Origin of the sequence: Corynebacterium amycolatum SK46 (assembly GCF_000173655.1) — a bacterium.
GTDB classification, from domain to species: Bacteria; Actinomycetota; Actinomycetes; order Mycobacteriales; family Mycobacteriaceae; genus Corynebacterium; species Corynebacterium amycolatum_A.
In genome coordinates this window covers 1-56,405 of sequence record NZ_ABZU01000006.1, presented here as the reverse complement: position 1 = coordinate 56,405, position 56,405 = coordinate 1, and the positions used below count along the sequence as shown (strand labels likewise).

The following is a 56,405-nucleotide window of genomic DNA, read 5'->3' as shown; positions in this document are numbered from 1 at the left end:
AGGTGTGAGGTTCGCTTGAAGTCTGGCGTCACACCGAAGTCCGAGCCCGGAGGGCCATCGAGACGGTGTTGGCCGCGCCAAGGCAGGATGGCCATAATCAGAGCGCCGATGAGAATCACGCCGATGACACCCCAACCAAAGATGTCGATTTGGGTGTCGGAGTAGCCTTCGTAGTTTTCCTGGAAAAGTCCAATGAGCTCTTGGAACAGGATGACGGCGAGAATGACCGGCGTGATGTTTCCGACGAAAATCTGCCACATGGTGCCGACCTTGAACGAGGACACGGCGTTGAGGTGCATGGCGAACTCGTTGGTGCGGCGCAGGATCCAGTCGATTGCGATGATGGTCAGCAGTGCAACCAGGACGATACCGACGTTGTTGGTGAACTTATCGACGATGTCGAGGGTTACCAGACCAGAGGTGGTCGGGAAGGCCAACAGCGAGATGACGGCCATGGCACCACCGACGGTGAGGGTGGCCTGGACGCGGCCGAGGTTCAGCTTGTCCTTGACTGCGGAGACGACGACCTCGAGCAGCGACATCAGGGAGGTCACACCGGCGATTGCCAGGGAGAGGAAGAACAGCAGCCCGAAGACCGAACCGATGATCTTTGGCATCTCAGAGATGACCGTCGGGAAGGCGATGAAGGCAAGACCAATACCGGAGGTTGCGACCTCGTCGACAGCCTGACCTGACTGCGTTGCCATAAAGCCCAGGGTGGCGAAGACACCGATACCGGCGAGAACCTCGAAGGAGGAGTTTGCGAACGCGGTGACCAGGCCGGACCCGGTCAGGTTAGTGCGCGGCTTCAGGTACGAGGCGTAGGTCAGCATAATGCCGAAGGCCACGGACAGGGAGAAGAAGATCTGGCCGTAGGCGGCAATCCAGACGCTGGAGTCAGTAAGTGCGGACCAGTCTGGAGTGAAGAATGCGTCCAGGCCCTTTGCAGCACCGTCGAGCGTCAGGGAGTAGATGACCACTGCGACGAAGAGGACGGTCAGCAGTGGAATGAAGATAATCGATACCTTACCGATGCCCTTGTCCACACCAGCGGCCAGAATGCCGATGACGAGTATCCAGACAATGAGCAGGACGATGGAAATCGAAGGAACGAAGTCCAGTGAGAAGACGCTCTCGGTGTCTACTTGGAGGAAGTCCTTCATGAAGTGGGTCTCGGCATCCGAACCCCAGCTCTTGCGGATGGACTTCCAGGCGTAGATAAATGACCACGCGATAATAACGGCGTAGTAGACGGTAATGAAGAAGGCGATACCGACCTGAATCCAGCCAATTGGTTCAGCCCAGGGCTTGATGCGACGCATCGACTTCGGTGCGGACCCGCGGAAACGGTGGCCGATGGCGAAGTCGAGGAAGAGCAGTGGGATACCCGCAGTCAGAAGTGCGACCAGGTAGGGGATAAGGAAAGCGCCACCGCCGGAGTCATACGCGACATAGGGGAAACGCCAGATGTTTCCAAGCCCGACTGCCGAGCCGATGGCGGCGAAAATGAAGGCTGCTCGGGTGGAAAACACCTCCCTTCGCTGAGGGGTAGCGGTCGAGTTGGTTGTGCTCATACCTCTGGAACTCCGATCCTTCATCTCCGGCTCACGCGCCCGCGCGGCCTAGGGGGGGGGAAGTGGTGAAGTGCATCACCATTACCTAACAGAATCTTAGTATATGAGATAGCTATCTCATTGTATAGTTTCGGTTTTGTAGGGGGTAATGTTTTTGGTGAGGGGTGTGACACAGGGGGAGGGGAGCTCCAATCAAGCCTTGTAAATAAACACCAGCCACTCACTTTGAGATATGCACAAACCCCGTCAGGAAAACCTGACGGGGTTTGTGTCGAATCAGCTAGGCCGACGTGCGCTGTTTACTCTGCGCCGCCCTTGGCGATGCGACGGAAGATGATCTCCTTCATGATCTCGTTGGTACCACCGTAAATGGTCTGGACCTTGGAGTCGAGGTAGTGAGTGGAGATCGGGTACTCGAGCATGAAGCCGTAGCCACCGAACATCTGCAGGCAGCGGGTAACGATGTCCTGCTGCTCCTCGGTGGTCCAGTACTTGGCCATGGAAGCGCCGGTCTCGTCCAGCTGGCCTGCGTTGTGAGCCATAACGGCCTGGTCAACGAAAGCCTGCAGGGCGGTGACGCGGGTGGCGATGTCGGCCAGGTAGTGGCCGTGGACCTGGTGCTGGATGATTGGGCGACCGAATGCCTCGCGCTCCTGAGCGTACTTGTAAGCCAGGGTCCAGGCGCGACGGGAAGTTGCGACAGAGCCGCAAGCCAGGGTCAGGCGCTCGTGAGCGAGGTTGGTGCGCAGGTAGCCGAAGGCAGCGCCCTCTTCGCCTAGCAGGTTCTCAGCCGGAACACGGACGTTGTCGAAGTTGAGCTCAGCGGTGTCCTGAGCCTTCAGGCCGACCTTCTGCAGCGGGCCAGCCTTGGTGAAGCCCTCGAGGTCGGCGTCGACGATGAACATGGAGACGCCAGCGCGGCCCTTGGATGGGTCGGTGATAGCTGCGACGAGAGCGAAGTCGGCCATCATGCCGTTGGAGATGAAGATCTTGGTGCCGTTGAGGACGTAGTGGTCGCCGTCCTTCTTGGCGAAGGTGCGCATACCTGCCAGGTCAGAACCTGCGCCCGGCTCGGTCATGGCGAGGCAGCCGATGGTGTCGCCGGCGTTCATGGAAGCCAGGTACTTCTGCTTCTGCTCTTCGTTGCCGAACTTGGCCAGGTACGGAGCGACCAGGTCGTTGAGAACGCCGAAGGAAACGACGATGGAGCCACAGTCAGCGTTGGAGAGCTCCTCGTTCAGGACCTGGTTGTAGCGGAAGTCCATCTCTCCGCCGCCGCCGTATGCCTCCGGGGTGGACATACCAATCAGGCCCAGCTCACCGGCCTTCTTGAAGATCTCGCGGTCCGGCTGACCTTCCTTGTGCCAGCGCTCTACGTTCGGGGTGATTTCCTTCTCGACGAAGCCGCGAACCATGTCGCGGAACATGTTGTGCTCTTCTTCGAAGTGAGTACGGGGCAGAAAGTCCTTCATGACATGCTCCTAGAAATATTGTCGTGGAATTTTTGTCTTAAGGCCTTGTCGTACGTCGCAGATAAACGCTGCAGGTAAACGCGATGGCCTCGGTTCATCGTCATAGTGACTATGACTGTTGTACCCCATTATGCATGAGTGTGATGAGAGACACTTGTTTTTTTAAAAGTTTTTTCCCGGTTGGTGACGTGAAATCGCTTGACGACGGATATTGCGCCCAGCCCTCCCGGAGAACTACCCCCGTTGCGGTTGGGGGTTGCTATTGAATCCAGCCTATCGCCGACAGTAGGCAATGTTAGGTAATGCTAACCTACAGGGCCAGGTTAATAGCTATTTTTGTCATATCTGACAGGCGGGCCTCTGAGGCTTTGGGGTGGAAGGGGTAAGTGTTTGAGATGGTTGCCATGGGGGTGATTAACGAAACATTCTCGTTTTCTTATTCCCATTAGTGCTGGTGGTCGTTAGTATGAGCATCAGGTGGAGACCGGTTCCCTTGATTATCCGAGCTTCTTCCACTGCAGTCATAGCAACCTCCAATTGCACTCGAAAAAATGGCGCGACCTGTGTGCCGTCCCTGTGAAATGGACAGCGAGCAGGTCGCGTCATTTTTTATTTTCTACTGCTGCGATCAGGCGCTAGTCGGCAATCCCATCAATGTGCGCCAGCAGGGCTGAGTTGAAGTACTCCGGAGTCTCCTGGTTGAGCAGGTGCTTGGCCGGCGAAATGACGACCATGGTCGAGCCCTCGATGCCGTCGTGAAGCGAAGTGACGACGTCGAGAGACGTAGAAGTGTCCTGCTTGCCGGCGATGACCAGCGTCGGAGCGGTGATCTCGGCGAGGCGCTCGCGGGTGTCGAAGCGGGAGAGTGCTCCGCAGGCGCCGATGTAGCCGTCATCGGGGCAATCTGCAATCATGTCGCGGAAGTGGGCGGGGAGCTCAGGGGTGGTGTCGAAGCACTCGTCGGTAAACCAGTTGCGGACGACAGTGTCTGCGAGCGCGACCGTGCCCTTGTCGCGCACGAGCTCGGCCTTTTCCTGCCAGGCCTCGGGTGTGCCGAATTTCGGCGCTGTTGACGACAGTGTCAGGCTGACCACGCGATCGGCGTGTTCTAGTGCGATGGTCTGGGCGATAGCGCCGCCGAGCGAGAGTCCCACAAAATGTGCACGGTCAACATCCTCCTCATTGAGAACCTCGATGAGGTCGGCGGCCAAGTGGCTCATGTCCCACTCACCCTCAGGGATAGGGGATTCGCCATGGCCGCGGACATCTGGCGTGATGACCTGGTACTTCTCGCTCAAAGCGGCTACCTGTGGCTCCCACATCTCCTGTGTGGTGCCCAGCGAGCCAATCAGGACAACAGTGCCGTTGCCCTTGTGGTTGATTGCATGTGCGGTGTAGTCGATGGCCACGAGGATCCTCCTTGAAGGTGTCTGCTGTGTCGGCTATTTCTCGGCGTTGCGAGCAGCTTCAGCGGCAGCCCGACCAGGGCCGTCGTCCTTCTTGGCCTCTGCCTCAGCGGCTTCCACGCGCTGCTTCGCCATGGACTCACGAGCGGCCTCCAGCCACTCCGGCATCTGCTCGAGCAAATCCTTAATCTCCGCCGTTGTCAGCGGCTTGTCCATGTCGTTCTTCTTCAACGCCGTGATAGTGATGCCCAGCTTGCGGGCAACTTCCGGGCGCGGGTGCGGTCCGTTGCGGCGTAGCTCAGCGAGCCACTCCGGCGGATTGGACTGCAGTTCGGCAAACTGCGCGTGCGAAATCTCACCAGTGCGAAATTCCTCGGGTGTGGCCGGGAGGAAAATGCCAAGTTTCTTGGCTGCGGTTAGGGGTTTCATGGGTTCAACGCTAGCACCCATTCGAGTAACCTTGCGGAGTATGTCGACTCCTGAACCCGCCGTCCTGCGCATCGTGTTCGCCACCGGCACCAGTCCCGAGAAGTGGTTTCGCCGCTTTAGGGATCGGATTCCGGCAACACTGCACACCCACGCCGCCGACGATCCGATGTCCGGCCTGGTCAGCGGCGCCGCTGACATGGCGCTGGTTCGGTTAGAGTCCGAAAGCTCGCTGCCCGAGTCGCTCCATCGCATCCGGCTTTACGACGAAGCCTGGGGCGTGGCCTTCGAGAAAGAGCACGTCTTCTCCCTCGCAGAGTCCGTGCCCGAGGAGTTGTTGGCGGACGAAACTGTGCTGCTGACCTCGGTAGATGCGGATGAGCTGCGACAGATGCTGCCTGTCGCGGCTACTGGTGCAGGTGTCGTAGTGGGACCTCGCACGATTTTGAAGGCGCTGTCGAAGAAGGCGGTGGCCTCATCGAACTTGGTAGCCGAGGAAGGTGCCACAGATCCGCTGTCTCGGACAGCTATTTGGTTGGTGTGGCCGAAAGCAGAGGACGACGAGCTCCGGCAGGAGTTCGTCGGCATTGTCCAGGGGCGCAGGGAGGGGTCGACACGCACGCAGTTGGGGCGCAAGAAGGCTGACGAGGCTCCAAAGAAGTTGTCGGCCCGCGAAAAGACGCTTGCTAAGCAAGCCCGTCGGCAACGCGCTGGGGCCGTCGTAAAGCATGCGCGTAGTGGTCGTGGCGGACGTCGAAGCAGCGGCGGAAGCGGGCGACCGCGCAGGCGAAAGTAATCTTTTTACAATATTTTTGCCGTTTCGTTCGACGTGCGCGGAAAAATTAGCCACACTTGTAGTTATGGCTGAAAAGAAGCGCGATTTCACGATTCGAATGATGCGTGAAGAGGACTATCCACAGATCCAAGAGATCTACGAGATTGGCCTGGATACGGGGCACGCGTCATGGGAGCACTCCGCTCCTGAGTGGGACGAATTCATCGCACTCAAACGAGTGGATTTGTGTTACGTCGCCGTCGACGCAGAAAACCCGGACAAGATTCTGGCTTGGGCATCGGCAGCGCCGGTATCCAAACGCCCGATTTTCAACGGCGTCATCGAAGACTCCATCTACGTCCACCCTGACGGGCAGGGCATGGGGCTGGCGGCGACGCTGCTGCAGAAGCTTATCGACGATGCCACGGAGCTCAACTGCTGGTCGATTCACTCGTGGGTCTTCCCGGAGAATGTGGGATCGTTAAAGCTGCATCGAAAGCTCGGCTTCCGTGAAGTGGGGATTTACCACCACATGGCAAAGATGACCTACGGCCCAATGGCAGGGCAGTGGCGCGATGTCATTATTTTGGAAAAGCTGCTGGAAAAGCCAGAGGAGCGTGCACTGAAGCGCGTCCAGGAAGAAGCAGAAGCCGCCGGTGAGCCGAACCGTCCGATTCTGGACAAGCTCGACCGCGCCGACGGCCAGGTGGGGGCATAGTTGCCGGGAGTCGCGGCTCCCGCGAATTAATTACTCGACGGTTTCCTTCAACGGATCCTCGCGAACAAAGAACACAATGATTGCTGCCAGAATAATCACTGGCATTAGTACCAAGAAGATCGGCGTCAAACCATCGTTGTAGCTGGAGATCAGCGCTTCATGGATTGGCGCCGGCATGCTATCTAGTACTTGCGGCGTCAGTGAACCGATCGACTTAGAGGAAAAGCCCTCCGGGCCCATCTGCTTTGCGAACTCCGCTGCAGCCTCCGGTGATGCGGCCTTGATCTGTTCGACAGTCGCCGGAACGCGTTCACCTGCCAGGTCCTTCATGCGGTGAATGAAAATCGAACCCACAATGGAGGAACCGACCGCACCGCCAATCTGGCGGAAGAAGTTATTCGCAGCGGTAGCGGTGCCGACCATGGCGACCGGGAAGGAGTTCTGGACGATGAGCACCAGAACCTGCATGCCGGTACCCAGGCCGAATCCCATGATGAACAGGTAGACGCCAACCTGCCACAGTGGGGTAGTGGTCTCCAGTGTGGACAGCAAGTACAGGGAGACGGCCATGATCATCAGGCCGACGAATGGGTAGAAGCGGTATTTACCAGTCCGGGAAACGATTTGGCCCACGCCGATTGAGGTCAGCAGCATGCCGACCATCATTGGCGTCATCATTAAGCCCGCCGCGGTCGGTGACATTGAGTGCACCATCTGCAGGTAGGTCGGAATGTAGGCCATCGTGCCGAACATTGCGATACCCAGAATCAGGCCCGACACGGTTGTGAGCACAAAGTTGCGGTTGCTAAACAGGTGTGTCGGAATCAGTGGGTTGGAAACGCGAGTCTCGGTGAGGAAGAACAGCACCCAGGAAACGACAGAGGCAACGATAAGAGAGATGATGACTCCGGAGTTCCAGTCGTACTGTGTACCGCCCCACGTGGTGGTGAGAATTAGCGTCGAGGCAGCGGCAGTCAAGAACATCGTGCCGATGTAGTCGAAGTTTCCTTCACTCTGGCGTCGGGGCAGCTTCAGGAAGGCCGCAGCTGCCAATAGTGCAACCGCGCCCATCGGGACGTTGATCCACAGACCCCAGCGCCAGCCCGGGCCGTCGGTGAACCAGCCTCCCAGTACTGGTCCCAGCACGGAGCTCAGCCCGAACACGGCACCCATGATGCCCATGTACTTACCGCGCTGGCGTGCGGGAATAACCTCGGCCAGGATGGCCTGTGAGGAAACCATCAATGTACCGCCAGCAAAGCCCTGAAAAGCGCGGGCGGCAATCAGCAGGCTCATGGAGTTGGTGATTGCACCCATGACGGAACCGACCATGAACAGCGCGATGCCCATCATGAACAGGCCCTTGCGCCCAATCATGTCACCGAGCTTGCCGACAATCGGCATTGCCACAGTCTGTGCTAACAGGAATGCAGAAATAACCCACGACATGTGGTCAACTCCGCCGAGCTCGCCGACGATGGTCGGCAGGGCGGTGGCGAAAATCATCTGCCCCAGCGAGCTCATCAGCATAGTGAGAATGAGCGCGAAGAAGATGATTCCCAAGTGGGACTTGTTGTCAGAAACCGTGGTGTCGGTTTGGCCTTGAGCAGTGGTGTTGCTAGCTGTCACTATTCCTCCTCCAGAAATTTTTAACGACGTCGGCGGCGTCGTGAAGCGGTGTGTCTGTTGTGAATTCGTCCCGATGGGCCGATGAGTAGAGCACGCATTCGCGGACGAAACCGACCGACAGTGCTACCTCGTGCCCGACGGGCAGCTCGGGGTGCGTGCGCGACTGTGGATTCATCTCGAAATAGCGCTCAAATGCGGACCGGACGCGGCGCATTGAGTTGCCAAAATTGGAAATGACAACCGTCGAGAGCTTTGGCTCATTGCGCAGAATCTCGCGGATACGCTCCTTGAGCATGCGGTGAAATTCCTCGGTTGCCCCCAGCTCTTTATATCGGAGTAGCTGGGATCGCTGCTTTTTCTCGATGAAATCGAGCATGTCCGCGATGGGATCTTGGTGGTTTTGGGCGAGGAATACCTCTTCATCGTCAGCATCGAATGACATGATGCCGTTGCCGAAGATGGATTGATCCTTGGAGTCGAAGTAATTGAAGAATGTGCGTCGACTGATATTGACCTGCTGGCAGATGTCTTCGATGTTGACTTGGTCGTATCCGCGATCCAACACAAGAGCGGTCGCGGCATCGGCCAAAGCGCAGTGTGTTTGAAATCTTTTGAGTTCCCGGAGACCGCACTCGGGGTGTTGGCCCGGGTCCAATCTGGGATAGGCATTCTCATCAATATGCACGAGGTGCAAAGTTACACCGAGTGCAATGTGATGGCAAGTTGACTAATCAACATAGAGTTTGTCGTGCTCATCCCCGGCAGTATGGTAGGGGGCGAATGGGGAGTAACAAAACAAAGAACCCCGAAGTCCCTCAACAAAGTGAGACTCCGGGGTCTTATACGAAAGGTGCTCTCACACCTTCGAGTTCAGAAAGAACTAGTCACGATCAGTGTTGGCCATTGCCAGCACGTCGAGGCGCTTGTCCAGCTCTTCCTCGGTCAGCTTCTCGCCGTCGACAAAGCCCATGTCGATAACAGTCTGACGGATGGTCTTACCCTCCTTGAGAGCAGTCTTAGCGACCTTAGCTGCGTTCTCGTAGCCGATAGCGGAGTTCAGCGGAGTGACGATCGACGGGGAGGACTCAGCCAGAGTCTTCATACGCTCGACGTTCGGCTCGATGCCGTCAACCAGCTTCTCGGCGAAGACGTGAGCGGTGTTGGCCAGCAGCTTAGCGGACTCCAGGACGTTACGTGCCATGACCGGGATGAAGACGTTCAGCTCGAACGCACCGTTTGCGCCAGCGAAGGCGACAGCGGCGTCGTTACCCATGACCTGTGCTGCGACCTGGGTGGCAGTCTCACACAGAACCGGGTTGACCTTGCCCGGCATGATGGAGGAACCCGGCTGTAGGTCCGGCAGGTGGATCTCAGCGAGACCGGTCAGCGGGCCGGAGCCCATCCAGCGAATGTCGTTTGCAATCTTGTTCAGGGAGACAGCAACCGAGCGCATAGCGCCGGAGAACTCAACCAGACCGTCGCGGTTAGCCTGAGCCTCGAAGTGGTTCTGAGCTTCCTTGAGCTCCTTGACACCGGTGAGCTCAATGAGCTGCTCGGTGACCTTGGCGCCGAAGTCAGCCGGGGTGTTTAGGCCGGTACCGACAGCGGTACCACCGATCGGCAGCTCGCCCAGGCGCGGAAGGGTGGCCTCGATGCGCTCGATGCCAGCCTCAATCTGGCGGGCGTAACCGGAGAACTCCTGGCCCAGGGTGACCGGAACGGCATCCATCAGGTGGGTACGGCCGGACTTAACGACGGTCTCCCATTCCTTGGCCTTCTTGGCCAGGGACTCCTGCAGAACCTTCAGCCCCGGGATGAGGTCCTTGACAGCGGCCTCAGTGGCGGCGACGTGAGTTGCAGTCGGGAATGTGTCGTTCGAGGACTGGCCCATGTTGACGTGGTCGTTCGGGTGAACCTCAACGCCGTTGGCCTTTGCGATGGACGCAATGACTTCGTTGGTGTTCATGTTGGAGGACGTACCCGAACCAGTCTGGAAAACATCGATCGGGAACTGGTCATCGTGCTTGCCGTCAGCGATCTCCTTGGCAGCAGCGACGATTGCGTCTGCCTGCTCTGCAGACAGCAGACCGCGGTCCTTGTTAACAATGGCGCAAGCAGCCTTCAGCAGACCCATAGCGCGAATCTGCTCGGACTCCAGCGGGCGGCCGGAGATAGGGAAGTTCTCAACTGCACGCTGAGTCTGTGCGCGCCACAGGGCGTTAACCGGAACCTTGACCTCGCCCATGGTGTCATGCTCGATGCGGAACTGCTGCTCTGTCATTCGTTGCCTCTTTCATCTAGGGAACTTGAGTGCGCGCGACAAGCGACTGTTGTCACATACGGTTAGGCATGCAACTCACACCAGTAGCGCTTTCGCTTTCAAGTATGAATCAGTTTGTTAAAAAAGTGGTGCCCTGAGGGCACCACTAAAGGGGTAGTTACTTACAGATCGATGTCAGGCATCTCGCCCTTGCCGTAGTCGATGCTGGCGTACTTGCGCAGCTTCTCCAGGGAGTGGAAAGCCTCGATGCGACGAATGGTGCCGGACTTGGAGCGCATAACCAGCGAGCGGGTCCACGCGCCGTTACCGCGGTAAGCGACACCGCGCAGCATGTCACCGTTGGTGACACCAGTGGCAACGAAGTAGCAGTTGTCGGATGCGACCAGGTCATCGGTGGTCAGAACACGAGAAAGATCGTGCCCAGCGTCGAGAGCCTTCTTAATTTCGGCCTCATCGCGCGGGTGCAGTTTGCCCTGGATTTCGCCGCCCATACACTTCATGGCGCATGCGGTGATGACACCTTCTGGGGTGCCGCCGACGCCCATCATGATATCGACCGAGTTCGTGTTCTGAGCTGCGGCAACAGCGCCAGCAACGTCACCATCGCCAATCAGTCGAACCTTGGCGCCAGCTTCGCGGATGTCACGAATCATGTCAGCGTGGCGCGGGCGATCCAGCACGACAACAGTGACATCTTCCGGACGCAGCCCCTTGGCCTTAGCAACGACCTTGATGTTGTGCTCAACTGGAGCCTCGATGTCAATCTTGCCGGCAGCCTCCGGGCCAACAGCAATCTTATCCATGTAGAACACAGCCGACGGGTCGTACATGGAGCCGCGGTCTGCAGCAGCAAGAACAGCGATAGAGTTCGGGCGGCCCTCTGCCATCAGAGTCGTGCCGTCAATCGGGTCAACCGCGATGTCAACGGCCGGGCCTTGGCCGTTGCCGACCTTTTCGCCGTTGAACAGCATCGGGGCTTCGTCCTTTTCGCCCTCGCCAATAACAACGACACCGTTCATAGCCACGGTGTTGATGAGCTGACGCATGGCATCGACGGCAGCGCCGTCGCCCTTTTCCTTCTGACCACGACCGACCCACTGACCAGCTGCCAGTGCAGCGGACTCAGTAACTCGGACGAGCTCCATCGCAAGGTTGCGATCTGGTGCTTCAGGATTCGAGGCGTTCATTGACTTCTGGCCCTTCCGTGGTTTTTGAGAACTCTTTTGAGGTTTGAGAATGTGCTGGGAGACGCCACGCCAGGAAACTGGGGTTTAGCGTTGCAACAATTTCTATTGATTGATGTTTGGCGCATCAGTTTTAGCGCCTTTGCATCTGTTACTAGTGTTCCACCTTTTTGGTGTTCGGGGGTGGACGCAGCGCCAAAGTGGGGGGAGTTTCAGGGCTAAACCCCCACATCACGCGGTTATCAAAAGTTTGTTCCGGCGTCAGTTCGCTTGACGACGTCGACAGCGTCCGTCATCAAGTATTGCTAGCTGCAGCTGTGCGGGTGCGAATGATGACTAGGTTCGTTGCGGGGCCTTTGGCATACTTGAGCGCGTGGCGAATGAGAAACCTAGGATTTTGCAGGACAGTCGAGACATGATTCTCACCCTCGTGGTGATGTTTCTTGCGGTGGCTGTCACCATTGGCTTTACCGGCCTGTGCAGTTTTAACCCCGGGAAGCCGGAAAACGGTCCGGTGCACGAAGTCGATGCTGCCCCATTCGTGAACGTGGAGGCTCGGCGCGTGGACTATCCAGTTCGCCTGCCGAAGGTGCCTGAGGGCTGGACTTCAAACTCGACCCGCGCGGGTATGGCGGCGGGGAAGCAGACGACCATTATTGGCTATGTCACCGCTAGCGGAGCATTCATTCAGGTCACGCAAACAGATGCGGAAGCAGGTCAGCTGCCGGATGATGGTAAGAACCGTCTCCGGGACGGTACTACTGACGTGGAAGGTACAACCTGGACTAAGTATGAGCCGGCTGAGGACAACGTGCGTCGCGTATGGGTTGGGGACCTCGGTGACTCCCGCGCAATTATCGAGGGCACTGCCAACGACGAGGAGTTCACACAGTTGGCGGCGGCTATGCAGAAGGCCGAGCCAATCGATCCGGACGCGACAATGCCGGATTCGTCACAGCCGCAGCCGACTGCGTCCGAGATGCCGTCGGCACCAGCAAAGTAGGCCGAGTCGAGCACTCACCTGGAGTGGTAATCCCGACTAGAGCCATAAAATAGCTGAACTCAGCTATCAGCGAAGAGACGAGAAACGATATGAACCGACGATCGTTTCTCGTCTCTTTTTAGTCCTCATCGCCCACATTCTCGGCAGAAGCCGAGACATCCTGATTCTTGCTGGCCAAGGCGGCTTCAACCTTTGCCCGGGCGCCAGCCAAATGCTCCTCGCAGCGGCGGGCCAGCGCCTCGCCTCGCTCCCACAGCGCCAGGGATTCATCCAGGCTCATCTGTCCGAGTTCTAGGAGCTTGACGGTCTCGACCAGCGCATCTCGAGCCTGCTCGTAGCTCAGGTTCTCCACCGGTACCTGTTCCTCCGAAGAGGGAGCCTGACCCGCGCCGAAAACATTGTCATTCATTAGCGAATACGTCCTTCATTTAGTAGTTAAAGCTTCAAGGTTGGAAAAGTCATTGCTTACTAATTCGCCGGCTTCGTAGCTAGCGTCGCTGCAGAGATGGAGCCGTCACTGACGCGAATTCGCAGTTGGGAACCCATCGGAGCATCTGCAATAGAGGTCACAATCTGTGGTTCCGGCTGAGTAGCCGATTGTGCCTGCACGATGGCATAGCCGCGAGCGAGTGTGGCAGAGGGGCCAAGTGCTGAAACCTTGCCGCGCAATCCCGATACCACTGCCTCCTCGCGTTCCAGACTGCGGTGGATGAGAAAACGCAGCCGATCCACTTGCGCCGTGACAAACTCTTCACGCACGCGGATGGGAGTGAGCGGATCGCGCAGTACCGGCCGCGACGTTAAATCCCTCAGAGTAGCTACTTCACGGTCAACCCATCGCCGCAGGGATGCCGAGGAGCGCTCACGAAGCTGTGCAATTAGGCGTCGTTCCTCAGCAGCATCGGGCACTGTTTTCTTTGCTGCATCCGTCGGTGTGGCAGCACGTAAATCAGCGACGTAATCCAACAGCGGAGTATCCGGCTCGTGCCCGATTGCAGAAACCATCGGTGTTGTCGCCTTACTCACCGCACGAATCAGAGCCTCATCTGAAAAAGGCAGCAAATCTTCGACACTGCCACCGCCACGGGCGACGATGATGACATCAACCTCCGGATCGGCGTCGAGCTGTGCAAGCGCCTCAATAATCTCCGGAACAGCCTTGGCGCCCTGCACAATTGTGTTGATTACCCGGAAATCCACTTCGGGCCAGCGGGCACCCGCGACCGAAAGCACATCGCGTTCAGCCGCCGAACCGCGACCAGTAATCAACCCGATCTTGTTGGGGAGGTAGGGCAGAGGGCGTTTCAGCCGTGGATCAAAAAGTCCTTCCGCCGCTAGCGCCTGGCGCAGCTGTTCCAACCGCGCCAATAGTTGCCCCAACCCCACGGGTCTCCACTCCGTAGCCCACAGGGAAAACTGCCCCCGCCCGGCATAAAACGCAGGCTTGCCCAAAACCACTACGCGGTCGCCGTTGCGCAACGGATTATTGCGCAGAGCCGCCGTAGAACAAGTCACCGACACCGAAAACTCCGCGGAGGTGTCACGCAGAGTGATGTAGGAGAGCTTCCAGCTCGGCTTGGAGTTGACCTGGGCGATTTCCCCCTCGACCCAAATCTGTCCAAGGCGCTCAATATAGTCCTTGACTAACTGGTTCAGGCGCCGAACCTGAACCGGTTTCTCGGCCGACGTTTCCAATTTCGACATACATCAACACTTACACGATGGGGCGGATCGTCCTGCTTATAAACGCACGTTGCCCACAGGCTAAATCTGCCTGTGGGCAACTGTGACGGTAAGGTGCAAGCCCGAGCTACTTGCGGTAACGAGACCTGCTATCGCGCCCGGTTATGCGCTCCTGGCGAGGGCGCTGCTGTCGCGGTGGCCACTCCTCGGTGCGGCGGTGGTTGCCTACTTGGCGTGCGGGGCTCTGTCGAGGCTTTTCGGACCGGGACTCCGGCGAAGACTGTTCTCCCCACATCCGTGCCGTTCCTGCCGCTTGACGACGGGGAAACTCCTGCTTCGGCCGCTGCGGTGCGTTTGGCCGTTCAATCGGACGACGAGGCTGCTGTCTGGTCGAGTTTGGCGAAGTGGAATCCTGAGTGAACTGCGCCTGGCCCGGATGCGGGCGAGACTGCCAACGGGATGTTGGCTGCTGGACCCGCTGTGCGAAATTCGAGCGCTGCTGGGCGCGCTCCCCAGAGCGGTCAACTGGTCGCTCACGCAGTTGCTCGGCGTTGCGCGATGCCGAGCTGGCGCTCGCTGCCGGTCGGGCACCAGAACGAGAAGTCTCCTGCCGAGAGCGTGCAGCCTGCTGGCGCGCCTGGCGGCGAGCTTCGGCATCTCGGATAATGTCCGCAGCGGGACGTCGTGAAGCAGGGCGTTCCTGAGAGCGAGAAGCTACGCGGCGATCAGATTCGGCGAGACGACGGCGAACCTGAGAGCTGGATTCGACAGCGGCTTCGTCACGGTGCTGGCGTTGTTTAGCGGCCTTGCGCTGGGTGTTGAGGGATTTCTCCTGGGTGCGGGTGATTTCGAGGTAACGCCACACTGCGATGATGACACAGATAATCATCAAGATCAGCAGCCACGGGAACTGCTGGATGATGGGATATGCGGAGGTCACCAGGCGAGCGCGTTTAGAGGTCGTCGCGGTCGCGCCACCATTTTCGGGATCGGCGAGAGAACCGGTAAACCACGCTGTGAAAAAGGTGACAAGCGCGAACAAAATAGGGATTTGAGCGACGGTAACTACCAGACCGCGAGGAACCACCAACAGTGTTCCGGCCACAGCAGCCACGGCAAAAGCAATGAAGTAGGGCTTGCCAAGCGAACCGTTGGGAACAGAAAAGAGCAAACCAAAAACGCCGGCCAGAAGCATCAGCAACGGCGGCACAAACATTGGCACGCGTGGAAGCAGGGGTTTGTTCCCACTGCCTTTACGGGTTATTGCTGATCTGTTCGACACGAATGCGTATCCTACCGGTTATTAGTGATAAAAACGGGCAAGCCCGGTATAAGAGCCTGCCCGTGTCTTGGAATCTCGCCCTACTTGTTTTTCTTAGAGAAAGGCCCGGAGACGACTTCAGTGACCTTGTGGAAGGCCTTGGTCATCGCTCCCTCTTCCTGCTTGGTCGGACCAGCATCGGGGGAAACTTTACCGGCGGTGCGAGCATCTGCCTTCACAGCGCTCTCCGCGGAGCTGTCGGAGTCATCACTGCCCAGACGGAACGAAGCCAGTCGGTCGCGCATTGCACGGCCGGCAGCTTCAATCTGAATGCCGGAGATTGATCCGGCATCCGTGGCGAACTCGATGTCCTTTGCGGTCTTGTCACCCGTTCGCAAATCCGTGAGGTCGCCGAGGTAGCGGAACCAGACCGCGACGACTGCAGTGACTGGCACAGCCAGGAAAGCGCCGATGATGCCGAAGATACCGCCACCGAGCAGAACCACCAACAGGACGATTGCGGCGTGCAGGTCCATAGCCTTGGACTGCAGAATCGGCGAGAGGATGTTGCCCTCAATCTGCTGGACGGCAATGATGATGAGCAAGACAAAGATTGCTGTGGTCAGGCCGTTGGCAACAAGTGCGACAACCACCGCAATGAAGCCGGCGGTGAACGCGCCGACAATAGGAATGAAGCCAGCGAAGAAAGTCACCACGGCCAGGACCATTGCCAGCGGCACATTCAAAATCGCAAGACCGGCACCGATGAAGACCGCGTCGATAAGCGAAACGATAGCCTGCGTGCGGATGTAGCCCGACAGCGTGTTCCAGGAGCGGGTGAGTACCTCCGTGAGATGCCAGCCGAGGCGACGTCCGGTCAGGCGGCGGAGCCATGGCAGGAAGTCCTGGCCGTCCTTGATGAAGAAGAACGTCAGCACCAGCATTGCCATCAAGGTTACGGCGACCGAAGAGACCACCGAGATGCCTTGGAAGACTGTGTTGGCGATATCGCCGGAGCGCTCCTGGAGCCATTGGGAACCCTGGTCCAGAGCGTCGAGGATTTGTTCATCCTTGACGTTAAATGGCGGGGCCTGAATGATGTTCTGGACTTCTTGAATGCCATCTGTGAACTGGCGACGCAATTCGGGGAACTGCGACTGCACAGTCGGGGCGAGGAACGCGACAACGCCACCAAGCACCGCCACCGCGCCTAGGATGACCGTCAGTGCGGCGAGTGCGCGGGGCCAGCGGTGTTTCATCAGGAACACGGCGGGCGGAGCCAGCACCGTGGAGACAATCAGGGCCAACAAAATCGGCAGAACGCCAGCCCAAATCTTTCCCAGAATCATAGCGCTGACGTACAGCGCCGCTGCTGTGATGAGGAAGCGCAGACACCAACCTGCGAACCACCGGGCGCCCTCGCCAATGACGTCGGCGCGGTCGATGGACTCGGAGTCGTTTTCGCTCATAAGCTCATCGAGGTTTTCAGCATCTTCCGGCAAATCCGGTTGCGTTGCCGCTGACTTATGGGCGTCAGAGGGGATAGACAGAGACTGTTCTATACGCAGAGGCTCCGATCCCATTACGTGATCGATAGCGTCTTTTTCGGACTGCGCAGTCCACTCTTCGCCTTCATTGGGTTTATTGCTCACATATTCATTATGGGGGTTCGCAGGGGATAGGGGGCAACTTCACGAAGCTAGGGCGAGTTCAAATCTGTCTCCCCAAGCCCGTAAGATGGGCAATGTGAGTCTTACACTTGGAATCGTCGGTCTGCCCAATGTCGGAAAGTCAACCCTGTTTAACGCCTTGACGCGCAACGATGTGCTGGCTGCGAATTATCCATTCGCCACCATCGAGCCGAACGTCGGCGTTGTGGAGCTTCCCGATCCCCGTTTGAATAAGCTCGCGGAAATTTACAAATCGAAGCGTATCGTTCCGGCCACGGTGTCGTTTGTGGATATCGCCGGCATCGTCAAGGGCGCGTCCGAGGGCGAAGGTCTGGGTAACAAGTTCCTCGCTAACATCCGCGAGGCTGACGCGATTTGTCAGGTCGTTCGCGTCTTCAACGATGATGATGTCGTGCATGTCGACGGCAAGGTTGACCCGGCCTCTGACATCGGTGTGATTGAAACCGAGCTCATCCTGGCAGATATCCAGACCATTGAAAAGGCGCTGCCGCGGCTGGAAAAGGAAGCCAAAAAGGACAAGGACAAGGTCGGCGAGGTTGAGGCTGCCAAGCAGGCTCTTGCCGTGCTGGAAGAAGGGCGCACTCTCTTCGCTGCTTCCGATGATGTGAAGCTCTCTGCTCTGCGCGAGCTGCACTTGCTCACCGCAAAGCCGTTCCTCTATGTCTTCAATGCTGACGAGGAAGTGCTTGCCGACGAGGACCGCCGCGCGGATCTGGCTGCCGCTGTGGAACCGGCGGACTGCGTTTTTCTCGATGCCAAGGCCGAATCCGACCTGCTGGAGCTGGATGAGGAATCCCGCAATGAGCTCCTGGCTGAAATTGGCCAGACCGAGCCGGGTCTGCATTCGCTTGCTCGCGCTGGTTTCCGCACTCTGGGTCTGCAGACCTACCTGACTGCTGGTGAGCAGGAAGCTCGTGCGTGGACTATTCGCAAGGGCGCGACTGCTCCTGAGGCTGCCGGTGTGATTCACACTGATTTTGAGCGCGGTTTCATTAAGGCCGAAATTGTGTCCTTCAATGACTTGGTTGAGGCCGGCTCAATCGCTGAAGCGAAGGCCAAGGGCAAGGTCCGCCAGGAGGGCAAGGACTACATCATGCACGACGGTGACGTGGTCGAGTTCAAGTTCAACGTGTAGTGCTTAACCTCTGCGAGGAACTCTTTGATCCCGGGACGTGATGAGGACTGGGGCTATTGTGCTCCCCCGAACGCTACGGCCCGGGGGCACGAGGCTGTGTAGCAGGTGCAAGCGAGAGGACCAGGAGCGAAACACAGACCGCTGAGTCGACGCAGTCACGGTAAAGACGGAGCCGTCTAGGCGGTGCTCGAGGTTGTGCGAGACACGGTGACGCTGGGCGTCGGTAAGCGATGCGCATTCGGCGACATTGATGGAAAGCTGAGCTTTGCCGTCCGTCGTGTTGACGCCCTGGCTGCCTGGAGTCGACGATTCCGCGAAACGCTCCGCGAGATCGGCGGCGGCGATGACCGCACCGTCGGGGATCCCCGGGCCGGGCGCTATGGTCATGTCGTTCATGCCGCCCAGCCTAGGTGCCCACAACCCTTTCTCGTCTCGGCGGAAGCGGAGACCGCGTCGCGACGGCCGGGATCCAGCCTCAGTATTATCCTCGTCACCGGTTGATTCGAACGCTTTTTGCTCCTCCTTCTCCCGTCGGGCTTCGATTTTAGCGGCCTCCGCAGGTGGCAGTGATCGCTGGATCCGCTCGAACTACCGGTTCCGATCAGTGGTCGAAGGATTTTCGCAGCAGCCGGACCTGCGGCGCCGGTGCCGCCGCCGTAGCCTGACGAGCATCCCCGCCATGACGGCCATCACGACGGCGGTCCCGGCACCGATGATCCAGGGATTACCGAGGAGCCCACCGACGCCTGCGAGTGCTCCGCCCGCCGCGATGAACGGCAGGCCGCAGCAGAGCAGCGACGGAAGCGCGCAGCATGCCAGCAAGAGCAGCCCGGTCACTGCAGCGACGACGGGACCGGCGCGCCATTCGTCGCGGTCCTGATCGGCGCTCATCGTCTGCTTCAGGATGAGATCTCCCCGATTGCCTGCGTTGCCGTTCATGCGCAGCACGACAGCAGCGACGGGTCGGTGGTGAAGGCCTTCGCGGCGATCCGGATGCCCTCGGCCATGGTCAGGTAGGGGGCCCAGGCGTTGGCGACCTCGGCGACGGTCCTGCCGAGCACGTGGACGCCTGCGGCGGCGAGCTCCCCGGCGTCCTTGGCGACGGCGGTCAGGCCGAGGATCTCTTTCGTCTCGGCGTTCACGACGATCTTGATGAACCCGCGGGTGTCGCGGTTCACCAAGGCGCGGGGCACGTGGTGCAGGGGCAGGACGCGGCAGTCGCAGCGGATCCCCGCGGCGAGGACGTCCTTCTCGGTCATCCCGACCGCGCCGATCGCGGGCCCGGTGAACGTCACCCGCGGCAGGCGGGCGTAGTCGACGGACCGGTCGGCGTTGGCGAACGCGTTCTCGGCGACGAGGGTGCCGTGGTGGGCGGCGACGTAGACGAACTCGGGGTGCCCGGTCACGTCGCCCGCGGCCCAGACCCGCGGGTTCGAGGACTGCAGCCGGTCGGAGACGACCACCTCGCCGGAGTCTCCGGTATTCACCCCGACCGCATCGAGGTTCAGGCCATCGGTGACGGGACGGCGTCCGAGGGCGACCAGGACCTGGTCGGCGCGGAACTCCTGCGAGCCGCCGGACAAGGCGGCGGTCACGACGGCCTCGCCTCCCGTGCCGCGGGAGACCCGGGTGGGCACTGCGCGGCTGACGACGCGGATGCCCTCGTCGGCGAACACCTCCTGGAGCGCCTTCGACACCTCCGGCTCCTCCTTCGAGGCGAGCCGGGACCGCACGAGCAGCGTGACCTGCGAGCCGAGGCGGGCGAACAGCTGCGCCTGCTCCAGGGCGACGTAGCCGCCGCCGAGCACCAGCAGCGACTCGGGGACCTCCGTCAGCTCCATCGCCGTGGTCGAGGTCAGGTATCCGGTCTCCTCCAGGCCGTCGATCGGCGGTGCCCACGGGCGAGAACCAGTCGCGACCAGGTAGTGGTGGGCCTCGATGGTCTCGACGCTTCCGTCGGATCCGGCAACATCGAGAACCGGCGCATCAGGGGTGCCCACGAACGAGGCGTCGCCGCGGAGGACCTGCCAGCCGTAGGAGTCGGCGACGTCGGCGTACTTCTCGCCGCGCAGCGACTCCACCAACGCTTGCTTCCCAGCGATCAGCGCGGGCATGTCGACGGGATCCGCCGTCGTCGCGATCCCGGGGAACCGGGTTGCGGCGTCGACCGCGACGTGCCGCGCGCCGGCCGCGGCAATGAGCGCCTTCGACGGGACGCAGCCCGTGTTCACGCAGGTGCCGCCGAGCGTCCCGCGCTCGATCATCACCACCGACTTCCCGAGCGTGTTGGCGCGGATCGCAGCGGCGAACGCGCCGCCTCCCGATCCGATGATGGCGAGATCGTACTTCGTAGGCATCGCTACTCCTGTCAACTCTTGGCTTTCTGCTCTGTCTCAGCCATACTGGACCTTCCAGTGCAGGGGAAGGTCAAGCGCGGCCACGGAGGGAGACAGCAATGTGGATCGGAGAACTCGCCGAGAGGGCAGGCACTACCGCGAAGACCCTTCGCTTCTACGAGGAACAGGGCCTTCTGCCCCCGACCGAGCGCACGCCGTCCGGATACCGCGACTACGCGCCCGAGACGGTCGCTCGGATCGACTTCATCCACCGCGGCCAGGCCGCGGGCCTCACCCTCGCCCAGATCCGCCAGATCCTCGACATCCGCGACGGCGGCCATGCGCCCTGCGAGCACGTGCGCGACCTGCTTGACGTGCGCCTCGCTGAGATCGAGCAGCAGATCACGCAGCTCTCCGTGCTGCGCGACACTATCGCGGACCTTAGCCAGGACGCCGCGCACCCGGATCCTGAAACGTGCAGCACCGATCAAGTGTGTAGGTACTTGTAGACGGCGGGAGTCAATGACTCAAACGCTACAACCCCGATATGCGCTAGCGCATGTCGATGCCGCCGGTGCCCACCTCGATGATTTTGGTGGTGGCCGCGATAGCACACAGCAGCGGCATCGGGGCGGAGGCCTGCAGCGCGAAGTGGTGGACTCGGAAGGACGCGTTGTTCACGCCGATTTCGTCCGCAGCCTGGGTGATCTCCAGACGAGTCTTGGCGATCTTTTCCGCAGATGGCCCGCACTAGCTGCCGAAGGCGTAATGCCCGAAGCTTAAGAAGCCGAACGCTTTCATTGGATAACACTCCTTTTGATGGTGTTAACGAGAGGGGGTAACTTTGCAACGACATACCGTCGAATTCAAGTTCAACGTTTAACGCGGGCAGCCGCCGCCGGATTCTCGGTGGCGATTCCGGCCCGAACCTCGGGGACATTCTCGCGCTTCCTCATCTACGTGAGCTCGCCGATTCCGGCCAGCTCACCGCTGCCCCCATCTTCGATAGTTTGAGCGAGCTCGACCACGACCATCTGATCTGGTGCACTGGTTTCCGTCCGGCCCTCGGCCCATTTCGCCATCTCATGCGCGGCCGCGAAACCGCGGTGAAGAATCTCCATCTAGTTGGTTACGGCAACTGGACCGGCGACGGCTCGGCAACCCTGATGGGTGTCGGGCCCTTTGCCAAATACACTGCCCAGGTAGTCGCGGGTCGTGTCGATGAAGCTCGGCTTCAAAAGTTTTGAGGCGACGCTTGGTCCCTGAGCAGCGCGATCCTTCCAAGATCCGCGCTGGAGAGTCAGCGCGCTGGGCGAAGGTGTGTCTCAGTGCTTCGCTCGCGCGGCCCGCAGGCCGTTCAAGATCACGATAACTTCAGCGACCTCGTGAACCAATACGACGGCGGCCAGACCCAGCACGCCGCTAATCGCCAGCGGCATCAACACGATGATGATGGCCAGAGACAGCACGATGTTCTGGTTAATAATCCTGCTGCCTCGGCGGGCGTGCTGCAGCGCCTGCGGGATCAGCCGGAGGTCGTGGCCGGTGAAGGCGACGTCAGCGGACTCGATCGCGGCGTCAGAACCGGTTGCCCCCATCGCGATGCCCACCGTCGCGCCCGCCAATGCCGGCGCGTCGTTGATGCCGTCGCCGATCATCGCCGTCGGCGTCTTGGCGGAGAGCTCGGCGACGATGCTTGCCTTGTCCTCTGGACGCAGCTCGGCGCGCACGTCGTCGATTCCGGCGATTTCAGCCAGCGCCCGGGCGGTGCGAGTGTTGTCGCCGGTGAGCATGCTCACTTCCACGCCGTTGGCGTGCAGGGTCTGCACAGCTTCGGGCACCTCGGGCCGCAGTTCGTCGCGGACCCCGATCGCCCCGGAGAGGGCGTCATCGACGGTGACAAGGACGCAGGTTTGACCCTCGGACTCCATGCGCTCAACGTCTGCCTTCAGTGGCCCGGCGTCGATCCACCGGGGACTGCCCACAAGTACCCGTCGACCTTCGACGGTGCCGCCGATGCCATGCCCGGCTTCCTCGCTGATGTCCAAGGCAGCGGGCGCTTCGGGCCCCGCTGCCGCGATCGCAGCGGCGAGGGGGTGCGTCGATTGCTGCTCAACTGCCGCCGCGAAAGCAAGCACCTGAGCCCGATCGAATCCGTCTGCCGGGACCACGTCGGTAACCTCGGGCTGGTTGCGGGTAAGGGTTCCGGTCTTGTCCACCGCCAGGTGACGGATGCCGCCGAGTCGCTCGAACGCCGCGCCGGATTTGATGACCACGCCGAACTGGCTGGCCGCGCCGATCGCGGCCACGACCGTCAGCGGCACGGAGATTGCCAGCGCACACGGCGATGCTGCGACCAGGACCACCAACGCGCGGGTGATCCACGTCTCGGGGTCGCCCAGCAGCGAGCCAATCATGCCGACCAGCACCGCCAGGATCATCACCCCGGGCACTAGGGGTTGGGCAATCCGGTCGGCGATCCGGGCGCGGTCGCCCTTTTCCGCCTGTGCCTGCTCGACCAGGTCCACGAGTGTGGTCAGCGAGTTGTCCGTTCCAGCTGCGGTCGTCTCGACCTCCAGCACGCCGGCGGAGTTGATTGCTCCCACGGGCACCTCGTCGCCGGGCGCAACCTCCTCCGGAATGGATTCTCCGGTGATCGCTGAGGTGTCAAGGCTGGAGCGCCCAGACCGAATGATGCCATCCGTGGCAATCCGCTCTCCGGGGCGCACGAGCATCAGCTCGCCAGCCACGAGGTCCTTCGCTGCGACCTCAACCGACGTGCCGTCGCGCAGCACCGTCGCGGTCTGCGGTACCAACTTCAACAGCGCCCGCAGTCCGCCCTGTGCCCGATCCATCGCCTTGTCTTCCAGCGCCTCGGCGATCGAGTACAGGAATGCTAGCGCCGCGGCCTCCCCGACGTAACCGAGGATCACCGCGCCGACCGCGCTGATCGTCATCAGCAAACCAATGCCGAGCTTGCGCTTCGTGACAAGGTTTCGGATCGCGCCGGGCGCGAACGTATATGCCCCTAGCAGCAGGCCGACCCAGAACAGTACTGTCGCGGGTGTCTCGAGCCTGGACCAGTCCAGCGCCAGGCCTATGCCGAGGGCTATGCCGGAGAAGATCGGCAGTAGCAACTCGGGGTCCTTCCACCATGGCCGATCGAGATCTTCGATCTCCGTGGCTGGTTCGTGTTCGCATCCACATGCTGAACTCATGCGTCCGCTCCTTTTCCGTCGCAGCCGGGCACCGAGCACTCAGGGTCGATGCACGGGGCGTTTTCGTCGACAGCCAACGTCGCGTTCACTAACGCGTTGAGCGCTGTCGCGAGGTGCGGATCGGCGATTTCGTAGCGTGTCTTGCGGCCCTCCGGCTCGGCGACGACGATGCCGCAGTCACGCAAGCAGGTCAGGTGGTTCGAGACGTTCGAGCGGGTCAGGTCCAGGTCGCGCGAAAGCACGGCTGGGTAGCTCGGGCCGTCGAGTAGGGTCAGCAGGATTCTGGAGCGCGTCGGATCCGCCATGGCCCGGCCGAGCCGGTTCATGACGTCGAGGCGTGAAGCAATAGTCAGCATGTGCTGAACTATACAGCAATTGCTGAACTATTCAACGCGCGCTGAACTGACATTGAAGCGAAGAGCTGGCGACCTGCAGGAATTAGTCGATGGGATAGCCGGTAACTGGGCCTTCGTGATTCGGCTGCCAACCCAACGCGGGGGCGACATGCGTGGCGAAGTTGTCCAAGATCTTCACGTTGACGTCCACGCCCATCCCGGTGAGGCCCTCGCTTCTGCTGTAAGTGATGCCACATGTAGGAAGGTGTTCGGCAAGGTGGTCGCCGTTGAACCACGGGTACTTCCTGGACCCGGGAAGCTTGCGCACATCCACGATGGATGCCACACCGGCAGCCTCGATCATTTCAGCGAAGTCCTCGAACTCGAGGTTGGAGTGGCCCACGGTGAAAATGCGCATGTCGCCAATGCTACGCGCCAAGCGGTTACACCCACATCGGCTTCACGAATGAGAAGGTGACTTTGCAACGACACGTCGAGGAGTTTAAGTGCAACGTGTAAAGGTTTTTCAAGCATCGCGCGATGGGGATGTGGACCCACGATCGCAGGGGCGACTGCGACGGAGTGACCATTGTCTGGCTCAGCCAAGCTATTGACTCTGCGGCGTCCCGGGTGCGCCATCAGACTCTTCATGCTGAATGCGTGCGGCATGCAGTCGGGCGTGGGCGATGGCGTCGAGAGTGTTGTCGAAGACGTGATTCTCGTGCGCAAGTTGGTCGAATACGCCGAGTTCGCGCAACACCGGAATATGTTCGGGCTTCGTGGCTGCGAGCAGGACCCTGGTACCGCGGCGTTCGAGGCGCCCAATCGTGTCGGCGAGCATCTGGGCGCCGGTGGCGTCGATCGTCGTAACGTAGCGCATGCGGAGCACGACAACCTTGACCGACGAGACATCAGCGAGCTCGAGGAGGAAATCGTGCGCTGCACCAAAGAAGAGGGGGCCTTCCATACGGAAGGCGGCGATGTGCTCGTCGAGAAGCTCACGCTCCTTGTCGCGGTGGTCTCCCTCGTCTAGCGGGGCGGCTTCCAGCACCGCCGTGCGGGCGGTATCGCGCAGTGCGAAGAAGCCCGCCATAACAAGGCCGATGAGTACGGCGACGACAAGGTCGAACACGACGGTGGCGGCAGCAGTGATGAGCAGGGTGGCCCCGTCGCCCTTGGTGGCGCGTATCACCGAGCGGAGGTTCCGCGGGTGGATCATCTGAATCGCAGTGGCGATGAGCACGCCGGCGAGCGCGGCGAGAGGAATCTCGCCCACCCACCGGGCTGCGACGAGTACGGCGACGAGCAGCAGCAGCGAATGGAACACCGCTGCCAGGCGTGTGCCTGCGCCTGCCCGCACATTGACGGCAGTTCGGGCGATCGCGGCGGTCGCGGGAATCCCGCCGAACAGAGGCGCGACGACGTTGGCCACGCCCTGCCCGAAGAGCTCGCGGTCGGGATCGTGCCGGTCGCCAACAGTCATTGCGTCGGCAACCGTCGCAGACAGTAACGATTCCAACGCGCCGAGAGCTGCGACGGCGACTGCTGCCAACAGAAGCGAATCCAGGTGCTCCCACGGGATCTGTGGCCAGCGTGGAGCAGGCAACGTCGACGGGATGTACCCGATTGTCTTCAGACCGCCGTCGGCCAGCATGTTGATGGCCGTCGCGGCAGCTACCAATACCAGTGCCGCGGGGAAGCCGCTACGAATGCGCGCAGCAAGCACGATTCCAGCCGCCACCGCAATGGTCATCACGGGCGCCTGCCATGCCGGAGCGTATAACCAAGCTTTAATCGAGCCCCACGCTAACCCGAGGACTTTCTCGCCGTCCACGTCAACACCGAGTGCTGCGGGCAGCTGTTGGAGGCCGATGATTAATGCAATACCGGCGGTGAAACCTTCGACGACAGGTAGTGGCATGTACTTCATCGCGCGGCCAGCGCCGGTGAACGCCAGCAAGAGCAGCATGAGCCCCGCCAGCACGCCGACGACGAGCACCCCATCGGCACCATGGTTGGCCACGATGGGGATTAACACGACGGTCATTGCGCCGGTCGGGCCGCTTACTTGGACGTTACTACCGCCGAAGACTGCGGCCAGGATACCCGCGACGATGGCCGTCGTAATTCCGGCCGCCGCGCCGACACCGGACGCAACGCCGAAGCCGAGTGCGAGGGGGAGGGCGACGAGGGCCACCATGAGGCCTGCCGAGAGGTCGCGCCCGATTGTCGCGCGGGACCAGTCCGAGCGGCGCGGTGCGAAACGCAGGGCACGGGACCGGATGCCCACCGTAGAGGCGGCGGAGGAGGGGCGGGTCATGCTACTTTCTTGCTCCTTCAGGGCTCAATGACACTCAAAGGATACACAAGGTGTCATCCTCCGACGGTCACATTCCTGGTTCTGGCCGAGGCCTCATGTCGACGGAATAAAACTTCCTGACCTGGCGGGAGTTCCGTGGATCGTTGTCGCGGTACTTGGAGTGACGCGTGTGAGCCGGTGTCTGAAGAGCAAACAGCCCAGGAGAATCTGTACCAGTGCCATACAGAGCGCGACACCACTGCTCATGGGTCGGGCCTGACGACGGGCTGGGGGCGAGGACCGGCTACCGGATCCGGGCTTTCGCGGCGACGAGCAGCAGGGCGGCATGGTCGACTTCGCCGTTTTTGATCTCGCGATTGAGCTTGTGTAGCACCACGGGGCAGCGCAGGCAGCGGATGCCGGATTTGCAGCACTTCTTCTTCGGCGTCATCGCAGCCAGTTTAAAGGGGTCCTTGCCGGCGAGCTTTTTCGCGGCTTTGGCCTCGGCCTTCGAGTATTCGGGCAGGCGTAGCGAGGTCGTTGCCGCAGCCTTCTTCTTGGCTTTGGCGGCGTCCTTCTTCTTGCCCTTGTCGCCTTTCTTGCCCTTGGCCATGCGCGTTCCCTTCGTCGCGAATTTTCCTGAATTAGGTTAGCGTCACCTCATATGATGTGGGGAGGCGTGGGTGCCTGACGGGTGTAATTGGGTGTTGCTTGACGACGGCTCGCTTGTCGGCCAGTGTCGCAGCGGTAAATGACAGCCAAAGGACGCAAAACCGACCAAAACGACTCAGGTCTGTTTGCTGTGACCTGCGGAAATGGCGAGCGGTAGTGAGTTGTTTCGGCGACCAGTACAAGCAGTGGAATGCAGCTTTCGACGCGGGGTACTGTGCCGCGCTGGACAAGCCGTACATCACGCTTCACGGTGAGGACATTGTTCACCCGCTCAAGGAAGTTGATGCTGCTGCTCAGGCGTGGTGGACGACGACCGACTAGACTGTAGAGATTCTGCGCTATGTGCTCAAGGCCTAAGGCCTGCAGAATTAGGAGCCAAAACAAAGGGCGACTTCGGAAGATAATTCCGAAGTCGCCCTTTGCTTAGTCAACGCTGCGCGGAACAAACCGGACAGCAACAAGCCCGCTAGGAGATTGCGAAGCCAGATGCTGGTCCTGGCTTTTCAACGGGCTCGCCAGCCTCGTCGACCATCCAGTCAATTTCCAGTTCTAGCCCGCGCTCGATGCCGATACGCTTTCGGGAATCGACGACTTCTATCGTGGTATTAAATCATGTCGGCATGGTCGTCGTCACCGCGGACTCGCCAGTGTCGAGAGTCATTTCCCCGGCGCGGATGCGAGCTGTCAGCGTCTCCAGCAAATCAGCGAGCTCGTCGCGACTGAAGCTTGTCTTGCTCTTCACCAGCTTTTGATTCTTCGGGGGCGTAGTCTTTTTAGGTTTCGGTGCCGTGTCTTTACTTACCTTTCCAGCCGTGTCGGTATTTGTGCAGCGTGAAGAATTGGCCGTCACTCCACACTGTCTTTGAAGATGGTCTAGAGAGCTTTCAGGAAGCCTGCCCATCCCCATTATCCCAATAAAAAATGTGTTTTTAACAGGAGAAATAATAAGAGGCTAGAAATTCCTATAGGTAGGTTATAAATTGTGGAAAATCCCTACGCTATGCTCTGGAGTGCAAGGTCCTGAGTGCCTTAGGTGAAGAGCTCTAGTAATGGCGCCCTTCGTCAGTGCTTCAAGTGGGTCGACCGACAGCAATAGGGGAGGAGTAAACGTCACATGGTGTCACCCGACAACATCCTGATGTACCTTCTGCCTGAGCAAGAGGCGCAAGTAAGAGAAATCTTTGCGCAACTCGCAGAGAGTGGCTTTCCGCAGCAGAATCAGAAGCCGCACATCACGGTCACGTTCGCGCCGACCATGCGCCCAGCGGTAATCCAACGCGCAGCCGAGATTCTCCCACCGCTTATGCCAGCGGAGTTTCGCAGAGTGGGAACGGTCATCTTCGGCACCAAGAGTAAGCAGACTGTTGCCTGGTTGCTGGAAACCAGCGACGAGCTGGAAGAGGCCGCCCGCGAAATCAGCCGTCTCAATCCTGATGGGCGTGGCTCCCGTTGGATTCCGCACCTGACCATGGGCCTGAGAATTCCACGCGATATTGTGCCGGACTACGTGCGCGCACTTGACGAAATAACGAACCCGCACTTTAAAACTCTCAACGCGCCACGAGCTGCGTTCTGGAGTCCCAAAGTGCAGGAATTAACGGAGTTCTAGGGAGACTCCAGTACTTGTGTGCTGCTGTTCCTCAGCGATTGCGTCCCGCTATTTCGCAAAAACTGTGGTTTCAGAAAACAGTAGGCTAAGAAGAAAAACTAAGCAGCATCCATAATTTTCTTGGCCTGTGCATTGAAAACGTCCAACGCACGCTTCTTTGCTGCTTCCTTAGACTCTGGAGTTGCCTCTGGAATCTGCATGGGATCCGTCGTGTTTTCCATGTTGCCAGTTGGTACATCCGGAGTCGGGGCGGCGGACACCATTACCATTACGCCATTGACGATGCCGACAATGTCGTAGCTGGTGGCCGTAGTATCCGTGCCACCGGCGTTGATGTTCGCACTGGTCTCGTGTGCAGTGAACTCAGCTGGCTTGACGGAAAGATTTGGCTCCCACTTTTCTCGGTGCAGTTTCATTGTGGTCGTCATGTCCATGTCATTAAACATGTCCTGCATCTCAGGAGAAATCTCCTGACCTTCCATGGAGTCTTTCAGAATGTCGGAAGCATCCATCGTAGCCGTCACGTCGGAGCACTTTTCGAGGCTGTCCTCGTACTTCTGGTACACCTCAGGATTCTTCAATACTGAGACACTGACAGTGACGTTCTCCTCCTTAATGTCCGTGTAAGCGCCGGCAGCATTCTCCAATTCCTCAGTTGAGTTGGTGAAAGTGGCGCATTCGGCCGGTTCAAACTTCATGGAGTCTTCCGAAAACATCTCCATGGCATCTTTGAACCCGGTGATTTTGTTTCCGGAGAAGTCCGCCCCTTGAACTTCATTGGTCAGCAGGAGTTGATCCTCAGATGCAGCGGGGGCTGATCCATCTGCCTTCGTCATCTTGGTCGCTGAATCCTTGCCGGTTTCACCACCTGCATTGTTGCCCTCATCGCCAGAGCCACATGCTGTGAGCAACGCGGCGCTTGCCAGACCCGCCACTACAGTTGTCGCAAACTTCTTCCACATTTCAGAGCCGTGCTGCTTCATGATTCCTCGTTTCTTCCAGTTGAAAACCAACAGTTAATTCTTTCCGGTCCAGGAGTCCTGAGTTGGCCCCAAACTTTGGTGAAAGAAAGAATACAAGAGCGCGTCACGGCACGCTTCCCAAAAACAAGAATTTCAGTCGCGTCTGCTTTACGACGCTCCGTCGGACCTCACCGCAGACTGCGCAACCTTTGCCACGGGATACATGGATACCAATGCAATAATCGCACCGAAGATGAAGACGGGCACAAACCCGAATTTCGGCGCTGCGAAAGAAATGACAAAAGGAGCGAAAAAGCCAACATAAGTCAGCGAATAGTAGATGGCGGTGGCCGCGCCCAACTCAGCCGTCGGTGCGATAATTTGCACTTCGCGGAGGCCGGAGACCATCATTACGCCGTACGCAGCACCGAGGGCCAGAGCAGCGGGGAAAACGCTCCACACATTCTGGGTGAGTGCGACGATAAGGCTGAGCAGCATTCCGACCGTCGTCAAGCCGAGACCGAAAATAGCTGGCGGGATAAAGCTGCTGGAACTAATTCGAGTGACCAGTGGTTGCACCAGAACGCCGGTGCCCATCGTAAGGCAGGCGATGAGTCCTGCGAAGGCGATGGGGTAGCGGGATTCGGCGATTGTCGGCAGGACGACGAAGGATGTGCATGCAGCACCGAAGACCCACGGTGCCCAAGCGGCGACTGCCCACAGGAACCTCGGGCTTAGAGTGGCGGAGGAGAAGAACCGTTGCGGAGAGTCGCTGTGCCCTGCCGCCGGTAATCCGCCGGAGGCGTTCCATGTCGGTGGTGCGATAAAAAGCAGCAGTGCGAGATGAACAAGATAGGGGATGACGTCGGGGCGGGGAGCAAACTCCGCGACCAGCCCTGAAGCCAGTGGGCCGAGGGAGAATCCAGCGGAGAGTGCAACGGTTGCGCGCCGGGCAGAAATTTGAGGTGCGACGGGCGCAATTTCTTTGATCCACGAGGCACCGGCGGCCATTACCATGCCCATCGAAATGCCGATGATAAGACGTCCTACCAGAAGTGATGGGAAGTGGAACCAGATGCCGGTGAGTAGGACGGCTGAGCCAACGACAGAGGTTATGAGTGCAGGCCGGATGATGGCGCGACGGCCGAGCCGGTCGGAAAGTGGGCCGCAGATGAGTAGCGCGGGGATGAGTCCTGCGACGTAGATGGCGAAGAGAAAGGTGACCTGGGACTGGTTGAGAGCATCGGTTATTCGATACGCGGGCAAGAGTGGTGCGAAGAGGTTGGCTCCAAACGCAACCGCGAACATGCCCAGGGCTACCCGAATCCAGTCTCGTATCACGGTTGCCTCCTGAGGGCTCTCATCTGTGGGGATAGAACAGTGTGGTAACAACAATAGGCCAGCTAACAAACGCTAGCTGGCCTATTGAGTCACTCGGGTCGTCTACCCAAGTTAGTCGCCCTAGTTATTGGCGGCGCCGAAGAACGCGGTAATCGGCGAGAAGAATCCCTTGGACTTCTTTGACTTCTTAGCTGCCTTTGTCCTGCCAAGAATGCGCTCAGAGATGCGGTCGGTGAGGACACCTACCAGCTTGCCGCTGCGGACGACGGGCAGCTCGCTGAGCGGCCCGTCAATAAGCTGGCGAGCCCTGATTGCAGCTGGATCCTCGGGCTTGACAAAGACCTTCACCGGGGCGCCGACGGTGTTCATGTAGGCATCGCGGTCGGCGTACTCACGGAGTTCCTTCAGCGTAATATCGCTGGTCAGGTAGCCTTCATCGTCGACGAGGAAGACACAGGTATCGTCATCGAGACCAGCAAATTCGGCTGCGTAGGTGCTCAGTGCCTCACCGACCGTGATGTCCTCCGGCAGTGCAACGTAAGAATCCGTCATGTGCATGCTTACGGTGTCAGGCAGGAGGCTGTACGGGCTGATTGAAGACTTCGGCTTGAAGAAGTTGGCGATGGTGTTCTGTGTCTGTGTCATTGTGGATCCTTTTCCAGGTATCCCAGCTCCTTTGCTAGGAGGGAATTTCTGTTGATTGAAAAATTATGGCTCCCCGCCTAAGAGTGTTGGCAATGTAATGCCGTAACTAAAGGTGGCCACTTGAGATGGACCCTTGCTTCGAGAGTCTTTCGAAACTCTCGATAAAGTGCAGGGCAGCGGCCTATGTGGATATAGGAGCCTTACCTAACGAGGTTGTTCGCTACGCAAAGGTTAACACAAGGTTACGTACACAGTAAAGAGGAATGAACGAAAAGCTTCCTAAAGGTGGCGGAAGCTATAAGCCCATGAACTCTCGAATTGCTGGCCATTCGGCATCAGTTTGCGCCCGGCCGAGCTCGTAGTTGTGCAGCAGCTTCGACCGCCTCCGCTCCGCCTTTGTGATGCTCATGTTATTGGCGTAGAAAACATATGCTTGGCCTTTTCGTTCAAGCTCAGCAGCCCAATCGAGAGAAGCGTTGTAGCGCTCGTGTCTAGTGATAAGCAGCTCAGCCACCACCGGGTTACTGCGGAAAATCTGGCGCAGTAGCTGTGGGCGCTTAGGGGGCGGTGCGACGGAATCCTTTCGGGCGAGTCAGGACGATGAGGAACTTCTTGAAACCATCTGCTTCGGCGGCATTAATGGGAATGCCACCTGATGATCCCAGTGCACCGTCGACGAACGGAACGCCATCAATATAGGGCATACGCATGACACCCGGAATCGTCGAACTGGCGCGAGTGTACTTCATCAGCGTAGGTAGATCTGGGATATCGTCTGGCCCCCAGTTGATGGTCTCGCCCGTATCCGCTCGGACAGCAGAAATCCGGTAGGGAGTTGGATTGTTCTTAAAAGTCTCGTAATCCAGGGGCATGGCGCCGTCGGGAAGTCCCGCGTCTTCGTAGATGTACTCGGCATCGAAATAGCCCCGCCCGCGCAACATTGGGCGCCAGCCACTGCTGTTCGGCTGTGCGATGAAGTCAGTGAAGCTATTTATAGAGCGCTGGATATCCCGGGAAAGGTAATTGACGACGTGAGAGGCGCCGGCGCTTACGCCACCGACCCAGCCGACATCGATGCCCTCGCGAAGTAACCGTTCGACGAAAGGTGCCGTGTAACTATTGCGAGTCCCTCCACCCTCGAAGACTAATGCTACATCGCTGACCTGCATTTACATCCCTCCGGTTGTTCTCGCGCTGCTGCTTTTCGGGCGTTACGATCGTTCAAGACTACCCGAACGTCACCATATTGGATTTCGGTTAGCGTAGTTTACGGCGCATCCTGGAGGATGACCGGCAGCAGCCCCTCGCCCATATCTGGGTTCGGCAGTACGCCCTCCGGGTCGTAGAACAAGATCTCCTTGCCCTCGTGGCTCAGACGTCGCATCGCTTCCAGAATCAACGTGCGTCCCACCGGGTTGACAACGCCAACGCGGCTGACGTCGAAGACAACTTCGCTTTCCGACGGTGTGGAAGTCGCCAACCTGTTGAGAATGATCTCGGCCGCAGTGAAGTTGACTGGGCCCTGAATCTCGATGATCGAGCGGCCATTGCTGACGCGTGTACCGCGCAGCGCACGCGAACCAATCGCATCGGCATCCATGAGATGAAGACCCAAATCTTCGGAGAGCTTCCGGAAGATGGCAATGCTGCGGACGCTGTTGCCGTGGTCGTTCAATCGCGGCGAAAAGGCTGCAAGACCCGCCTGTCCAGGCAGCGCTCCCAGCAAGCCGCCGGCGACACCGCTCTTGGCGGGAATCCCGACCTCGGTAAACCATTCACCGGCCTCGTCATACATGCCGGCAATAGCCATCACGGACAAGACTCTGCGAACAACCGAGCGGCCGAGCACAGTCTGATTGGTGACCGGGTTAACGCCACCGTTGGCCAACACTGCGGTCATCATGGCGACATCGCGAGTGTTGACCAGCACGGAGCACTGTGCGGTGTAGCCGCGGACAGCATCGTGGGGCGTGGTTTCGATGAAACCGTAAGCTGCCAGCATATGTGCGATGGACATGTTTCGATGGGCAGTGTCCATTTCGCATTCATAGGCATCGTAGTCAACGCGGAGCTTACGGCCAGCCAAAGTTGAGAGAAGCTCCACCATGTGCTTCGTGCGAGTCTTCCAGTTGGCACCTGGCTGGCATACGAACTGGTTGATGGTCAGTGCACCGACATTAATCATCGGATTCTTTGGTCGGTGCGTGCCCTGCTCCAGCGACAGCTCGTTGAAGGCCTCACCGGAAGGTTCGGTGCCCACAATGCTGTCGATTTTGTCTGTGCCGTGCTCGGTGATGGCTGCGGCATAAGCGAAGGGCTTGGACATCGACTGAATGGTGAATTCAGTATCGGTGTCGCCCGTGGCGTAGGTGCGACCTGACACGGTGGTCATAGCAAGTGCCAGGCGGTCGGGATTAGCTTGGGCAAGGGTGGGAATATAGTCCGCTACCTCGCCAGACTCATCGGGGCGGACGGATTCGACGATTTCGGACAAGTAATCTTTGATCGGCGTTTTCATCAGATTCTGCTAAGCATCTTTCCTGGGCTGAAAAATCCCGGTTGAGTCAATGGAGTCCCGTTCGAACCTACACCAGGCGAGGCCGGTCACTGATGCTCACCTCGGTGCACTCTCACCGTGCGCGCCGGAAAAATCGGCATATCCTGGGGTGTGTGAAATTTCTCAACAATCAGTCCGCGCCCTACGAGTTGACCTACAGCGATGTCTTCATGGTGCCGTCAAAGTCATCCGTCGGCTCTCGCATGGGTGTCGATTTGTCCACCAATGATGGCACCGGCACAACCATTCCGATTGTGGTCTCCAATATGACGGCTATTTCCGGGCGCCGGATGGCCGAAACCACCGCTCGCCGAGGCGGAATTGCCATCCTGCCGCAGGACGTCCCAGCTGACATTGCTGCTGAGACCATCCGCAAGGTCAAGTCCGCTGGGCTGGTTTTCGACACTCCAATCGTCGTCAAGCCTCACCACACCGCGGGGTATGCGCGCCATCTTCTGCCGAAGCGCGCGCACGGTGCGGCAGTGGTGGTGGAAGACAACAAACCGGTTGGTCTGATTACCGGCCGTGACCTGGCGGGCGTTGACAACTTTGCGCAGGTGGGGACGCTCATGTCCACTTCGCTATTTACGCTTCCGGCCGATATTGAGCCCCGTGACGCTTTTGACCAGCTCACTGCTTCCGGTCGCAAACTCGCTCCAGTGGTGGACGCCGATGGCGCGCTGGTGGGTATTCTCACGCGTAAGGGCGCGCTGCGTGCGACGCTTTACAAGCCCGCTGTCGACGCTGAGGGCAAGCTGCGCGTCGGTGCGGCGCTTGGCATCAACGGTGATGTTGAAGGGCGCGCGAAGACACTGCTCGACGCAGGTGCCGACGTGCTCGTTGTCGATACCGCCCACGGTCATCAGGAATCGATGCTCCGTGCTTTACGACGAGTCCGCGCGCTCAACCCACCTGTGCCAATTGCCGCTGGCAATGTCGTGACCGCCAATGGTGTTCGCGACCTAGCGGAGGCGGGAGCCGACATTATTAAGGTCGGCGTCGGTCCGGGTGCGATGTGCACAACCCGAATGCAGACCGGAGTTGGGCGTCCACAGTTTTCTGCCGTGCTCGAATGCGCTGCAGCTGCCCGTGAATGCGGCGTGCATGTCTGGGCTGATGGTGGAGTGAAGGATCCTCGCGATGTTGCGCTTGCGTTGGCTGCGGGTGCGTCCAACGTGATGATTGGCTCGTGGTTTGCCGGTACTTTCGAGTCCCCAGGGGATGTCCAAAAGGACGTCGACGGGCGCATGTTCAAGGAGTCCTTTGGCATGGCTTCACACCGTGCGGTGGAGAGCCGAAATGCACAGGTAGAGGCCTTTGAGAAGGCCCGGCGCGAGATGTTCGAAGAGGGCATCTCGACTGCGAAAATCTACCTGGAGCCAGGCCGCGAAGGCGTGGAGGACCAGATCGATCGCATTATCTCGGGCGTACGTTCTTCGTTCACATACGCGGGTTCGGCCACCATCGAGCAGTTCGCTGAGCGGGCAGTGGTGGGAATTCAATCCGCTGCGGGCTTTGCGGAAGGAATGCCGAGGGCGACGCGGTAGCCGTCGTCAAGCCTCTCGGGGCTAAGCCGACTAGCGGTGCTGCGGGCCAATTGGTAGGTATGTAAAGACGTTGTTAGGACGTGTTTAGTACCACGTGCGAGATTGGGGAGGGGCTGGCAATTATGGGTCGGCAGATAAGAGAAAACAGTGCTGTAACGGAGTCTGGATTGGTAGCAGGAAACGGTGCTAGAGCAGGAAGCGGGAACGCATTTTTCGCCCGCGCCCGCGTTACTGATTCCGATTTGTGCCCGTGTGGTGGGGGACTCTACGGGCAGTGCTGTGGCCCGCTACACCGCGGTGAGCGGGAGGCGGTGACCGCAGCTGAGCTGATGGCCGCGAGGTACAGCGCTTACGCTGCCCACGAGGCGGACTACATCTGGCGGACGTGGCATCCGCGCTACCGCCCGGAAGTTATCAATGTCGATGACGGTGTGGAATGGGAAGGACTCACCATCATCAACGCTGTCGATGGTGGCGAGGATGACCGCGAAGGCACCGTGGAATTTGAAGCGGCTTTTCATGACCATGAAGGTGTCGGCACGATGCACGAGCGTTCCCGTTTTGTTCGGCGTGCGCGACGTTGGGTCTACGTCGACGGCGAGGTCACGTACTCCTAAGCGTCAGACTTGTTGTGCTTGCCGTGGCCGAATGGCAGCACGGCGACAATCGCCACAATGATTGCTCCCCAGATGGCGCCGAAAATCAGTGAGCCGGTGGTGTTGGCCAACCAGCCGAGGAAGCCGCCGGTAAACAGCTGCTCAAGGTTGTGGACCAGCTGGTAGGGGAGATGCCAGCCCAGCTCGTCGAGGCCGACCACCATGATGTGTCCACCGACCCACAACATGGCAAACGTGCCGATAATGCCGATCGTGTTCAGAACGATTGGCATGGTTTTGACCAGTGCCGTACCAAGCTTACTGATACCGGCTGACTTCTTGGACTGCAGGTGCAGGCCAATGTCATCAATCTTGACCAAGAAGCCCACCACGCCGTAGACCGCAAGCGTGATGATGAGTGCTACCACAATAAGAATCAGCGCGCGATTGAGTAGTGGTTGATCAGCGACCTCATTGAGAGAAATCACCATGATTTCCGCAGAGAGAATCAAGTCTGTGAAAATTGCAGACTTCACCAGCGAATCTTCATTTTGTGGTGTGCGATTGGTCGCCGCCTCTATCCGCTCCTGCTCAGTCTGCTCGGGAGAGATTCGGTGCTTAATCTTCTCCCAGACCTTTTCCATGCCCTCAAAGCACAGGTATGAGCCACCGAGCATCAAAATCGGTGTCAGTGCCCAGGGGAGAAACTGGCTGAGCAGCAGCGCAATCGGAAGAATAATGACAATTTTATTGACCAAGGAGCCCTTGGTGATACGCCAAATAATCGGCAGCTCGCGTTTCGGCGAGACACCCTCGACGAATTTAGGCGTCACCGCAGCGTCGTCAACCACAACACCGGCGGCTTTAGCGCTAGCTTTGCCGGCCGCAGCCGCAATATCGTCTGTTGTTGCCGCTGCAGCGCGTGCAATCGTGGCAACGTCGTCAAGCAGCGCGACAAGTCCGCCTGCCATAAAAACCTCCCGTATTGGAGGACGCGACCAGGAGCCGTCGTCGTATCAAAGAATTACCGGAGCAATTTTAACCGCTTTCCCGGATTGACTCTGTGTTGTCGGTAGGGCGTCGATGTCCGGCCGATAGTTCACGTGCTTCTCTGAATGTGAGCACGTGGCAAGATATAGGCCATGAACGCTTCCTTCTCCGAAATCTACCGACAGGTCAATGCGGACAACTCGGACAACGCTGGCACCGCGGCAGACACCAGCAACGATGCCCACTCCGAGGAACAACAGCGCCCGGCGCGTCCCCGCATGGCACTGGTAGTAGTCGACGCTCAGAATGATTTTTCCGCGGGTGGCGCACTTGCCGTCGACGGTGCTGAGGCAGCGTACACCGCTACATATCTGCATGTTGCGGGCACAGCTAACAAGTACTCGGTTCTTGCGACCACCCGTGACAATCACATCGACCCAGGCACGCATTTCTCTGAAACCCCGGATTTCGTCGATACCTGGCCGAAACACTGTGTTGCAGGTACCCCGGGCGCAGAGATTCACCCCGGCATGCAGCGCGCCATCGCGTTTTTTGAGCAGCTCAACCCCGCTGCTGTGCGTATCGATGTCACAAAAGGGGAGTACGCCGCCGCCTACTCCGGTTTCGAGGGAACAACGGAGGCTGGCGTTTCGCTTGCCGACGCTCTCCGCGCCTCTGACATCGAAGAAATCGATGTGGTGGGAGTTGCGACTGACCACTGCGTCCGCGCCACAGTGCTCGATGGCCTCAAGGAGGGCTTTTCCGTTCGTGTTCTGAGCAATCAGGTCGCGGCGGTGGACCCGGAGCGCGGCAAGGCTGCACTAGCGGAATTGGCCGCGGCGGGCGCGACAGTGGTGTAGTGCTGCGACGCTGACCGTCAAACAATCCGCCTAGCCGCTTAGCTAGGCGCCTCGGCAGCCGCCTAGTTAAAAGTCACCATATCCAGGTCGACCTCGCGGAGGTGGCGGTGGTTGGACGCTGTTTCCACATAACGCCCTGCATGGGCGATGAAGCCCTCTGCTTCCTCGGCGGAGAGTTCACGACGCACCTTGGCGGGAACGCCTGCAGCCAGCGACCTGGGGTCGATAATCTGATCTTCCAACACCACGGCACCTGCAGCAATGAGGCTGCCAGCGCCGATACGGGAACGCGAAAGCAGGGTGGACTTCATGCCGATGAGGCAACCATTTTCAACCGTGGTGCCGTGGACCAAGGCCATGTGCCCGACGGTGACATCATCGCCGAGAATTGTGGGCACACCTCGGTCGACATGGACTGTGGAGTTGTCCTGAATATTGGTGCGCTGGCCGATGCGGATCGGTGCGACGTCTCCTCGGAGAACAGAACCGTAGAACACGGAGCTATCCGCACCGATTTCGACATCACCGATAATGACCGCGCCGGGCGCAATCCAGGCGCTGGAATGAATGCGTGGGGTCTTATCTTGGTAGGTGAGAATGAGCGGAGTGTTCATCATACAAACCAATATAACTGTCACCTGAGGTCAGCGTAAGAAAAATTCTCAGCGAAACTCTATTCGTCGAAGGGTGCAATTCTGCTTGGACGCGCCTACAGTGGGCGACATGATTTTTATCGTTGTGAATTACCAAGTTAAGCCGGAATTTGCCGACGAATGGATGGACCACGTCGCTGAGTTCACCGCTGCCACCCGCGCAGAGGCTGGCAACAAGTGGTTTGAATGGTCCCGCAGCGTAGAAGACCCCAACCAGTACATCCTCGTCGAGGCATTCGATGATGACGCTGGTGAAGCCCACGTCAATTCCGAGCACTTCGCCAAGGGCCTGGAGGCGATGAAGCCGCTGCTCGCTGAGACCCCGAAGATTGTCTCGCAGGTACTGCCAGATAAGCAGGACTGGGATCGCATGGGCGAGCTGCAGGTCGACTAATGTCCTCAGACACCATTCGCGATAGCGCAGCCGCTTCCAGCAGTGACACCTATTCTCTGATTGGGCGTGGCCTGCGTATTGGCTCCGCTGTGCTGGCCTCTGCTCTCGTCGTTGGTCTCAGTGCTTGTGGGGATAGCGATGAGGCAGCCCTGGAGGGTAGCCAAAATCAGTCAAGCCAGGAGCAGAGTGCTGTTGCCTCCACTGCCGCCATTCGGGATAACTTGGCTCAGCTGGCGGCAGATACTGCGGCGCTGAAGAAAGCATCGCAGACACTAATTGCAAAGGAATCGGTCTCGGAAGAGACTCGAAAGATTGCGCAGCAGGCGGAGCCAATCTTTGCTGAAGAGGAAGCGCAGCTAGTCAAGACTCTCGGCGTCGATGTTGATCCGTCGGAGACCAAGCTCGACACCGCCACCATGACTCGCCTCGAGAACGAGGAGGGGCCACACGCAGATATGGCTTATCTGACGTTGATGGAAGGCAGCCTGGATAAGGTGCTCGGCCAGTGGGAAGAACTGGAAAAGCATGGCGGAAACGACCTGCAAGATCTGGCACGCTCTTCTCAGCAGCAGCTGGAAGATATTCAGCAGGCGCTGGAAAAACGTATGCAGTACTAGCCGCTGCCCAAACCTCGTGGGGGAAATTCAAGTAAAAAGTCCTGCAAAGCGTGCCCGGGGAACCGGGGAAGTGAGTAGCGTGTAAATGAAGCCAGTGCGCTGTGATCGTCGTCAAGCGAATGCGCACTCGGATGAAGCACAATGCTGACTAATAACCCAGAGTAGAAGGTAGGAAAACACGCCAATGGCAAATAGTATCTCGCGAGTAGGTATCGTCGGCGCCGGTCAGATGGGCTCCGGAATTATTGAGGTCTGTGCGAAGGCCGGTAGCGATGTCAAGGTCTGGGAGGCCAAGGAGGAGTTCCTTGAGTCCGGTCGCGCCCGTATTGAAAAGTCGCTGGATAAGGCCGTTTCCCGTGGCAAGCTAGAGCAGTCCGCACGTGATGAGATTCTGGGGCGTATTAGCTTCACCACCAAGCTGGAAGACTTCGCTGACCGTGAGCTGGTCATCGAGGCCATCGTGGAGAACCCGGAAGTAAAGGCCAGCGTCTTCTCGCAGCTCGATGAGATTGTGGAGTCGGACGATGCCATCCTGGCTTCCAACACCTCCTCGCTGCCGATTCAGTCCATTGCCGCAGCCACCAAGCGCCCGGAGCGCGTCATGGGTCTGCACTTCTTCAACCCGGTTCCGGTTCTGCCTCTGGTAGAGCATGTCGTTACTCTGACCACCGGTGATGTTCAGTCGGAGCGTGCGTACGAGTACGCTTCCGAGGCGCTGGGCAAGACCGTCATTCGTGCTAAGGATCGCTCGGGCTTCATTGTTAACGCCCTGCTGGTTCCGTACATCCTCGGCGCTATCCGCATGCTGCAGGACGGCATTGCTACCGCAGAAGACATCGATGCCGGCATGGTCAATGGCTGTGCGCACCCGATGGGTCCGCTGACTCTGGCCGACATGGTTGGTCTGGACACCATCAAGTTCATTGCCGATGCGATGTTTGATGAGTACAAGGAGCCGACATACGCGGCACCTCCGCTGCTCAAGCGCATGGTTGAGGCGGGGCACTTCGGCCGCAAGTCCGGCCGTGGCTTCTACGACTACTCCAAGTAGTCCACGCTTTTAGCCCCCGTTTGGGGCGAGTATTGAATTCTTACCGGTTGACGGGCGTTTCTCCCGCCAACCGGTTTCTTTTATGCATTTATCAGTGAAAACCTGGAGTCTGAGGGGGAGACTTCCCACGATTGGCGCTAGCATTTTGAAAACTTGTTTCTTTTCAACGCGCCGAAACCTCGCAGTGCGCTTAACATAAGTGAAGATTTTGTCAGACCTTGGCATATAAAGCACTTCACAACTGGTGCCTCCCACGCAGCTATCTGGAAAGGAATGCTTCAGTGTCTTCTTTGAAGCCGCACAAGCGCACTGCAACTCGTACTCGCGTCGGCGCTGCTACCGCAGCAGTGGCAGTTGTAATGGGACTTACACCGGCAACGGCCGTGGCGGCTCCGGTCAACCCGTTGGCCGAGCTGGGCAACCGCCTGGATTCTGTTTCTAATCTCCCAGCTAATGTGGCCGCTCCAGAGGGAATCGAGTTGCCCGGCGGTGGCTTCGAGGTCCCGGATTCTATTTCGCTGCCATCATCTTCCGGTGAAAACACCGACCCGAATGCGCCGAAACCAACCTCGTATCGCCCGGACCAGATTGCGCGCCCGTACCCGTCGGATGCCGCCACCGATAACTGGTTCTACTTCTACGTTGTGCATCCTTTCGTGGAGCTGGAGAAGAACCACCCAGAGGTTATGGACCAGAACCTGGAAACGGTCGTCCGCATTAATAACGCTGCCAAGAATGACCCGCAGGCACAGGAACTCGCTCTTGATGACGACTACCTGGACCCACTGGCCAATATTTCCACTGCTTTCGGTGCAAACCTGGGCCAGCACTTCCGTGATGCTTTCGATGAGGGACGCCTGCCGAAGGTGAAGGCACTGCTGTCCGGCAACCTTGCCCGCGGTGGTGGCCTGGTCAGCTCGACCTTCTTCGAGAAGTACGCCTACGGCTACGATCGCCCGTTTGTGGTGGCACCGGAGCGCATCGAGCGCTACTACCGCGAAGGTCAGGACGACCCGTACTCGACAACGCCGTCCTACCCGTCGGGCCACACCAACAAGGCTGCATGGACTTCAACCATGCTGGCTATGATGCTGCCGGAGGTTGCACCACAGATTCAGGCGCGTGCGTCCGAGGCCGGTCATTCTCGCCTTGTCATGGGCGTCCACTACCCGCTGGACGTCATGGGCGGCCGCATGATGGGCAACCAGGCCGCAGCTGACCGTTGGGCAGACCCAGAGTTCCGCCCACTCATTGAAGAAGCAATGGATGAGCTGCGGACGGAGCTCGAGTACCGCTGTGGCGACACCATCGCCAACTGCGTTGCCAAGGACACCCCGTACATGAGCACCGCAGCTGCCGTTCAGCAGTACACCGAGCGCATGACCTACGACTTCAAGCAGGTTGGCCCGGCTAATGAGCCAGTTGTTGTTCCGAAGCGTTACGCAGGTTTGCTGGAGACCCGCTTCCCGCAGCTGACTGAGGAACAGCGCAGCTCCATCCTCGCTCAGACCGCAATCCCATCCGGTTACCCGCTCGACCGCACTGACGGTGAGGGCCAGCACGTTCGCATGAACCTGGCTCGCGCTTTGGCCGCCAACGTTGTTGTCAACGCCGATGGCAGCGTCACTGTCACCAACTAAAACGTCAACTACAAGCGCAGGGCCGCGTCAAAACGGTCCAGGGCCTCGCCGAGGATTTCCGGGGAGGTCGCAAAGTTAAGCCGCACATGTCCAGCCCCGCCTTCGCCGAATGCGAAGCCGGGGTTGAGTGCTATTTTGGCGTTTTCAACCAGCCACGCAGCTGGGTCATCACTGTCAACACCAGGCACGTCACCCAAGTCCAGCCACGCCAAGAATGATGCCTGCGGCGGGGTAAAGCGAGCCTGCGGCGCAATAGTGGACAAACGTGTTCGCAGAGTCTCACGGTTGGTGCGCAGGACATCGACAAAATTATCCAACCAGGGCACACCATCGCGGTAGGCGGCGGTGGCAGCGGCGACACCAAGAATAGAAGCGCCTTCGCGCACAATGAAGGGCAGTTCCAGCCAGGTTTTGGCATCTTCGTCGTTAAAGATGATCTGCGCACACTTGAGGCCAGCGGTATTCCAGCCCTTCGAGGTAGCAGTCACCGTGATAGTCACGGCCGCCGCAGTATCCGACACCGACGCGGTTGGAGTGTGAGTGCCATCTAGAACAACCGGGCCGTGAATCTCGTCTGAGATAACGCGCGCATCAAAGCGAGTGGCTAAATCGGTAATCTCACGCAGTTTTTCGGGGGAGTAGGTAAAGCCGAGAGGGTTATTCGGGTTACACAAGATCAGGCAACCGGCACCGTCGGCGAAGGCGCGTTCGAGGGCGCCGAGATCCGGGCCGTCGGCAAGCGTGGGGATGCACATCGTCTCGCGTCCCAGCGCGGGACCTACCTGGAAAAACGGCATGTAGGCGGGAGTGGGGACGACAATTGCGGAATCGGGGCGGGTGAAGCGTTCAACTGCGAGTGTGACTCCGCGGACGACGTCGGCGACTGCAAAGATATTGTCGGGGTTGGGACGCCATCCGTAGCGTTCTGCAGAAAAGTCCGCGGTTGCGGTCGTAAGCGCGGTGATGTCCTGCGAGAGGTATCCGAACTGTTCGCGCTGACACGCCTCGTCGATCGCGGCACTGACCGCAGGGCAGGTTGTGGCATCAGATTCGGCGACCCACAGTGGCAGCACGTCCGGGGAATATGCGGTCCATTTGACTGTCCCGCGGGAGCGGAGTTCATCGAGGGAGGGGAAAGTGACAGCGTTATTTACACTCATAGTTTTCGTGTATACCGAAAAAGCGGGAAGTCCGAAGGCTCCCCGCTTTATCCAGTAGCTACGGCCACATCAGAAGCAGGCGCGGCAATGACCAGCGCTAGGCCAGTCCCAGTGCCTCCTCAGCAGCTGGCAGGGCAGCTTCGCGATCAGCCATGACCAGCCCCAGCCGTGTGCGGCGATCGAGAATATCGTCGACGCTGAGAGCTCCCTCGTGTGTCACATGCCAGGCGAACTCGGCGCGGGTGACATCGAGTCCCTCCGCTACCGGGTCGAGCGGTCGGTCGAGCGGACAGGATTCGATGACCTCGAAGGATTCGGCACCGTAGCGATTAAACAGGGGCATCGGGATACGGCCGGCAGCGGCAGCGGTGCGAGCGCGGTCGAGCGCCTCTGGCTCGGAGCCCAGCACAGGGATGGTGCGGGTGGAGCACGGAGCAAGTGAAACGCCGAGCTTTTCTGCCACCTTGTCCACGGCTTGCTCAGCCATAAGACGGTACTCGGTGAGCTTGCCACCAGTAATGGAAATCAGGCCGTTCGGGGCCTCCAACAAGGCGTGCTCGCGGGAGAGGTCCGCGGTGTGCGCCTCGCCGGCGTCGATGAGCGGACGCAGACCGGCGAAAGCGCCGATGACATCGTCGCGAGTGAGTGGAACCTCGAGTGCCTGGTTGATGACATCGAGCAGAAAAACGATGTCATCCTCCGGTACTTTCGGAACATCCGGGATCGGGCCCGGTGCATCCTCATCGGTCAGGCCAATGTAGACGCGGTTGTGCTCTGCGGGCAGAACAAAACAGAAGCGGTTGGTGTGACCAGGAACCGGTACCGTGAGAGATCCGGTAGGGTTGCCTAGCTTCGCGGCGTCAAGAATCAGGTGCGTGCCGCGAGATGGGCGAATCTTGATGTTCGTTGCCAGTTCGGCTGCCCATACACCAGTGGCATTGACCACTGCGTGAGCCGGCAGCTCGAAGGATTCGCCAGTGAGCTCGTCGATTAGCGTGGCGCTCGTGCCAGAGGCGTTCTCGCAGCGCACCCGGGTCAGAATAGTTGCACCGTAGCTAGCAGCAGTTCGAGCGATAGCGGTGACCAGACGTGCGTCGTCACGCAGCTGACCGTCGTAGTTGACGTAGCCGAATTTCACGTCGCGCTTACGGACTGTCGGCGAAAGCTGGCTGACACGGCGGGAACTGACAGTCCGGGACAACGGCAGGGTAGTGGCGGAGGTACCGGCGATAATGCGCAGAAAGTCACCGGCCAAAAAGCCTAAACGCGGCAAAACTCGGGTCAGCGGTGCGAACTTATCCATCACCGGCACGACCTGCGGCAGGTTATGTACCAGGTGCGGAGCGGTGACGTCGAGCAGCGCACCACGTTCAATAGCTGAGCGGCGAGCGATACCGACATTGCCGCTGGCAAGGTAGCGCAGGCCGCCGTGGGCGAGCTTCGATGACCAACGAGAGGTGCCGAAAGCTAGATCCTTCGATTCGACGAGAACGGTCTTCAAACCCCTCGACGCCGCATCTAAAGCGATGCCGACACCAGTAATACCGGCGCCAATGACCAGCAGATCAGGGATATCGCCCTTAACGGTTTCCTCGCGTAGACGATTCAAGTCCGCTTGCCGACGAGCCTTGTTCAAAACCGCAGCTGAGCGATCGCGCTGAGGAGCGTGCGTGGCAGTCATAGTCTTTCTTCCTCGACTTTCCCGAAGACGGTAATAGTGATGAAACTATCTGGCTTAAGTGATGAAGTTGTGGAGTGCGTAGTGAGTGTGAACTATTTCGGGCGTACCCCATTGCAAGGCGCTTAGAAATAGACTAAGTTGTTCATTATCAACGACCGGCACGGATATTGATTCAAGAGATTTTTCTTAATTGCGAATCATTTCCCGGGATTACAAGGAAGGAGACACCTCGATGGCTATGCACCCAGCGTCCAACCGCTCTGAGTCTATGAACCGAGCTTTCGCTGCTATTGCACCATCGCTGCAGATGTGTTGCTGCTGTCTCCAGTCCGTGCCACCCCAGACAGGTCGTAACTAAAAAGACGCGCTTAGGCATGTAAAACGCCACGCTGTTTGCGGTCGCACGGACGAAATCGCACCGATTGAGCCGACCCATCCCACTATCCGGGCATCTTCGCTTGGAATCCCAGGAAGAAGCGACAGCGACAATGACCGCAGCACTTGAATCTTTTACCCTTGACGATTACGTTTCACTGTTTATTTATGACGGCCCAACGTCGCCGGAAATCTACGCCAGCGAACTGGTCAGTCTAGCTCGCTAGCCGAGGCTGGCAGCAACAGGGTTAGATCATGTTGCCGTCGTAACGCTCTTCCAAGGAGCGCGGGCCGGTAGCCAACTTGCCCGGGTTGAGGATGCCAGCCGGGTCGAGTTCGTCCTTAATTGCGCGCATGACCTTGGCGAACAACTCGGTGTTCTCCTCGTAGTACTGCGGGCTGTGATCCTGGCCAATGCCATGGTGGTGCGTGATGGTGCCGCCGAAGTTCATCATGGCCTCCGACGCCGCGGTCTTGATGTCCATCCACTGCTGGAGGATCTCGCCCTCGGTCTCGCGGAAAAAGTACGTGAAGTACAGCGAGCAGCCGGATTCGTACATGTGCGAGATGTGGCAGAAGACGTACACCGGGGTACCGTGCTTCTCGCCAGCGGCTTCCATCGCGGAGGCGATTTCGCGGCGCAGTGTAGCGGCGTTATCCCAGGTGGTGGCGGTCTCCAGGGTGTCGACACCGACGCGGCGAGTCATCATGACATCGCGCAGGTACGGCGAGGAGAAGCGGTGGTTAACCCAAGCCATGCCCGGGATGGAGCCCATGCGGACGCACTTCTTGGTCAGTAGACGAGCGGCCAGGCGCTCACGGGTGACGCGGGCGCCGACCGGATCAGTCTGGGCGAAGCCAAAAATCACCATGCACGGGGTGTCGATGCCACGTAGCTTCAGGTACTTTGTGACCTTCTCGGACATGCTGGCGGAGCCCAGCTGAGTGAGGCCGAACAGCGTCTCCTTCTCGTCGGAGATACGTGCCAGGTGCGGGATATTGCCGCTCTGTTCCAGCTTGCGCAGCTCCTCGGCGGCTTCCTCAAAGGAGTTGAAGAAGTAGGTGTCGAAGAGCATCTCCTTTTGTGGACGCTGATTCAGGGCAATCGTCACATGCGTGATAATGCCCAGGGTGCCCTCCGAGCCCAGGAAAAGCTCACGCGGGTTCGGGCCGGATGCCGACGACGGCATGTCGCGGAACTCCATGGTGCCGGCTGGCGTGACGACGCGCATGCCAATCACGTTGCGGTCGATACGACCGTAACCAGAGGATTCTTGGCCTGCCGAGCGGCAGGAAATCCAACCGCCGACAGTGGAGTACTCGAAGGACTGCGGGAAGTGACCAGCGGTGAAGCCGGCCTTGGACAGCTCCTTTTCCAGGTCGGGGCCGAAAACGCCGGTCTCGACGGTGACAGTGCCAGCGACTTTGTCGATGTCGATGATCTTGTTAAAGGCGGTCATGGACACTGTGATGGCCTTACCCATGCCTCCGTCAACAGCCTCCACGCCGCCGACGACCGAGGTGCCACCACCGAAGGGGATGACTGCAATCTTGCGCTCAGCGCATACTTTGAACAGGTCCTCGATATGCTTTTCAGTTTTCGGTAGTGCAACAGCATCTGGGGCGACATCGAGCTTGGCTGCGCGAAGGCGAACCAGGTCGGGGTAGGAGCGGCCGACCGCGTGATTGACGCGGGTGTCATGGTCGGTGGCGACGGCATCCGCGCCAACAATAGCGCCCAGGGCTTCGATATCCTCGGTGCTGAGGCGGCTATCGGGGATGGTGACGTCGGCGATATTGCGCGGCGGGTTGTTGGCGTCCAACGACATACCGATTTCACGCTGCAGTAGCTTCTCGCTGGCCGCGGTGATTGGCTTGTCGTTGCCGTCAACACCCCAGCCCCACCAGCGCATGCGGTACGGAATCGTGAGCTTGTTAGACATCCTGAGCTTCTCCTTAGGCATCGGTGCTGCGAGCCTGAACTGCGGAATTATATGTAACTTGCGCGGAAGTACATCTTTTATAATAGCGGTATTACGTTACGTTTTCTCAAAAAATGTCAATCAATCTTGGTAAGCTTTAGTTGGACGTGATAACACACTCCCATAAAGGCCAGTATTGACCGGTCAAAAGCCCACGTAAAAGTAGGTATTTCTTCGATGAACGCTAACGACAAGGATCTCAGCTACCCGCTGGGAACATCTGAGATTCGTACCCTTGCTCTGGTCACTAACCCTCACGCGGGTCATGGCGCCTCGCAGATTGCCTCCGCCCGGGCGAGCCGGGTGTTCGCGGATCGCGGCATCGATGTCATCGCTCTTCAAGGTGCTAACCCCGACGACGCGCGCAAGCTCATTCGTGAGGTCATCGCCGACGGCCGAATTGATGCCCTGGCAGTCTGTGGTGGCGATGGCATGATTAACCTCGCACTGCAGGAGCAGGCGCAGACCGGTATCCCACTCGGTATTATTCCGGCCGGCACCGGAAACGACCACGGCCGCGAATACAATCTGCCGCGCGGCAACGCTCGCGATGCAGCTCACGTCATCGCCGATGGTTTCTGGACGACCACTGACCTCGGCCGCATCACCAATGAGGCAGGGGGCCAGCGCTGGTTTGGCACCATTATGTGTGCTGGCTTCGACTCCATTGTTTCTGACCGTGTCAATCAGATGACCTGGCCGCATGGCCGCAACCGCTACAACCTGGCCATCGTCCGCGAGTTCTTGGCTTTTCACTCGCTGCCATTCCGCATCACGCTCGATGACGATCGAGTTCTCGAAGACCCAATCACGCTGGCCGCCTTCGGCAACACCCGCTCTTACGGCGGGGGTATGAAGATTTGCCCGTCCGCAGACCACTCCGACGGACTGATGGACATCACCGTCATCGGCAAGGCCGGACGAATCAAGGCCGCCCTTGCTTTCAAGTCTGTGTTCGACGGCACCGTTGAAAAGATCGGTGAGGTCAGCACCTACCGCGCTAAGAAGGCCTACGTGGAATACATCAGCCCGCCGCGGCAGATGAATGCCTACGCTGACGGCGACCTCATGTTCCCGATGCCGGTCACGGTGGAAATCGTTCCAGGCGCTGGCCGCTACATCGTTCCCCGTCCGTAAAAGCCGCAAGGGGGTTCTCGTCGTCAAGCTTTTCCAGCATGCTTGACGACGGCGCGTTACTCCTTTATCCCGTAGCTCTTCAGGCGCAGACGATCCGCCGCAGAAGCCGAGGCCGTCAGGCGCAGCAGCTCGGCGTAGATACCGTCAGTCTGCGCCAATTCGGCGGGTGCGCCCACCTCGTCGACGTGACCGTCACGCAGTGTAACGATGGTGTCCACATCGGAAATCGTGGACAGGCGGTGGGCGATGATAACCGTGGTGCGACCCTCCATCAGCTTGTCCAAGCCGCGCTGAACTTCGCGTTCGGCCTTGGTGTCCAGCGCCGAAGTGGCCTCGTCCAAGATGAGCAGGGGAGCATCCTTCAAAATTGCGCGCGCAATAGCGATGCGCTGCTTCTGGCCACCCGAGAGTTTCAACCCGCGCTCACCAATAGTGGTGGCGTAGCCTTCGGCGAAGCTGCGAATGAAATTGTCGGCGTTGGCCTTCTTGGCCGCTGCGATGATTTCTTCGTCGGTGGCATTGGGTTTGCCGTAGGCGATGTTCTCCCGAATCGTGCCGGAGAAAAGTGACGAGTCCTGGAACACGACGGCAGAGCCGGCACGCAGAGTGGAACCGGAAACCTCGGAGACATCCGACCCCAGAACGCTTAAGCGGCCTGCGGTCGGGGCGTAGAAGCCGAGCAGCAAGTTGACGATGGTGGACTTGCCGCCACCCGACTCGCCAACCAGGGCGATTTTCTGGCCCGAGTACGCCTGGAAGCTGACGTTGGAGAGCACCGGCTTGTCCTCTTCGTAGGCGAAGTCCACTGCGTCGAAGTCGACAATGGGAGCACCGGTAGCCTTCTGTTCGGCGGCGCGGTCCAGGGAGAAGCGGTAGGCGTTGTCGTCGGTGGCGTTGGCTGAGGTGGAACCAACGGACGCGGAGGCGAAGTCGCCATTATTCGCGGTTGCTGCACTGAGCAGCTCCGGCTGTGTGCGAGCCTCTGGCGTGAGCTCCATGACCTTGAAGTAGTCCCGGGAACCGGCGACTGCGCGCTGGGCAGCGTCGACCAAGAAGCTCATCATGGTCACCGGTTGGCGCGCCATATTAATCAGCTGAATGAGCATGACCATGGTGCCGATGGAGAACTCGCCCGACAGCGTACGCAGGAAAAGCAGCAGGTAGATGCCTGCGAAGATGATGTTCAAAATGCCCCCGCGAAGGGCATCCATGCGGTGCCACCACGTTGACTGATCGCGGGTCAGGGAGATGGTGCGGCGGAAGCGGGACCCAAAGAAAGCGATTTCGCGCAGCTCCGCAGTGAAGGAGCGGACGACCTTGACTTGGCCGATGACCTCGGCAAAACGGCCACCGGCGATATCGATTTGTTCGTTCTTTTTCGCTTCAATCTTCTGCCAGCGCTTCGAGGTCAAAGCGGTGAGCAGGGTGTAGACCGGGAAAATGATAATCAGTAGGACAGCCAGCGGCCAGTAGTGCCAGGCGGTGATGCCCAGTACCGCGCCGACGGTCAACAGCATCGGAAAGAAGTTGTTGGAAAACGCCTGGAGGAACTGCGTGATATTGGTAATCGAGCGTTCCAAGCGGGAGATAATTGTGCCGGTGACCTGACTGTCGAAATAGCGTTGCGGCAGCGACAGCAGCTTGGCGTAGTAGCGGGTCGACAGAATCTCGCGCATGCGTGCAGTCATCACGTCACCCAGGTAACCACCGATGTTATGCACAATCGTTTGCGTCAGATCGGCGATCAGCAGTCCGATGACCAGCCAGATTACGGTGCGGGTGGTATCGGACATCGCCGTTTGGCTCAAGCCTTCATCGCTGGACACCGTGCCGACGATGGCGTCGGTGGCATCACGGATGAGGAAGGGGCTGATCAACGACGCGGCGGCGGTGGCCAGCGAACAGATGATGACCCCGATATAGAAAGGCCAGAGCACTCGTGTAGTGGACAGGATTCTGCTGAGCAGACGCACGAAAGACCTCTATCTTGCGGGGTGGTGACTCCCCGCTATGAAATTACTGCGACAAAAGCCCTATCCTAACAGCGAGCGCACAGCACCAAGCGGAAGCGGCAGCCAGTTGGGGCGGTTCTGTGCTTCGTAAAGGCACTCGTAGATGGCCTTATCCAGCACAAACGCTTCCAGTAGCGCCGGGTCGCTGGCGTCGCCATAGCCTTCCAGGAAGGCATCGATGTTGCGGCGAGCCCACTGCTCAACACGCTCAGTCGCTGCCTCGGTGTCTTCACGTCCGGTCAGCAGCGGGTAGTGAGCGGCGTAATCGAAGGATCGAATCATGCCGGCGATATCGCGCAGGCGGTGATCCGGCAGACGGCGCTCCTCCCAGGGACGCGACGGCTCGCCTTCGAAGTCAATCAAGCGCCAAGAGCTCGGCGTGCGCAACACCTGCCCCAAGTGCAGATCACCGTGGATTCGCTGGACGACGGCACCACCTTCCGGAACCGCAGCCTCCGCGCGATCGAAGATAGCCTGCGCTTTTTCCTTGACCTCAGCAATTTGTGGCACCACACCAGCGACGAAGTCTAGGCGAGCTCGCAGTGGGGCTACCAGCTCCGCGCCGGTCAGACGCTCCTTTACCGCGACAGCGGCAGCGAGGCTGCTGTGTACCGAGGCCACTGCTTCGCCGAGCGCACGCGCTTCGGATGTAAAGTCGGTGCCCAAATCTTCCAGCGGGGTCTGGCTGTCGCGGATGGCATCGCGCACTGCGCCAAGAGCCAGCTCCCAGCCATCGACCGAGTTCGGTGCGAATTCCTGCAGCATTGCAGTGGTGTAGGTGTCTTCGCCAATGGTGGTTTCCACCCAGGAGTAGAGCTCAGGGACGAACTTGCAGTCTGCCTGGGCGAGTGCGGCCAGCAGCTCCACATCGGCATTAGTGCCGGGGTAGAGGCGACGGAAGAACTTGCACATCACACGGTCGTCGAAAATGACCGAGGTATTCGACTGCTCGACTCCCATGGGACGGCCGGATTCTGGTCGGAGCTGCTCAGAGCCCGGCACACGTCGCAGTTCCATGCGGCCGAGCTTGCCTTCGTCGGAAAGCTTCTGGCCGAGTGCTGTGATGGCATCCGAATCGATTAGAGCGTCGTAGCCGACGATGCCCTCGGCGCGAACCAACAGGGACTGCTCGTGGCCATCGGGGACGTCCTCCGCCCAAGCGATGGGCAGCTGATAGGTCGGTGCGGAATGTGCGGTGTGCACCCTCACTAATGCGATATCGACATCGGGACTGTCGGGATTGTCGCGCAGTACTGGGTCAAGCGCGAGGATCTCGACGTGGTCGATGTCAGAGACCTTGTCAGCGAAAAAGCGCATCTTGACCAGTGTGTCTGCCAGCTCTTCGGCAATGAAATCGGCTGTGGGAATAGTCATTTCAGTTCGTTCGCCTTTCGGGACTTAAAAGATCACTCTTTATTATCGGCGGTTGTGACGGCATCGGCTGCGGCATCGGCGGCGGTGCCAGAGTGCTCGCGTGATGACGTCACCGGCGCGTCCGATATCGCCTGTGCAACCGGAATCGTCGGCGCCGACATCGAGGCACTCGATTCGAGGTTTGTCTCAGGTGGAAGCTGGATTTCGAACCAGTAGAAACCGTGGCCAGGAAGCGTGATCTGGTAGGAATCGGTGCCAATTGTGGGGAAGGGGACCGAACCAGTGAGTTCTACCGGGGTGGCACCGGCGAACTCGGACAGATCCAGTGAGACGGCCGCGGGGTAGGAGGACAGGTTGTTGACGCACAGCAGCACCTCGTCGCCGTATGTGCGCAGATAGGTCAGAACAGAGGCGGTATCACTATTCAGCTCGCGGAAATCGCCGAGACCAAAAGCCTCATAGCGCTTGCGGACCTGAATCAGTCGTCGCACCCAATTCAACAGGGAGTTGGAGTAGCTCGCTTGGTTTTCGACATTGACCGCCTGGTAGCCGTAGGTTGCATCCTGAATGGTCGGCAGATAGAGCCGACCCGGGTCGGCCTTGGAGAACCCGGCGTTGCGGTCGGGCGACCACTGCATCGGTGTGCGCACGCCATCGCGGTCGCCGAGCCAAATATTGTCGCCCATACCAATTTCGTCCCCGTAGTAGAGCACCGGAGAACCCGGTAGGGACAACAACAGGGCATTGAAAAGCTCGAGCTGAGTGCGGTCATTTTGCAGCAGCGGCGCTAGACGACGGCGAATGCCGATGTTGGCCTTCATCCGCGGATCGTGCGCATACTCGGCATACATGTAGTCACGCTCGGCATCGGTGACCATTTCCAACGTCAGCTCGTCATGGTTGCGCAGGAAAATGCCCCACTGAGCCGAAGACGGAATCTCTGGCGTGGACTCCAGGATCTCCGAGATGGGGAAGCGGGACTGTTTGCGCACCGCCATGAAAATGCGTGGCATGAGCGGGAAGTGGAAAGCCATGTGGCATTCGTCGCCACCGACCTCCGGGTCGCCGAAGTATTCCACCACATCGGAGGGCCACTGGTTGGCCTCCGCCAGCAGGACGCGACCCGGGTATTCCTCATCCATGACCTTGCGGCAGCGCTTCAGAAAAGCGTGGGTCTCGGGCAGGTTCTCGCAGTTGGTGCCTTCGCGCTCGAAGAGGTAGGGCACAGCGTCGAGGCGGAAGCCATCGATGCCGAGATCGGACCAGAAGCGCAGCACATCGAGCATCGCTTCCTGCACTGCCGGATTATCGTAATTCAGGTCCGGCTGGTGGGAGAAGAAACGGTGCCAGTAGTACTGGCCGCGCACCGGGTCATAGGTCCAGTTGGAGTCCTCGGTATCCACGAAGATGATGCGTGCGCCCGAGTAGGTGTCCGGGTCATCGGTCCAGACATAAAAGTCGCCGTAGGGGCCATCCGGATCAGTGCGCGACTGCTGAAACCACTCATGGCTATCGGAGGTGTGGTTCATCACCAGGTCAGTAATAACGCGGATACCGCGCGCATGTGCCTCGTCGAGAAGCACCTTGAAATCCTCGACCGTGCCAAATTCTTCGAGAACGGCGCGGAAGTCGCGGATATCGTAGCCGCCGTCGCGCAGCGGGGAGTCGTAGAAAGGCGGCAGCCAGAGGCAGTCAACGCCCAGCCATTGCAGATAATCGAGCTTCTCCGTCAGCCCCTTGAGGTCGCCGGAGCCGTTGTTGTCGGAGTCGAAGAAGGCTCGGACGAGCACCTCATAGAACACCGCGCTGCGGTACCACTCGTAATCTTCCTTGGCGATAGTCATGCATCCCAGCGTAACGATTCAGCTGCAGGTGTGCAGGAGATTACAAGCCTGGGAACAGTCCCACAAACATTCTTTCAATGGGGGTATGTCACGTGCAAAATGGTGGCCTCGGAGAGGTGTTAGTCGGCCGGTTCATCTCCAGCTGAATTCGATTGATGTGGAGATTTACGTGCTATTTACCAATTTTTCTTGAAGTAGTAAGTCAATGATCATCGCCTCGTCGAATGTGTTTTTCACAATGAGAACGCTCCCACAAGGAAGCGTAACTATGGAAGGCTTATGAATGATTAGCGTCATCTTTGATATCGGCAGGGTATTGGTTCCCGAGGGGCAACGAGTGCCGATGCTCTTAGCGGTTCTCGCCGATGCAGGTTTCCAGATTTCGGAACAGGACTTCAACGAAGCCTATTGGGGACTGCGCGATGAATACGACTTGGGGCTCGCGGACGAAAAGTATTGGGGAAGCGTTCTTTCCCAGCTAGGCCTTACTAAAGAGCAGCAGTCGCAGGTGAGCTATCACGAGTTAGCCAGCGTGGATGGCAGTCGGAATGCTGTCCTAGGCGCAGAAAGTGCAGAGTTGGTTCAGTGGCTGGCGAGTCTCGACGTACCACTGGCGCTGCTCAGCAATGCGCCAGTGTCCATGGTGAAAGCAGTCCGGGCAAGTCAGTGGAATCATTACTTCAAGGCCGCCGTATTTTCCTCTGAGGTTGGTGTCGCAAAGCCCGACCCGGAAATCTATCGCATTGCTCATGCAAAAGTCACTGAACGCATCGGAGAAATACCTGCTGAGGACATCATCTTTTTTGATGACCGGGAGAAAAATATCCGTGCTGCTGTCGATGCTGGTTGGGATGCCTACTTGTGGGAAGGTGCCGACCGTGCGCGCGCCGTTATTAACAACCGTCTCAATGAACTCTGAAATAACTCAATTCGCTTGAAAGGCGGACAGGTTCCCGTGTCGGAAATCTCTTTTAAAGATGCCACTTTGGTTTATGACGGCGCGCAGCGACCGTCAGTTTCTAATCTCAATCTCACTATCAATGATGGGGAGTTCGTAGCTCTCGTTGGTCCGTCGGGAAGCGGCAAATCGACGACGCTTCGAATGATCGCCGGTCTGGAACCAATTACCGACGGTGACATCACTATCGGTGGTCAGTCGATGCGAAATGTTGCTCCTTCAAAGCGTGATATCGCTATGGTTTTCCAGACCTACGCTCTGTATCCACACATGTCCGTCGCGGAGAACATGTCATTCGCCCTCAAGATGCAGAAGGTGAGCGACGACGTTCGAAAGAAGCGCGTCCACGATGCTGCAGCCATGCTGGACTTGGAGCCATACTTGGACCGTAAGCCCAAGGAACTCTCCGGCGGTCAGCGTCAGCGCGTAGCCATGGGACGTGCAATTGTGCGCCATCCACGGGTCTTCCTCATGGACGAACCGTTGTCCAATCTCGATGCAAAACTGCGCGTAAGCACTCGCGCGCAGATTGTTGATTTACAGCAGCGGTTGGGAACCACCACCGTCTACGTCACGCACGATCAGACGGAGGCGATGACAATGGCTGATCGCATCGCAGTGCTTGCCGACGGCCAGCTGCAACAAGTGGGCTCTCCGCGAGAGCTCTACGACAACCCTGGAAACGAATTCGTGGCTGGATTCCTGGGTTCGCCTTCTATGAACATTTACGATGCCACCGCTGAAGGCAACCGCCTGCTACTCGGCGGAAAACAGATTCCTTTTCCGGAGCAGTTTGCGCAGACGCTGCCGAAGTCTGTGGTGTTTGGTATCCGACCGGAGCACCTTCACATTGTCAGTGGTCAAGATGCAAAGGCTGACATTGTTGCTCCGGTTCTGCATGTTGAAGACACCGGTGCCGATGCCTATATCCGCGTGACTATCGCCGAGGGCACCACGATGGTTGTTCGAGGCGAGGCGGGACAGGTCCCCACCAGGGGAGACCAGGTGGGCATCCGCTTCGACTGGGACAAGACCCACTGGTTCGACAGTGCGGACAGGAAGGCACTGGTCCGATGACTCCGCAACAAACTGCCGCATCGGTTGCAACTACAGATGGTGCTAAAAAGTCCAAGCGTAAAGGCAACAAGAATTTCCGAACCGGCGGCTATACGTGGGTGTGGCTATTCCTTCTTCCCACTGCGATCTTTAGTCTCGTGTTTGAGTACTACCCATTCTTTCGCGCGATTATCCTGTCTTTCCAAACAACCGACCTCTTTGGTCGTCCGACAGGCTTTGCAGGGTTGTCTAACTACGCCACAATG

General features: G+C 59.0%; 52 protein-coding genes and 3 pseudogenes (1 of these 55 running past the window's edge). 19 read left to right on the top strand and 36 right to left on the bottom strand.

Annotation, left to right across the window (positions count from 1 at the left end; translation table 11 throughout):
- The 4 genes from CORAM0001_RS05410 to CORAM0001_RS05395 form a co-directional block, all read right to left on the bottom strand.
- A protein-coding gene (locus CORAM0001_RS05410) for a sodium-dependent transporter (RefSeq protein ID WP_005510711.1) crosses the window boundary here: on the bottom strand, positions 1 to 1,574 show its 5' portion. The gene continues 37 nt to the left of window position 1, outside the view; only the first 1,574 of its 1,611 coding nucleotides appear in the window; its start codon is at positions 1,572 to 1,574; its stop codon lies off the left edge, out of view.
- A 299-nt stretch (positions 1,575 to 1,873) separates the two neighbouring features.
- A complete protein-coding gene (locus tag CORAM0001_RS05405; protein ID WP_005510658.1) occupies positions 1,874 to 3,046 on the bottom strand; it encodes an acyl-CoA dehydrogenase family protein in 1,173 nt (390 codons plus the stop codon).
- A 635-nt stretch (positions 3,047 to 3,681) separates the two neighbouring features.
- Complete coding sequence (locus tag CORAM0001_RS05400) at positions 3,682 to 4,455, bottom strand: alpha/beta fold hydrolase (RefSeq protein ID WP_005510643.1); 774 nt, start codon at positions 4,453 to 4,455, stop codon at positions 3,682 to 3,684.
- Between the two features lie 33 nt (positions 4,456 to 4,488).
- Complete coding sequence (locus CORAM0001_RS05395; RefSeq protein ID WP_050773608.1) at positions 4,489 to 4,881, bottom strand: DUF5997 family protein; 393 nt, start codon at positions 4,879 to 4,881, stop codon at positions 4,489 to 4,491.
- A 40-nt stretch (positions 4,882 to 4,921) separates the two neighbouring features.
- On the opposite strand from CORAM0001_RS05395, the gene CORAM0001_RS05390 reads away from it, so the two are divergent.
- Both CORAM0001_RS05390 and CORAM0001_RS05385 read left to right on the top strand, forming a co-directional pair.
- The gene (locus CORAM0001_RS05390; protein ID WP_005510638.1) at positions 4,922 to 5,674 is read left to right on the top strand and encodes a type 2 periplasmic-binding domain-containing protein; all 753 of its coding nucleotides are present in this window, start codon (positions 4,922 to 4,924) and stop codon (positions 5,672 to 5,674) included.
- Between the two features lie 64 nt (positions 5,675 to 5,738).
- Complete coding sequence (locus tag CORAM0001_RS05385; protein WP_005510690.1) at positions 5,739 to 6,371, top strand: GNAT family N-acetyltransferase; 633 nt, start codon at positions 5,739 to 5,741, stop codon at positions 6,369 to 6,371.
- 30 nt (positions 6,372 to 6,401) lie between these two features.
- Here CORAM0001_RS05385 and CORAM0001_RS05380 read toward each other — a convergent pair whose 3' ends face one another.
- The 4 genes from CORAM0001_RS05380 to glpX all read right to left on the bottom strand — a co-directional run bounded on the left by CORAM0001_RS05380 (position 6,402) and on the right by glpX (position 11,468).
- On the bottom strand, positions 6,402 to 8,000 hold the full coding sequence (locus CORAM0001_RS05380) for an MDR family MFS transporter (RefSeq protein ID WP_005510665.1): 1,599 nt from the start codon (positions 7,998 to 8,000) through the stop codon (positions 6,402 to 6,404).
- Positions 7,990 to 8,589 carry a TetR/AcrR family transcriptional regulator gene (locus CORAM0001_RS05375; protein ID WP_244262002.1) on the bottom strand — a complete coding sequence of 200 codons (600 nt, stop codon included), beginning with the start codon at positions 8,587 to 8,589 and terminating at the stop codon, positions 7,990 to 7,992. The genes CORAM0001_RS05380 and CORAM0001_RS05375 overlap by 11 nt, the downstream gene beginning before the upstream one ends.
- A 291-nt stretch (positions 8,590 to 8,880) precedes the next feature.
- On the bottom strand, positions 8,881 to 10,281 hold the full coding sequence (locus CORAM0001_RS05370) for a class II fumarate hydratase (protein ID WP_005510578.1): 1,401 nt from the start codon (positions 10,279 to 10,281) through the stop codon (positions 8,881 to 8,883).
- Between the two features lie 161 nt (positions 10,282 to 10,442).
- Entirely contained in the window at positions 10,443 to 11,468 is a 1,026-nt protein-coding gene (gene glpX / locus CORAM0001_RS05365; RefSeq protein ID WP_005510610.1) for a class II fructose-bisphosphatase, read from the bottom strand.
- A gap of 370 nt (positions 11,469 to 11,838) precedes the next feature.
- Between glpX and CORAM0001_RS05360 the strand changes: the two genes are divergently transcribed.
- Positions 11,839 to 12,468, top strand: coding sequence for a DUF4245 domain-containing protein (locus tag CORAM0001_RS05360; RefSeq protein ID WP_005510716.1), 630 nt, complete (start codon positions 11,839 to 11,841; stop codon positions 12,466 to 12,468).
- 118 nt (positions 12,469 to 12,586) lie between these two features.
- Here CORAM0001_RS05360 and CORAM0001_RS05355 read toward each other — a convergent pair whose 3' ends face one another.
- The 4 genes from CORAM0001_RS05355 to CORAM0001_RS05340 all read right to left on the bottom strand — a co-directional run bounded on the left by CORAM0001_RS05355 (position 12,587) and on the right by CORAM0001_RS05340 (position 17,064).
- A complete protein-coding gene (locus tag CORAM0001_RS05355) occupies positions 12,587 to 12,877 on the bottom strand; it encodes an exodeoxyribonuclease VII small subunit (protein WP_005510689.1) in 291 nt (96 codons plus the stop codon).
- A gap of 59 nt (positions 12,878 to 12,936) precedes the next feature.
- Positions 12,937 to 14,172, bottom strand: a complete 1,236-nt coding sequence (xseA, locus tag CORAM0001_RS05350) for an exodeoxyribonuclease VII large subunit (RefSeq protein WP_005510622.1) — start codon at positions 14,170 to 14,172, stop codon at positions 12,937 to 12,939.
- A gap of 106 nt (positions 14,173 to 14,278) precedes the next feature.
- Positions 14,279 to 15,433, bottom strand: coding sequence for a DUF6542 domain-containing protein (locus tag CORAM0001_RS05345; RefSeq protein WP_040361291.1), 1,155 nt, complete (start codon positions 15,431 to 15,433; stop codon positions 14,279 to 14,281).
- 80 nt (positions 15,434 to 15,513) lie between these two features.
- Positions 15,514 to 17,064, bottom strand: a complete 1,551-nt coding sequence (locus tag CORAM0001_RS05340) for an AI-2E family transporter (protein ID WP_005510627.1) — start codon at positions 17,062 to 17,064, stop codon at positions 15,514 to 15,516.
- A gap of 94 nt (positions 17,065 to 17,158) precedes the next feature.
- Between CORAM0001_RS05340 and ychF the strand changes: the two genes are divergently transcribed.
- Positions 17,159 to 18,238, top strand: a complete 1,080-nt coding sequence (ychF, locus tag CORAM0001_RS05335) for a redox-regulated ATPase YchF (RefSeq protein ID WP_040361338.1) — start codon at positions 17,159 to 17,161, stop codon at positions 18,236 to 18,238.
- A gap of 183 nt (positions 18,239 to 18,421) precedes the next feature.
- A complete protein-coding gene (locus CORAM0001_RS11420; RefSeq protein ID WP_208854637.1) occupies positions 18,422 to 18,739 on the top strand; it encodes a hypothetical protein in 318 nt (105 codons plus the stop codon).
- An 87-nt stretch (positions 18,740 to 18,826) separates the two neighbouring features.
- On the opposite strand, the gene CORAM0001_RS05325 is transcribed toward CORAM0001_RS11420, so the two are convergent.
- Together CORAM0001_RS05325 and merA are read right to left on the bottom strand one after the other, a co-directional pair.
- Positions 18,827 to 19,177, bottom strand: a complete 351-nt coding sequence (locus CORAM0001_RS05325) for a hypothetical protein (protein ID WP_005510697.1) — start codon at positions 19,175 to 19,177, stop codon at positions 18,827 to 18,829.
- Complete coding sequence (gene merA / locus CORAM0001_RS05320) at positions 19,174 to 20,595, bottom strand: mercury(II) reductase (protein WP_005510685.1); 1,422 nt, start codon at positions 20,593 to 20,595, stop codon at positions 19,174 to 19,176. The genes CORAM0001_RS05325 and merA overlap by 4 nt, the downstream gene beginning before the upstream one ends.
- Before the next feature lie 98 nt (positions 20,596 to 20,693).
- Here merA and CORAM0001_RS05315 point away from each other — a divergent pair, with 98 nt between their 5' ends.
- Complete coding sequence (locus tag CORAM0001_RS05315; RefSeq protein ID WP_040361285.1) at positions 20,694 to 21,083, top strand: heavy metal-responsive transcriptional regulator; 390 nt, start codon at positions 20,694 to 20,696, stop codon at positions 21,081 to 21,083.
- 46 nt (positions 21,084 to 21,129) lie between these two features.
- Here the strand turns inward: CORAM0001_RS05315 and CORAM0001_RS11630 are convergent.
- From CORAM0001_RS11630 to CORAM0001_RS05280, 7 genes and pseudogenes are all read right to left on the bottom strand, one after another.
- Positions 21,130 to 21,375, bottom strand: a pseudogene (locus CORAM0001_RS11630) (LLM class flavin-dependent oxidoreductase); the annotation flags it as partial.
- A gap of 155 nt (positions 21,376 to 21,530) precedes the next feature.
- Complete coding sequence (locus CORAM0001_RS11690; RefSeq protein WP_005510597.1) at positions 21,531 to 21,695, bottom strand: hypothetical protein; 165 nt, start codon at positions 21,693 to 21,695, stop codon at positions 21,531 to 21,533.
- Between the two features lie 204 nt (positions 21,696 to 21,899).
- On the bottom strand, positions 21,900 to 23,792 hold the full coding sequence (locus CORAM0001_RS05305; protein ID WP_040361278.1) for a heavy metal translocating P-type ATPase: 1,893 nt from the start codon (positions 23,790 to 23,792) through the stop codon (positions 21,900 to 21,902).
- Positions 23,789 to 24,148 (bottom strand): Cd(II)/Pb(II)-sensing metalloregulatory transcriptional regulator CmtR, encoded by a 360-nt coding sequence (gene cmtR / locus CORAM0001_RS05300; protein ID WP_005510636.1) that lies wholly within the window; start codon positions 24,146 to 24,148, stop codon positions 23,789 to 23,791. The genes CORAM0001_RS05305 and cmtR overlap by 4 nt, the downstream gene beginning before the upstream one ends.
- A gap of 82 nt (positions 24,149 to 24,230) precedes the next feature.
- Positions 24,231 to 24,545, bottom strand: a complete 315-nt coding sequence (locus CORAM0001_RS11685) for a DUF488 family protein (protein ID WP_005510592.1) — start codon at positions 24,543 to 24,545, stop codon at positions 24,231 to 24,233.
- 189 nt (positions 24,546 to 24,734) lie between these two features.
- Entirely contained in the window at positions 24,735 to 26,447 is a 1,713-nt protein-coding gene (locus CORAM0001_RS05285) for a SulP family inorganic anion transporter (RefSeq protein WP_005510632.1), read from the bottom strand.
- Between the two features lie 283 nt (positions 26,448 to 26,730).
- Positions 26,731 to 27,039, bottom strand: a complete 309-nt coding sequence (locus CORAM0001_RS05280) for a hypothetical protein (protein ID WP_005510705.1) — start codon at positions 27,037 to 27,039, stop codon at positions 26,731 to 26,733.
- A gap of 140 nt (positions 27,040 to 27,179) precedes the next feature.
- Between CORAM0001_RS05280 and CORAM0001_RS11595 the strand changes: the two are divergent.
- Positions 27,180 to 27,419: pseudogene (locus CORAM0001_RS11595) on the top strand (YtoQ family protein); the annotation flags it as partial.
- A 289-nt stretch (positions 27,420 to 27,708) separates the two neighbouring features.
- Here the strand turns inward: CORAM0001_RS11595 and CORAM0001_RS11170 are convergent.
- Positions 27,709 to 27,840 (bottom strand): amphi-Trp domain-containing protein, encoded by a 132-nt coding sequence (locus tag CORAM0001_RS11170; protein ID WP_005510710.1) that lies wholly within the window; start codon positions 27,838 to 27,840, stop codon positions 27,709 to 27,711.
- Positions 27,841 to 28,212: 372 nt separating this feature from the next.
- Between CORAM0001_RS11170 and CORAM0001_RS05270 the strand changes: the two genes are divergently transcribed.
- On the top strand, positions 28,213 to 28,707 hold the full coding sequence (locus CORAM0001_RS05270) for a 2'-5' RNA ligase family protein (protein ID WP_005510582.1): 495 nt from the start codon (positions 28,213 to 28,215) through the stop codon (positions 28,705 to 28,707).
- 98 nt (positions 28,708 to 28,805) lie between these two features.
- Here the strand turns inward: CORAM0001_RS05270 and CORAM0001_RS05265 are convergent, their stop codons facing one another.
- The 6 genes from CORAM0001_RS05265 to CORAM0001_RS05245 all read right to left on the bottom strand — a co-directional run bounded on the left by CORAM0001_RS05265 (position 28,806) and on the right by CORAM0001_RS05245 (position 34,173).
- Positions 28,806 to 29,690 carry a hypothetical protein gene (locus tag CORAM0001_RS05265; RefSeq protein WP_005510618.1) on the bottom strand — a complete coding sequence of 295 codons (885 nt, stop codon included), beginning with the start codon at positions 29,688 to 29,690 and terminating at the stop codon, positions 28,806 to 28,808.
- Positions 29,691 to 29,837: 147 nt separating this feature from the next.
- Entirely contained in the window at positions 29,838 to 30,977 is a 1,140-nt protein-coding gene (locus tag CORAM0001_RS05260; RefSeq protein ID WP_040361275.1) for an MFS transporter, read from the bottom strand.
- Between the two features lie 153 nt (positions 30,978 to 31,130).
- Entirely contained in the window at positions 31,131 to 31,655 is a 525-nt protein-coding gene (locus CORAM0001_RS05255) for a CBS domain-containing protein (protein WP_005510587.1), read from the bottom strand.
- 295 nt (positions 31,656 to 31,950) lie between these two features.
- The gene (locus CORAM0001_RS11620; RefSeq protein WP_341864596.1) at positions 31,951 to 32,169 is read right to left on the bottom strand and encodes a DUF6363 domain-containing protein; all 219 of its coding nucleotides are present in this window, start codon (positions 32,167 to 32,169) and stop codon (positions 31,951 to 31,953) included.
- Positions 32,170 to 32,212: 43 nt separating this feature from the next.
- Positions 32,213 to 32,824 carry a patatin-like phospholipase family protein gene (locus CORAM0001_RS05250; RefSeq protein WP_341864595.1) on the bottom strand — a complete coding sequence of 204 codons (612 nt, stop codon included), beginning with the start codon at positions 32,822 to 32,824 and terminating at the stop codon, positions 32,213 to 32,215.
- Positions 32,825 to 32,922: 98 nt separating this feature from the next.
- Positions 32,923 to 34,173 (bottom strand): glutaminase, encoded by a 1,251-nt coding sequence (locus CORAM0001_RS05245; protein WP_005510684.1) that lies wholly within the window; start codon positions 34,171 to 34,173, stop codon positions 32,923 to 32,925.
- Positions 34,174 to 34,325: 152 nt separating this feature from the next.
- Between CORAM0001_RS05245 and CORAM0001_RS05240 the strand changes: the two genes are divergently transcribed.
- Both CORAM0001_RS05240 and CORAM0001_RS05235 read left to right on the top strand, forming a co-directional pair.
- Positions 34,326 to 35,759, top strand: coding sequence for a GuaB1 family IMP dehydrogenase-related protein (locus CORAM0001_RS05240; protein ID WP_005510682.1), 1,434 nt, complete (start codon positions 34,326 to 34,328; stop codon positions 35,757 to 35,759).
- A gap of 80 nt (positions 35,760 to 35,839) precedes the next feature.
- Positions 35,840 to 36,376 (top strand): YchJ family protein, encoded by a 537-nt coding sequence (locus tag CORAM0001_RS05235; protein ID WP_005510718.1) that lies wholly within the window; start codon positions 35,840 to 35,842, stop codon positions 36,374 to 36,376.
- Here CORAM0001_RS05235 and CORAM0001_RS05230 read toward each other — a convergent pair.
- Positions 36,373 to 37,326 carry a DUF808 domain-containing protein gene (locus CORAM0001_RS05230; protein ID WP_005510714.1) on the bottom strand — a complete coding sequence of 318 codons (954 nt, stop codon included), beginning with the start codon at positions 37,324 to 37,326 and terminating at the stop codon, positions 36,373 to 36,375. The two genes, CORAM0001_RS05235 and CORAM0001_RS05230, sit on opposite strands and share 4 nt — an antisense overlap.
- Positions 37,327 to 37,497: 171 nt before the next feature.
- Between CORAM0001_RS05230 and CORAM0001_RS05225 the strand changes: the two genes are divergently transcribed.
- Positions 37,498 to 38,205, top strand: a complete 708-nt coding sequence (locus CORAM0001_RS05225) for an isochorismatase family protein (RefSeq protein ID WP_005510613.1) — start codon at positions 37,498 to 37,500, stop codon at positions 38,203 to 38,205.
- A gap of 62 nt (positions 38,206 to 38,267) precedes the next feature.
- Here CORAM0001_RS05225 and CORAM0001_RS05220 read toward each other — a convergent pair whose 3' ends face one another.
- On the bottom strand, positions 38,268 to 38,822 hold the full coding sequence (locus CORAM0001_RS05220) for a gamma carbonic anhydrase family protein (protein WP_005510604.1): 555 nt from the start codon (positions 38,820 to 38,822) through the stop codon (positions 38,268 to 38,270).
- Positions 38,823 to 38,928: 106 nt separating this feature from the next.
- Here CORAM0001_RS05220 and CORAM0001_RS05215 point away from each other — a divergent pair, with 106 nt between their 5' ends.
- From CORAM0001_RS05215 to CORAM0001_RS05200, 4 genes are all read left to right on the top strand, one after another.
- Positions 38,929 to 39,252 (top strand): putative quinol monooxygenase, encoded by a 324-nt coding sequence (locus tag CORAM0001_RS05215; protein ID WP_038629105.1) that lies wholly within the window; start codon positions 38,929 to 38,931, stop codon positions 39,250 to 39,252.
- Entirely contained in the window at positions 39,252 to 39,869 is a 618-nt protein-coding gene (locus tag CORAM0001_RS05210; protein ID WP_005510641.1) for a hypothetical protein, read from the top strand. Before CORAM0001_RS05215 ends, CORAM0001_RS05210 begins: the two co-directional genes overlap by 1 nt.
- A gap of 184 nt (positions 39,870 to 40,053) precedes the next feature.
- On the top strand, positions 40,054 to 40,920 hold the full coding sequence (locus CORAM0001_RS05205; protein ID WP_005510660.1) for a 3-hydroxybutyryl-CoA dehydrogenase: 867 nt from the start codon (positions 40,054 to 40,056) through the stop codon (positions 40,918 to 40,920).
- A gap of 281 nt (positions 40,921 to 41,201) precedes the next feature.
- A complete protein-coding gene (locus CORAM0001_RS05200) occupies positions 41,202 to 42,560 on the top strand; it encodes an acid phosphatase (protein ID WP_005510628.1) in 1,359 nt (452 codons plus the stop codon).
- 8 nt (positions 42,561 to 42,568) lie between these two features.
- Here the strand turns inward: CORAM0001_RS05200 and CORAM0001_RS05195 are convergent, their stop codons facing one another.
- The 3 genes from CORAM0001_RS05195 to CORAM0001_RS05185 all read right to left on the bottom strand — a co-directional run bounded on the left by CORAM0001_RS05195 (position 42,569) and on the right by CORAM0001_RS05185 (position 47,719).
- Positions 42,569 to 43,720, bottom strand: a complete 1,152-nt coding sequence (locus CORAM0001_RS05195; RefSeq protein WP_005510653.1) for a MalY/PatB family protein — start codon at positions 43,718 to 43,720, stop codon at positions 42,569 to 42,571.
- 97 nt (positions 43,721 to 43,817) lie between these two features.
- Positions 43,818 to 45,401, bottom strand: a complete 1,584-nt coding sequence (locus tag CORAM0001_RS05190; RefSeq protein ID WP_005510670.1) for a glycerol-3-phosphate dehydrogenase/oxidase — start codon at positions 45,399 to 45,401, stop codon at positions 43,818 to 43,820.
- Positions 45,402 to 46,024: 623 nt separating this feature from the next.
- Positions 46,025 to 47,719: an FAD-binding oxidoreductase gene (locus CORAM0001_RS05185; RefSeq protein ID WP_005510680.1), complete on the bottom strand. Its 1,695-nt coding sequence runs from the start codon at positions 47,717 to 47,719 to the stop codon at positions 46,025 to 46,027.
- A 216-nt stretch (positions 47,720 to 47,935) separates the two neighbouring features.
- Here CORAM0001_RS05185 and CORAM0001_RS05180 point away from each other — a divergent pair, with 216 nt between their 5' ends.
- On the top strand, positions 47,936 to 48,895 hold the full coding sequence (locus tag CORAM0001_RS05180; RefSeq protein ID WP_005510693.1) for a diacylglycerol kinase: 960 nt from the start codon (positions 47,936 to 47,938) through the stop codon (positions 48,893 to 48,895).
- A gap of 56 nt (positions 48,896 to 48,951) precedes the next feature.
- On the opposite strand, the gene CORAM0001_RS05175 is transcribed toward CORAM0001_RS05180, so the two are convergent.
- Genes CORAM0001_RS05175 through treS form a run of 3 tightly spaced genes read right to left on the bottom strand, consistent with a single transcriptional unit; the run spans position 48,952 to position 54,125 of the window.
- The gene (locus CORAM0001_RS05175; RefSeq protein WP_005510699.1) at positions 48,952 to 50,868 is read right to left on the bottom strand and encodes an ABC transporter ATP-binding protein; all 1,917 of its coding nucleotides are present in this window, start codon (positions 50,866 to 50,868) and stop codon (positions 48,952 to 48,954) included.
- Between the two features lie 60 nt (positions 50,869 to 50,928).
- The gene (locus CORAM0001_RS05170) at positions 50,929 to 52,281 is read right to left on the bottom strand and encodes a maltokinase N-terminal cap-like domain-containing protein (RefSeq protein ID WP_005510687.1); all 1,353 of its coding nucleotides are present in this window, start codon (positions 52,279 to 52,281) and stop codon (positions 50,929 to 50,931) included.
- 32 nt (positions 52,282 to 52,313) lie between these two features.
- Positions 52,314 to 54,125 carry a maltose alpha-D-glucosyltransferase gene (treS, locus tag CORAM0001_RS05165; protein WP_005510709.1) on the bottom strand — a complete coding sequence of 604 codons (1,812 nt, stop codon included), beginning with the start codon at positions 54,123 to 54,125 and terminating at the stop codon, positions 52,314 to 52,316.
- 283 nt (positions 54,126 to 54,408) lie between these two features.
- Here treS and CORAM0001_RS05160 point away from each other — a divergent pair, with 283 nt between their 5' ends.
- From CORAM0001_RS05160 to CORAM0001_RS11405, 3 genes and pseudogenes are all read left to right on the top strand, one after another.
- Positions 54,409 to 55,044, top strand: coding sequence for an HAD-IA family hydrolase (locus CORAM0001_RS05160; protein WP_005510609.1), 636 nt, complete (start codon positions 54,409 to 54,411; stop codon positions 55,042 to 55,044).
- Between the two features lie 36 nt (positions 55,045 to 55,080).
- Positions 55,081 to 56,160, top strand: coding sequence for an ABC transporter ATP-binding protein (locus tag CORAM0001_RS05155; RefSeq protein WP_005510611.1), 1,080 nt, complete (start codon positions 55,081 to 55,083; stop codon positions 56,158 to 56,160).
- A pseudogene (locus CORAM0001_RS11405) lies at positions 56,157 to 56,405 on the top strand (hypothetical protein); the annotation flags it as partial. The gene CORAM0001_RS05155 and the pseudogene CORAM0001_RS11405, both read left to right, overlap by 4 nt.

What these genes read in the sequence shown, in the direction of transcription:
- CORAM0001_RS05405 (WP_005510658.1), bottom strand. Translation starts at nt 3,046, where the DNA reads ATGAAGGACTTTCTGCCCCGTACTCACTTCGAAGAAGAGCACAACATG.
- CORAM0001_RS05395 (WP_050773608.1), bottom strand. Translation starts at nt 4,881, where the DNA reads ATGAAACCCCTAACCGCAGCCAAGAAACTTGGCATTTTCCTCCCGGCC.
- CORAM0001_RS05390 (WP_005510638.1), top strand. Translation starts at nt 4,922, where the DNA reads ATGTCGACTCCTGAACCCGCCGTCCTGCGCATCGTGTTCGCCACCGGC.
- CORAM0001_RS05385 (WP_005510690.1), top strand. Translation starts at nt 5,739, where the DNA reads ATGGCTGAAAAGAAGCGCGATTTCACGATTCGAATGATGCGTGAAGAG.
- CORAM0001_RS05370 (WP_005510578.1), bottom strand. Translation starts at nt 10,281, where the DNA reads ATGACAGAGCAGCAGTTCCGCATCGAGCATGACACCATGGGCGAGGTC.
- glpX (WP_005510610.1), bottom strand. Translation starts at nt 11,468, where the DNA reads ATGAACGCCTCGAATCCTGAAGCACCAGATCGCAACCTTGCGATGGAG.
- CORAM0001_RS05355 (WP_005510689.1), bottom strand. Translation starts at nt 12,877, where the DNA reads ATGAATGACAATGTTTTCGGCGCGGGTCAGGCTCCCTCTTCGGAGGAA.
- xseA (WP_005510622.1), bottom strand. Translation starts at nt 14,172, where the DNA reads ATGTCGAAATTGGAAACGTCGGCCGAGAAACCGGTTCAGGTTCGGCGC.
- CORAM0001_RS05325 (WP_005510697.1), bottom strand. Translation starts at nt 19,177, where the DNA reads ATGAACGGCAACGCAGGCAATCGGGGAGATCTCATCCTGAAGCAGACG.
- merA (WP_005510685.1), bottom strand. Translation starts at nt 20,595, where the DNA reads ATGCCTACGAAGTACGATCTCGCCATCATCGGATCGGGAGGCGGCGCG.
- CORAM0001_RS05315 (WP_040361285.1), top strand. Translation starts at nt 20,694, where the DNA reads ATGTGGATCGGAGAACTCGCCGAGAGGGCAGGCACTACCGCGAAGACC.
- CORAM0001_RS11690 (WP_005510597.1), bottom strand. Translation starts at nt 21,695, where the DNA reads ATGGAGATTCTTCACCGCGGTTTCGCGGCCGCGCATGAGATGGCGAAA.
- CORAM0001_RS05305 (WP_040361278.1), bottom strand. Translation starts at nt 23,792, where the DNA reads ATGAGTTCAGCATGTGGATGCGAACACGAACCAGCCACGGAGATCGAA.
- cmtR (WP_005510636.1), bottom strand. Translation starts at nt 24,148, where the DNA reads ATGCTGACTATTGCTTCACGCCTCGACGTCATGAACCGGCTCGGCCGG.
- CORAM0001_RS11685 (WP_005510592.1), bottom strand. Translation starts at nt 24,545, where the DNA reads ATGCGCATTTTCACCGTGGGCCACTCCAACCTCGAGTTCGAGGACTTC.
- CORAM0001_RS05285 (WP_005510632.1), bottom strand. Translation starts at nt 26,447, where the DNA reads ATGACCCGCCCCTCCTCCGCCGCCTCTACGGTGGGCATCCGGTCCCGT.
- CORAM0001_RS05280 (WP_005510705.1), bottom strand. Translation starts at nt 27,039, where the DNA reads ATGGCCAAGGGCAAGAAAGGCGACAAGGGCAAGAAGAAGGACGCCGCC.
- CORAM0001_RS05270 (WP_005510582.1), top strand. Translation starts at nt 28,213, where the DNA reads ATGGTGTCACCCGACAACATCCTGATGTACCTTCTGCCTGAGCAAGAG.
- CORAM0001_RS05265 (WP_005510618.1), bottom strand. Translation starts at nt 29,690, where the DNA reads ATGAAGCAGCACGGCTCTGAAATGTGGAAGAAGTTTGCGACAACTGTA.
- CORAM0001_RS05260 (WP_040361275.1), bottom strand. Translation starts at nt 30,977, where the DNA reads ATGTTCGCGGTTGCGTTTGGAGCCAACCTCTTCGCACCACTCTTGCCC.
- CORAM0001_RS05255 (WP_005510587.1), bottom strand. Translation starts at nt 31,655, where the DNA reads ATGACACAGACACAGAACACCATCGCCAACTTCTTCAAGCCGAAGTCT.
- CORAM0001_RS05250 (WP_341864595.1), bottom strand. Translation starts at nt 32,824, where the DNA reads ATGCAGGTCAGCGATGTAGCATTAGTCTTCGAGGGTGGAGGGACTCGC.
- CORAM0001_RS05245 (WP_005510684.1), bottom strand. Translation starts at nt 34,173, where the DNA reads ATGAAAACGCCGATCAAAGATTACTTGTCCGAAATCGTCGAATCCGTC.
- CORAM0001_RS05230 (WP_005510714.1), bottom strand. Translation starts at nt 37,326, where the DNA reads ATGGCAGGCGGACTTGTCGCGCTGCTTGACGACGTTGCCACGATTGCA.
- CORAM0001_RS05225 (WP_005510613.1), top strand. Translation starts at nt 37,498, where the DNA reads ATGAACGCTTCCTTCTCCGAAATCTACCGACAGGTCAATGCGGACAAC.
- CORAM0001_RS05220 (WP_005510604.1), bottom strand. Translation starts at nt 38,822, where the DNA reads ATGATGAACACTCCGCTCATTCTCACCTACCAAGATAAGACCCCACGC.
- CORAM0001_RS05215 (WP_038629105.1), top strand. Translation starts at nt 38,929, where the DNA reads ATGATTTTTATCGTTGTGAATTACCAAGTTAAGCCGGAATTTGCCGAC.
- CORAM0001_RS05210 (WP_005510641.1), top strand. Translation starts at nt 39,252, where the DNA reads ATGTCCTCAGACACCATTCGCGATAGCGCAGCCGCTTCCAGCAGTGAC.
- CORAM0001_RS05205 (WP_005510660.1), top strand. Translation starts at nt 40,054, where the DNA reads ATGGCAAATAGTATCTCGCGAGTAGGTATCGTCGGCGCCGGTCAGATG.
- CORAM0001_RS05195 (WP_005510653.1), bottom strand. Translation starts at nt 43,720, where the DNA reads ATGAGTGTAAATAACGCTGTCACTTTCCCCTCCCTCGATGAACTCCGC.
- CORAM0001_RS05190 (WP_005510670.1), bottom strand. Translation starts at nt 45,401, where the DNA reads ATGACTGCCACGCACGCTCCTCAGCGCGATCGCTCAGCTGCGGTTTTG.
- CORAM0001_RS05185 (WP_005510680.1), bottom strand. Translation starts at nt 47,719, where the DNA reads ATGTCTAACAAGCTCACGATTCCGTACCGCATGCGCTGGTGGGGCTGG.
- CORAM0001_RS05180 (WP_005510693.1), top strand. Translation starts at nt 47,936, where the DNA reads ATGAACGCTAACGACAAGGATCTCAGCTACCCGCTGGGAACATCTGAG.
- CORAM0001_RS05170 (WP_005510687.1), bottom strand. Translation starts at nt 52,281, where the DNA reads ATGACTATTCCCACAGCCGATTTCATTGCCGAAGAGCTGGCAGACACA.
- treS (WP_005510709.1), bottom strand. Translation starts at nt 54,125, where the DNA reads ATGACTATCGCCAAGGAAGATTACGAGTGGTACCGCAGCGCGGTGTTC.
- CORAM0001_RS05160 (WP_005510609.1), top strand. Translation starts at nt 54,409, where the DNA reads ATGATTAGCGTCATCTTTGATATCGGCAGGGTATTGGTTCCCGAGGGG.